The following is a 46,602-nucleotide window of genomic DNA, read 5'->3' on the forward strand; positions in this document are numbered from 1 at the left end:
CGAAGCCCCAAGGCTATACCCAGGGCGGCGGAAAAACCCTGGCCCAGGGAACCGGCGGTCATATCAATGCCGGGGGTCTGGTTCCGGTCGCAGTGGCTGGGAAGCCTGGTGCCCCCCTGGTTAAGGGTCTTAAGCCAATCCTTGGGGAAAAAGCCCTTCAGAGCCAGGGTAGCGTACACCACCGGTCCCGCGTGTCCCTTGGAAACCACCAGTTGATCCCGGTCCTTCAGCCGGGGCTGGGCAGGATCAACCTTCATGCGGTGAAAATACAGAAGGGCAAGCACATCCGCGATGGACATGGCGCCCCCGATATGGCCGGATCCAAAGGTACCAATTTCTTCGATGGTAAGCTTACGGATCTCCTTGGCCTGACCTTTTAAATAAGCCAATTTTTCTTTATCCATATATCAGACTCCTATTTAGGTATAATCTATCATAACAGAAAACACATGCATACAGGCGGAAAAGCCTGCATTCTTCAATGCGCCATGTGATAACGTTTGCATATTCTATATAAATCAATATTTTGTCAATGTCAACCGGTTATTTCGGCTACATTTTTGCTTGACAGGCAAAAAAACAGTTGATATAGTTATGATAACGATTGCATATTAGTTAACATCAAGTTGAGATAATAAGGAGAACCTATGACTTCCAGAGAACGCGTAAAGGCGGCATTTGCCCACAAAGAAGCGGACCAAGTCCCAGTAGATTTCGGTAACTTTTGTTGCTCGAATATTAACGCCATCACCATGAAACGGTTACGTGAATACTATGGCCTAGCGGACAAACCTATTAAAATAAAGGATATGTCCACCATGGTTGGGATCATGGAACCGGATCTCATGGATATCATGGGCTGCGATGTACAGGAACTGGACCCCTATGGCGATACCTTCGGAAATATAAACCAGGATTGGCGGGAATGGACCTATCTGGGCGAAAAGGTACTGATTCCCGGAGGCTGCGCCTTAAAGGATGATGACAAGGGCGGTACCTACATTTATCCCTTTGGAGATACCAGCGTGGAACCCTCCGGGTATATCCCGGCAGGCGGGTTCTATTTTGATAACCTGCAGCGTTCCCCGCCTTTCGACGAGGACAATGCTAACCCCTTAGACCAGGTGGAGGATTTTCCCGTGGTATCCGATGAAATGTTGGAATTCCATAAAAAACGAATAGCTGTTTACCGTAAGGACAGCAGGGCAATTCAGGTAAGCCCCGGCTATTTTGGCTTTGGAGATGCCAACAATATTCCGGGACCAAATGTTAAACATCCAAAGGGCATACGGGATATTACCGAATGGTACACCGCGCCCCTCCTCTACCCCGATTATGTAAATGAGGTATTTGAAATCGAAACCGAACGGGCAATTGAGAGTTTTAAAAAATACTATGCCGTTTTTGGCAATGATCTGGATGTCGTCTATATCTGCGGTACAGATTTTGGCAGCCAACGGGGACCTCTCATTAATCCCGAAACCTTTAAAACCATGTATGTACCCCACTATAAAAAAGTTACCGACTGGATACACAGCAATACCGAATGGAAGGTCATCAAACATTGTTGCGGCGGTATTTTCCCCATCATCCCCTATATGATAGAAGCGGGTATTGATGCGCTTAACCCGGTTCAATGTTCAGCGGAAGGAATGGATCCCCAAAGGCTAAAGGATACCTATGGCAAGGACATGGTCTTCTGGGGCGGCGGTGTAAATACTCAAAAGACCCTGCCCTTTGGAACCCCGGAGGATGTGCGCAAGGAAGTGCTGGAGCGGCTGAAGATATTTTCCAAGGGCGGCGGCTATGTTTTTAATACCATTCATAATATTCAGGCAAATACGCCTATCCCCAATATTGTTGCCATGGTGGAGGCGGTTAAGGAATTTAACGGGGGAAAATAATGAAGCTCCGCAGAGCAAGCTCTGCGGACCCCAGGAGCCTGTTTATTCGTCAAAACTTAAGCAGCTCCCCGCTCTCAAAAGCCGCCTTACAGGTATAGGCAATTTCTGAAACCTTGGTTCCATCATACACCGTCACTGTGGGCTTGCGTTTTTCAACAATACAATTGACAAATTCCTGCACCTCATTAACATAGGCGGTGGCAAAGCGCTCCAGGAAATTCTCACTGCACTCCCGCCTGACTCCGTGACTATCGAGGACTTCCACCAGATTTTTCTGGGGTATTGAAGCGATCCGGAGGATTCCCTTGGTTCCGATTATCTCGGTTTCCACGTTATAACCGTGGGGGGCGGTACGGCCTGCAAAAAGGAATACCATACAATCGTTTTTGAATTTCATCAGGCAGGATACATTGTCCCCGTCTTTGTAAGCGGCAAATTCCGGATGGGCATAACAGCCGCCGATTGCATACACCGTCTCCGGTTCTGAGCCGGTGAACCACCTTGCCAGATCGATATCATGGACCGACATGTCGAGGAACTCACCCCCCGAATGGGGTGCAAAGGCGATGGAACCCTGGATAAATTTTTCCGGATCCTGGCTGTAGGAACGGAACAGCACGGGCTTACCGATTTCCCCGGCAACAACCTTGTCATGGGCGTATTTATAGGACTCGTCGAAGCGGCGCATAAAGCCCAGCATAAATACCAAATCGGGGTGGGCTTCTACCGCCTTCTCCGCTTCCTTACATTCCGCCACGGTAACCCCAAGGGGTTTCTCCGAGAATACATGTTTCCCGGCTTTCATGGCCGCCGCTATTTGCCCGGTATGCAGAGCGGAAGGAGAAACCACCACTATGGCGTCCACATCTTTACAGGCGACAAGATCATCAAAGGAAGTAAACTGGTGTTTAACCCCAAGCCGCCGAGCAGTCTCCTCCACTTTTGGTTTATCCACATCACAGATCGCGATAAGTTCAGCGTTCTGAATCCTTCCCGCGATATTCTCCGCGTGCTGCAAGCCCAAACGTCCAAGTCCAACAGAACCAATACGGACCTTACCCATAGGAAACTCCTTCATGTTTATTTCAGGATCGATTTTACGGCACCATTTTCACCCACCGGTCCATGAACCCCGCCAGCAATCTCATTTTGTATTCAGGATTTATCTGTTTATGCAAACGTTATCATAATAATAGGTTTGTTTTTTTGAACTGTCAAGCTTTTTCTGTGTTTTGTGAAACTATTTAGGGTTCTAGATGAATCCATCGTTTTATCAAAGGGTTCTTAGTTTTTTCGTGCCGTAGATTCCCGTATTATCAGCTTGTAGGGAAGGACCAGTTCTTGTTTAAAGGCAGGAGTCCCGGTTATTGTCCGGTGCAGGATCAGTGCGGTCTGTCCGCCAATTTCTTCCAGTGGCTGGCGTATGGTGGTTAGCCGGGGGATCAAATAATCCGATATTTCAATGTCATCGAAACCCACCACCGAAATGTCATCAGGAACCCGCAAACCTTCGTCCTTCAAAATCCGTATAACCCCGAGGGCTAATTCATCAGTGGCTGCATAAATAGCGGAAAAATCCCGGTTCCGGAGAAGCAGTTCCCGCATGGTATACATACCGGATTCTGCAGTATAGTAAGGTGCAAAGAGCACCCGGCTTTCATCCCGTTCAATTCCTGCTGTTTCCAGGGCCTTATAATACCCCTCCACCCGCAGTTTACCAAAGGTAAAATTGCTGGCGCATATCATATTAATCTTGCGATGCCCCAGACCGATAAGGTGGTTTACCGCTGCCATGGAGGCTTGTTCTTCATCAACATGTATGGAAGGAATATCGGGAAAACTAAAGGTCGAAACAACCACGGGAAGCTGCAATCGGTTAAGGGATTCATAAAAAACCGGGTTTCTGATCTCCTGGATCAGGATAACCCCGTCCAGTTTTTCAGACTTTAGCCGATCCAGACAATCCTTTTCACTAATATCGTCAAACTTTACAAAGAAAAACAGCGTATGGTACCCAAATGATTCCAAATGCCGCTCTACTATTGAAAAAAGCTGCCTTTGAAATATATTAAAGGTATAAGGAATCACAATACCCACCGTAAAGCTTCGCTGCAGAACCATGTTCCTAGCAGCCTTGTTGGGTACATATCCGGTTTCTTCAATGAGTTTGAGGATCTGTTCACGCTTTTTTTGGGTAACGTATTTTTTTCCGTTCGCCACCCGTGATACTGTAGAAACGGATACCCCAACTTGTTTGGCAATATCCTTAATGCTAACCATCCCTTTTACCCCACTTTGCTATTATGTACCACAATAGCAGGCGACATACAATACTGCTTTTAAAAAAAGGGTGTTCTTTCCGGAAAACTTTATTTTACCCCCAGGTACTTAAGGCTAGCCTCCAGCGCCGCGGCTAATTGTATCGGCGACAGTTTCTGTACCACCGGGCCAAAGGGCTCATAGGAGAAAGCGCCCTGATATCCCAGGGTATCCAGTCTTTGTATCAATTCTTTATTACCCATTTTATCCTTGGGGCCTACCAGAACACGATTACCATCCAGGAATTTTTCCACCGGAATATCATCTTCAACACCGGAAATATGTACTAAGCCGGTGTAGGGCAGCTCATAGGAAGCGCCAAGACCGTCCATACCGAATATGCTCTTATCATCCGGACCGATGTAATGGTGGAAGGTATCCAACAATACCCGGTAACAGCCATAGCCCGATGCCTTAATGGCGCCGACAATAGGCGGCAGGGATGCGAGGGAAGAGATCCCGAAGCCAAGGGCTTCCACATAGCCGGTTATACCGTATTTAATAAACAGGGGTCCATAGTCCCCCAAGGCATCCACGGTATCCAGGTACTTCTGCTTCGGAGTTCGTTTATCACTTTTCTCGTTATTGGGGCACAACACCAGGGCCGGACATTCAATAGCCGCACAAAGTTCCAGAAGCTGTTCCAACTCCGCAAGGCAGGTCTCCCGCTTGGCAGGCAGATTGAATTTCTGCAAGGCATTGATCGTAATGATCTTAACCCCTTCCCCCCGGCTTATCTTCAGCGCCTCTACGGGTTTTAGCCTGTCAATAATATCCCCTATCTTTGATTTTCCCGGCAGGTCGTTACGAAGTTCTACCTGGGAAAGGCCTAGTCCGGCGGTAAATTTAATGAACTCCGCAAAGTTCTGGGACGGTGAAATGATCCGGTTTAAAGCAACACGTTTTCTTGTCAACATAAAAACTCCTTACACGAAGTACTAGGCTTTCCTTGCGTTTTTGCGCATATCAATAACAACCGCACCTACAATGATAACACCTTCCAGTATTTTCTGGCTGTAGGGAGAGAACCCAAGGAGTGTCATGCCGTTACGCATAACCGATAGTACCAGGGCGCCGATTAACGCGCCCCCGATGGTACCGATACCGCCCGAATGGGAGGTCCCGCCTATGGTAGTAGCGGCAATAGCCGTCAACTCGTAGCCGTCCGCCGCGCCGGGATGAACGCTGCCTACGCGCCCGGCAAAGACAATGGCCGCGATACCAGCGAGGAGACCGCAGTACGCGTAGATCAGTACCAGGTTTTTCGGCACGTTTACGCCGGACACTTCCGCCGCAGTAATATTGCCGCCAATTGCGAATGTATTTTTGCCAAACCGTGTTTTGTTTAACAGAATATAACTCACGATAAACATAAAGAGGTAAATCAGAATCGGAACAGGGATACCAAACACCCTGCTGCCTATGGCGTTCATTGCGGGGGTCAGGTTACTCACCGGACGCGCATTTGAATAGATAAGAGCAAAACCGCGCACCACGGTCATCATCCCCAGGGTAGCGATAAAGGCCGGGATTCTTGTAAAGGCAATAAGCGCTCCGTTCACCGCCCCGCAAAGCGCCCCGATAAGAAGCCCCGCAAGTATCGGAATGATAAGCGGCAATTGGGGCAAATTCTGGTACAGCTTCATCTGCGCGGGTACCTGCGCGAGACTCGCCGCAATAAGGCCGGAAAAAGCAAGCACGGAACCGACCGAAAGATCGATACCCTTGGCAACAATGACAAAGGTCATACCAAGGGCCATGATACCCCAGATGGCGGTTTGATTTAAAATGTTCAAGATGTTGGGAATACTTAAAAAGGCCGGGGACAGGATGGCAAACACAAGGCTCATCACAATCAGAATGAAGAGTATGCCGTATTTCTGGGTTATGCGTTTAACATTAATAGTCATTTTTGGACTCCTTGTTGTTTCTGATAATCTTCCATGGTATTAGTGGCATAGGCCATCAACTCTTCCTGGGTCAAATCCGGTCTGTTGTCAATGATGCCGGTAACTTTTCCCTGGTGCATGATCATGATCCGGTCGCTCATACCCATCACTTCCGGCAGTTCGGAAGAAACCATGATAATGGATTTTCCTTCTCCCGCAAGACGGGTAATAAGCCTGTGGATCTCGGCTTTGGTAAGCACGTCAATGCCCCGCGTCGGTTCATCAAACAGAAGAATATCCGGATTGGTCATGAGCCAGCGGGCAACAAGCACCTTCTGCTGGTTCCCGCCCGAAAGATTCTGAATAAGCTGCCCAAGACCCGGCGTTTTTATCTGCACCTTCTGCACATATTCATCACACATAACACGCATACGTTTTTCGCTCAAAAACCCGGTCTTGTTCAAAAACTGGGGGATACTGCCTATGACCATGTTAAGCTGAATATCCAGCATCGGGAAAATGCCGGAATTCCGCCGGTCTTCGGTGATAAAGGCCATACCGGCCTTTTTCGCATCATCGACCCTGCGGATATTGACATCCTTGCCATCGACAAGGATCTGCCCTCCGCTTTTCTGCCGCACACCGAAAATGGTTTCTATTACCTCACTGCGGCCTGCGCCAATAAGACCCGCAACGCCGAGTATTTCGCCCCTGCGTAGGGTAAACGAAACGTCTGTAAAATATTTTTTATGTGAAAGGTTTTTAACCTCAAGTTTGACCTCGCCTATGGGACACACTTCCTTGGGGAACTGGTCCTTTACATCCCGGCCCACCATCATGTTGATAAGCTTGTCTACCTTTAATTCCTCCGGCGTTCCGGTCCCTATATACTCGCCGTCGCGGTAGACGCTGATGATATCCGCAATCTTGTATATTTCATCAAGCTTGTGGGAAATGTAGATCATGCTCGTGCCCTTTTCCTTGAGCTTCCGCATGATAACAAAAAGCTGGTCGACTTCCCGGTTTGTCAAGGCCGAAGTCGGCTCATCCATAAGAATCAATTTTGAATTATACGAAATGGCCTTCCCGATTTCGCACATCTGCATTTTGGCAACAGTCAGTTCCGACATCAAAGTTCTGGGATCTTCCATCATATATATCTCTTCCAGAACCTCACTGGTCATTTCCGCCATTTTTTTATGGTTAATAAGACCAAGTTTGTTTCGCGGCTCCCGACCCAGCCAGAGATTTTCCATGATGGGCCGGTGCAGAACAGGGTTCAGCTCCTGGTGGATCATGGAGATTCCCATTTTCAGGGCCTCCGCCGGATTGTAATGCCCCAGTTCCTTCCCATTAAAAAAGATCTGTCCACTTGTAGGTGAATGGATGCCGATGATACACTTCATAAGCGTTGACTTACCCGCCCCATTCTCGCCTAAAAGAGCGTGAATCTCCCCGGGGCGGACCTTAAGATCGACTCCGCGAAGAGCCTGGACGCCCGGAAAAGTTTTAACAATATTTTTCATTTCAAGGATATATTCACTATCCGCCATACGTCCGCCCCTGTAATTTTCATTGCTTGCGGTTCTAAAATCATAGCCCTTTCGAACCACCGTATTCTAAAACCGCCCTGTTTACTGTTGCAAAAGGCGGCGGCAAACACCATTGGTATTTGCCATCGCCCCTAAAAACAATCTGAATTAAAGGTAATCGTCCGCGTTTTTTTTGGTAATCAACTCGTAGGGTACCCATTTGATGGGGTCCAATTTTTCACCCTTAAGCGCCCGGATCGCAAAGTCGGCGGCTCCAGCCCCCTGGCCTCTCGCGTTTTGGAATACCGAACACGCCATCTTGCCGTCCTTAACAGCCTGAACCGCATCGGGGTTCCCGTCCGTACCGCCTACCAGGATTCCTGTCCGGCCGGTGCTTGCAATCGCCACAAGGGCGCCCATGGCCATTTCATCGTTGTTGGAAGCAATGGCTTTCAGATTAGGATACGCGGTGAGCCAGTTTTCGGTGACATTGACGCCTTCGTTCCGCATCCAGTTACCGGTTTGTTCGGCCACGACCTTGATGTTCGGGTATTTTTCCGCGATAACTTGCTTGACACCCCGGGTCCTGTCCTGGGCCGCTTCCTGGTTAAGCTGCCCCATGAGGATAGCGATTTCACCCGAACCGCCCAGCTGCTCGCCGAGGTATTCCATCTGCTGACGGCCTGCTACGACCGAATCCGAACCGCAATAGTACACGCCTGCGGGGGGAGTTGTACCAACATAGGGGTTGCGGTTTACGTAGATGATGGGAATTTTCGCTTCCTGGGCTGCCCGGGTCATGGGAGCAGCCGCGCTGGTGTCAACCGGAACTACAACTATCGCCTTTACACCCTGGGCGATTGCCGCGTTGACATTGTCCTGCTGGCGGGTAACATCATTCTGACCGTCCGACCAGATGATCTCGTACTCCGGTTTGTTCGCGAATTCCGCGGCAAACGCATCGTGCAGGTAGGAGAGCCAGGTATCATTTGACTCACTGCGGGCAAAGGCGATGCGTATCTTCTGCGTCCCTCCGCTCTGCTGACCTCCGTTCGCAAAAAGCCCTGACGCCACCATCAGAGCAACCGCAAAAACACATAGTGATTTTTTCATAAAAAATCCTCCTCCAATCTTATTTCCATGTTCTAAAACAGAACATTGGTCTAATAACGTTTTCATATATAAGTATCCCATTACTATTTAAATCTGTCAACAAAAATCGTTGAACCATGCGTATTTTGATTTGTTATTTTAATTTGTTATAATACAAAGATTTAATCAATATAAACCTCTGTTGGCTTCTAGGAGAATACGATTTTCTTTAAAATCTGAATGGGAAAAACAGGAAAACAAGCCTTTTTATTGAAGATTTTTTTATTTAATGTGGATCAATAATTATAAAAAATGGGTTTACAAGGTTTAATTTTGGATGTATTATTATAACAACGTTTTCATACGCTAATTATAGAGGGTTATCTAAAACAAGGAGCAGTATTATGGCTGATAGATTAAAAATCGGAATTATCGGCGCCGGGCGCATTGGTAAAATCCACATTGACAACATTGCCCGTTTTATCCCCCAGGCCAAACTAGAGGGGCTGGCGGATATTATGTTGAACCCTGAGCAGGAAGCTCTGGCAAAGGGACTTGAAGTCAGAATTATTTCCAAAAATCCCCAGGACCTTTTGAAGGATCCTGAAATAAAAGCGGTGATAATTTGTAGTTCCACCGATACCCACGCGGACCTCACCATCGCCGCCGCCCAGGCGGGGAAGCATATCTTCTGTGAAAAACCCATAGATCTGACCGTAACCAAGGTAAAGGCAGCCCTGGATGCAGCCAAAAAGGCGGGGGTTAAGCTCCAGATCGGGTTTAATCGCCGGTTTGACCACAATTTTGCCCGTATCCGGAAATACACTCTGGATGGCGCAATCGGTGATGTTCATCTTATTAAGATCAGCTCCCGAGACCCCGCGCCGCCGCCCATTGCGTATGTTAAGGTCTCCGGGGGGATATTCATGGATATGATGATCCACGACTTCGATATGGCCAGATTCCAGGCAGGAAGCGAGATCACCGAAGTGTACGCTGCCGGAGATGTGCTGGTTGATCCGGAAATCGGTAAGGCCGGGGATGTGGATACCGCCATCGTTACCCTGAAATTCGCCAATGGCGCCATCGGAGTTATCGATAATTCCCGCAAGGCCGTCTACGGGTATGACCAACGGGTGGAAGTTTTTGGTTCCAAGGGAGCTGCCCAGGCCGAAAACGACACGCCTAACACGGTCAAACTTTCCAATGAATCCGGTGTTACCGGGGAAAAACCCCTGTACTTCTTCCTGGAACGGTATAAGGGAGCCTTTTTAGCTGAAATGGTCTCCTTTATTGATTCCATACAGAACAACAAGCCTATCGCGGTAAGCGGTGAAGATGGTTTGGCAAATATGTACGCTGCCCTAGCGGCGCTGAAGTCTCTTAAGGAAAAACGCCCTGTTTCTATAGAAGAAATCAAGGCACAATAGTAGTATTTATAAGGAAGGCACAGGATGCAAATACCGCACAAACCGCCATTTAACCGGGGCTACACTCCCCTGTCACCCCGAAGCGGGGCGACTGCGGATATGCTCATGGATTTTGGAGTGATAAAGCTCCTCCCGGGGGATACCTATAGGAGCAACTCCCCCACGGACGAACGGGTTTGGCTGCTCTCCCAGGGAAGCGCAAAAATAAGCTGGGAGGGCGGAGAAAAAGAAATCTCCCGGCCCAACCTTTTCGATTATTCCCCCTGGTGTCTTTCGGTTCCGGGGAAAAACGAAGTTACCATTACCGCGGGAAAAGAGGGGGCGGAGTTTTACTACACCGCCACGGACAACCCCCGGCCCATCAAGGCGAAGCTCTACACCCCCGAGGAATGTAAGAGTGAATTCCGGGGAGAAGGTACCATGCGGGAAACCTCCACACGGGTGGTACGCACCGTCTTTGACGACACCAATCGGCCGGAGTCCAACCTGGTCATCGGCGAAGTTATCGGCGTACCCGGCAAGTGGTCCAGCTACCCGCCTCATCATCATCCCCAGCCGGAGATTTACCATTACCGCTTCCTCCCCAGCCAGGGATTCGGCCTTACCGCAATCGGTGACACACCCTATATCATTAAGGACAAAGACACTATCCTGATACGGGAAGGGGAAGTTCATCCCCAGGTTACCGCTCCGGGTTATGCCATGTGGTATCTCTGGGTGATACGTCACATTGACGGCGCCCATTACGGGCCTGCAACCAAGACGCCCATATTTATAGAGGAACACAAATGGGTCCAGGGGCCGGAAGATAAAATCTGGCAGCCAAAAAAATAAATACACAAGTAGTAAGGAGAAAACCCGTATGGGAAAAACAATACGTCTTACCATGGCACAGGCTCTGCTGCGATTTCTGGACAATCAATACATTGAAGTGGATGGCGAAGAGATCAAATTTGTTGCCGGTGTGTTCGGCATATTCGGCCACGGGGTGGTGGTAGGCCTGGGTGAAGCGCTGGCCTCAAAGGATAACAAACTAAAGTTCTATCAGGCAAAGAACGAACAGGGCGCAGGTCACGCGGCCATGGGCTTTGCCAAACAAAAAAACCGCCGGCAAATGATGGCGGTGTGCAGTTCCATAGGTCCGGGCGCCCTGAACATGGTGCCCGCCGCAGGGACTGCCACGGTGAACCGCATACCCGTGCTGTTTCTGCCGGGAGACGCCTTTGCCTGCCGCCAGCCCGATCCGGTGCTCCAGCAGGTAGAAAGTCCCAACGATTATACCAGCACCGCCAGCGATGCCTTCCGCGCGGTAAGCCGTTACTGGGACCGGGTGCAGCGGCCGGAACAGCTTATGACCGCCATGATCAACGCATTCCGGGTCCTCACGGATCCTGCGGAAACCGGAGCGGTAACCGTGGCGCTGCCCCAGGATGTACAGGGGGAAGCCTACGATTATCCCGAGGAATTCCTCGGTAAACGGGTCCACCACATAGAGCGGCGCATACCTACCAAGGGCCAGATCGATAGGGCCGCAGCGATGCTGAAGGCTGCCAAAAAACCCATGGTGATCTGCGGCGGCGGAGTGCGCTTCTCCGATGCGGGAAAGGAACTGGAAAAATTCTGCGAGACCTACCACATCCCCTTCGGGGAAACCCAGGCCGGAAAGGGAACCATCCTCTGGGATAACTCCTACAATCTTTCGGGGATCGGCAACACCGGCGCCCTTTCGGCGAACAGGATTGCTAAAGAGGCGGACCTGATCATTGCAGTGGGAACCCGGTTGGGAGACTTTACCACCTGCTCCAAATGGCTTTTTCAGCACCCCGAAGCTAAAATACTGGGGATCAACATTGCCCCCTTTGACGCCTATAAGATGAACGGCGAGCCTATCATTGCGGACGCAAAACTTACCCTGGACGCCTTAACCAAGGCAGCGCCCGGGTACAAATCAAGCTGGGGCGATAGGATTAGTGAAGTCCGCGCCGAGTGGAAGGCCGAGGTTGACCGGCTCTACAGCGAAGACGCCAATCCCGCTCCGGACGGTTCGCCCCTGCTTTCCCAGGCCAGGGTATTAGGGGAACTGAACGATAGGCTCCTCCCCAAGGATGCTATCGCCGTGTCCGGTTCGGGGTCCATCCCATCGGATATGCAGCGGGTCTGGCGCGCCCGGGTAAAGGATACCTACCACATGGAATACGGCTTCTCCTGCATGGGCTACGAAGTCGCCGCCGCCCTGGGAGTAAAAATCGCCTTTCCGGAAAAGGAAGTGGTCGCCCTGGTTGGGGACGGCGCCTATACCATGCTCCACACGGAATTGCTAACCGCTGTTCAGGAAGGTAAGAAAATTATCATCGTGGTGCTGGACAACGCCGGGTTCCACTGTATAGACAACCTGCAGCATAGTCAGGGGATAGTCCACTTTGGTAACGAATGGAAAACCCGGAATGAAGCCAGCGGGCTCCTGGAAGGAAGTTCCGTGCAGGTGGACTACGCCAAAAACGGCGAAAGTTGGGGCGCACTGGGACTGCGGGCCAGAACACCTGCGGAACTGGAAAAGGCGGTAAAGGAAGCTTTGGCGTCCAAAAAATCGGTGGTGATCGATGTTAAGACCAGCGCTAAGACCATGACCCACGGGTATGAATCCTGGTGGCGGGTTGGTACCGCCCAGGTTTCCACCAACCCTGAAGTTGAAAAGGCAGCAAAGGATATGGCTGCAGAAGTTTCCAAGGCAAGAAAATTCTAGGAGAAGTGTTATGGCAAAGGTAGCATTGAAGCCTAAGATCAAACTGGCCATTGCCCCCATCGGCTGGACCAATGACGACCTTCCCGAACTGGGGGGGGAGATTCCCTTTGAGCAGTGTGTCAGCGAAATGGCTTTGGCGGGATTTACCGGAAGCGAAGTGGGTAACAAGTATCCCAAGGATCCGGACATTCTCAACCCAAAACTAAAACTGCGGGGGCTCACCATTTGTAACGCCTGGTTCAGTTCTTTTCTGACCACTCAGCCCTACGAAGAAGTAGAAGCGGCATTCATCAAGCACCGGGATTTTCTTTATGCTGTGGGCGCCCGGGTTATAGGGGCTTCTGAACAGGGTCACTCCATTCAGGGCAAGGAAGAACCTATCTTCGATAACAAACCGGTTTTTACCGACGAGGAATGGAAACGGCTCACCGAGGGGCTGAACAAGCTGGGAAAATTGGCGGCTGAAAAAAAAATGAAGCTGACCTTCCATCACCATATGGGGACCGGTGTGCAGACCGCCGCCGAAATTGACCGGCTTATGGAAAACACCGATCCTAAATTACTGAGCCTCCTCTACGATACGGGGCACCTGGTTTTCTCCGGGGAAGATCATATGGCGGTGTTGAAAAAATGGATAAAGCGGATTCGCCATGTACACCTTAAGGATATGCGTCCCGCTATTCGGGAAACAGCGATTACGGAAAAATGGTCCTTCCTCCATGCGGTTAAGTCCGGGGTCTTTACGGTGCCCGGCGACGGAAGCATAGACTTCAAGCCCATCTTCAACACCCTGAAAAAAGCGCAGTATGAAGGATGGTGGGTGGTGGAAGCCGAACAGGACCCCGCCAAGGCTAATCCCCTGGAGTACGCCATTAAGGCCCGGGCCTATATCAAAAAAACCGGCGGAGTTTAATCAATGAGATTCGGAATAAACACCCTGGATGATTTTGATGTAAAGGATAAAACGGTTCTCTGCCGGGTGGACATTAACCAGCCGGTGGACCGGGTCACGGGAACCCTAAAGGATACTACCAGGATCGAAGCCTGTATCCCTACCCTGAAGGAATTGAGTGAGAAGGGAGCCAAGCTGGTGCTTCTGGCCCATCAGGGAAGTGATATCGAATATAAAAACTTTTATACCACCGAGCCCCATGCAAAGGCGCTGTCCATATTTCTGGGTAAGGAAGTGAAATTTATCGATGATGTCTGCGGCCCCGCAGCCCGGGAGGCTATCAAGGCCCTCAATGCGGGAGAAATCCTCCTGCTGGACAATGTCCGTTTTGTATCGGAGGAACAGACCCTCTTTGAAACCAAACTGCTCCTCTCCCATGAGGAACAGGCAAAAACACTGTTAGTGCGGAAGCTGGCTCCATTGGGGGACATCTATGTCTGCGATGCTTTTGCCGCAGCCCACCGGGATCAGCCCAGTTTATGCGGATTTGAAGAACTCCTGCCCAGCGCCATGGGCCGCCTGTTTGAAGAGGAATTCTGCGTCATCTCCGGTCTCATGGAAAAACCAGAGCGGCCCAGCGTATTTGTCCTGGGGGGCGCCAAAATTAACGACGCTTTTCTGATGATGAGCGCCGTCCTGGGGGGCGGAGCGGCGGACAAAGTTTTAACCGGCGGTCTGGTAGGAGAAGTAATCCTCTGGGCGGACGGTAAAGACATCGGGGAACCTGCCCGGGCTTTCATCAAAAAAGAAGGCTACGATAATTTAGTGGACACCGCAAAGGAGCTGCTTGCAAAATACCGGGACAAGATTGTAAGCCCCTCGGACTTTGCCGCGGTGAAGGACGGGAAGCGGGTGGAATATGAGCTGGGGAAAATCCCCGCAGGGGTACTCATCCTGGATATTGGCGAGATGACCGCAAAAAAATATCAGGAGGCCATCAGGGGAGCCAAGACCGTTTTTGTCAACGGACCCATGGGGGTTTTTGAAGAAGCAGCCACCGAGCTGGGGACCCGCCTGGTATGGGACGCACTGGGGGATACCCAAGCCTATACGGTTATTGGAGGCGGTGACAGTATTACTGCGACAAAAAAATACGGTAAAACCAGGGATATTGATTACATCTGTACCGGCGGGGGTGCGTTGATCCGCTTCTTAACCGGGGAAGAATTGCCGGTGGTAAAAGCGCTGCGGCACGGTTCAAAGCTGAAAGAAAAGGTAAAATAATTCCGTCCTTGAAGGAAGGCGGGGATATTCATTAATTGCTTAAAAAACTATAAGGGGAGAAAGAAAATGGTAAAAGTCGGAGTAGCGGGATACGGAGTAATCGGGCAGCGTTTAGCGGACGGCGTGGCGCTGCAGAAAGACATGGAACTGGTGGGCATCGCGGATTTAGCCCCCACCCTTTCCATTAAAGCCCTCTGTGAAAAGGGTATGCCCTATGACCTGTATCTGGTCGATGGGGCGGACAAATCCAAATTTGATGCCGCAGGAATCCCCTACAAGGGCAGCTTCCAGGACCTGATCGGTAAGGTTGATATCATGCTGGATTCCTCCCCCGGCGGTGTGGGGGCAAAAAACAAGGAACTCTACGCCAAGGCCGGAGTTAAGGCTATCTTCCAGGGCGGTGAGAAAAACTCCGTGGCGGATGTGTTTTTCCACGGTTACGCTAACTACGAAAAAGGGCTCGGGGTAAATTACCTGAAGCTGACCAGTTGTAATACTACGGGACTCATCCGTTCGGTGGACTGTCTGGACCGTAAATACGGTATCGACCGGGTGGCGATAACCATCATCCGCCGGGTGGCTGATCCCGGGGACTATCATCGCGGCTTAACCAACGCCCTGCAGATGGACAAGGCTCCCTCCCATCAGGCCCTGGACCTGATGACCATCATGCCCCATATTGATGCGACGGGCATCCTGGTCCATACTCCGGTTACCCACGGCCACATCATTACGGTGGTCGCCCACGCGAAAAAAGGTAAGATTACTAAGGAACAGGCCCTGGAAGCCTTTAAGACCCACAACCGTATCCGGGTGGTGAATATCGACGACGGTTTCCTGGGGAATGCCTCATTCTTCCGCTACGCCCGTGACCTGGGGAACCCCCGTGGAGATATGTACGAGATCGGCCTATGGGAAGACAGTATCGTTGAAAGCGGTGACAATATTATGTACGCCATCAACATCCCCCAGGAATCGGTAACTATTCCGGAAACCATGGACGGTATCCGTGCCAGCATGAAGATGCAGAACGATTCAGCCACAGGTACTGCTGAAACCAACAAATACCTTGGCTTAGGGAAGTGGAAAAAATGAAGATCGATCCTGCATTAAAGGATCTGGACGCCCTGTTTCCTGCGGAATTTACGGAGGACCAGAAAGCCCAGGCTAAAACACTATTCCTAAAAAATTTGTCCCTGGAGGCCCACAAGTTCTACGGCGGAAAGATGCAGACCGTGCCCAAGTGCGGCATCGCCGGCCTTAACTGGTTTAACGTTTGGTACACCCCGGGGGTTTCCAAAATATCCACCACCATCCGGGATGACAACGATACGTCCTTTTCCCTGTCTAACCGAGGAAACCTGGTGGCGGTGGTGTCCGACTCTACCCGGGTCCTGGGGGACGGCGACTGCACCCCTCCGGGCGGCCTGGGGGTCATGGAAGGCAAGGCCATGATCATGAAGTACCTGGGCGGCGTAGACGCCACGGCAATTTGTATGGATTCACGCGGACCCGATGGCAAGCATGATCCTGACCGGATCATTGAGTTTGTAAAAATGCTGCAGCCTTCCTTCGGTGCGATAAACCTGGAAGATATCAGCCAGCCCAATTGTTTTAAGGTACTGGACGAATTACGTGATGCCTGTGATATACCGGTATGGCACGACGATGCCCAGGGGACTGCCTGCATCACCCTGGCAGGGCTGCTCAATGCACTAAAACTGGCGGGGAAGAAACTATCGGAGGCAAAGATAGTGCTTCTGGGAGCGGGTGCAGCGAACACCACCATAGCCAGGTTGATCATTGCCGACGGCGGCGATCCCGCCAAGATGATCGTCTTTGACTCCAAGGGTTCCCTTCACCTGGGACGGGATGATATTAAGAACGATAAGCGGAACTACCGGAAGTGGGAAATTTGCGAAAAAACCAATCCCGGTAGGGCGGCAAACGAAGCGGAAGCGCTGAAAGGCGCGGATGTACTCATCGCCCTATCAAAACCCGGCCCGGATACGGTGAAGCGGGAATGGATATCCTCCATGGCCGCCAAGTCTATCGTGTTCACCTGCGCCAACCCGGTACCGGAGATTTGGCCCTATGCGGCCAAGGAAGCGGGGGCCTTTATTGTGGCAACCGGCCGGGGGGACTTCCCCAACCAGGTGAACAATTCGGTCTGTTTCCCGGGGATACTCAAGGGCGCACTATTAGTACGGGCAAAGAAGATCACCGATGGCATGGCGATCCGCTGTGCCCACTCCATTGCGGATTTTTCCGAGAAACGTGGTATACATCCTGACAGCATCATTGCCACCATGGAAGAAACCGAAGTGTTTGCGGTGGAGGCTGCGGATGTAGCCCAACAGGCTGTTAAAGAAGGGGTAGCCCGGCTGCAGTTATCCTGGGATGAAGTTTACAATCGGGCTAAGGCGGACATTGCCGCCGCCCGGGCTCTGGTGGATGACCTGAAAAAACTGGGGCATATCAAAGAACCGCCGGCGGAGCTGCTGGAGACGGCGCTGGCTAGGGCTATTGACGCGGTAAAAAAATAAGGAGTTTTTTGTGAAGGATCAAAACTGCCGGTACTGTACCCGCACTACCGATATCGTAGAGATTGTGGCGGATCTGGAAGTATCCACCCTGTACATCACTAAGGATCAGGCCTACCGGGGCCGCTGTATTCTGGCCCTCAAGGAACACAAAACCGAGGTATTCCAGCTCAGTAAAACGGAGGTAGAAGCCTTCGGACGGGATATGGCCAAGGCATCAAAAGCTATTTACGACGCCTTCTCCCCGGACAAGATCAACTACGCCGCCTACGGTGATGGTTATCCCCATGTGCACTTCCATCTGGTCCCGAAATACAAGGGCGGCAAATCCTGGGGAGGCCCCTTTGATCTGGCCGCCGATCCCTCAGGCGCCGTAAGCCCTGAGGAACTTAACAAACTTATTGAACAAATTAAAAGCAAACTTTAAATGACAAATCCGGAAGGTGTGTGGTGCAGCCCCCACCTTCCGGTCAGAGGGCCTTATGAAAATCGAAATCCCCTATCTAAAAAAAACCTTCCCTCTGGAATTTTCCGATGAAAACCTACTGGCAGTGGCGGAACCGAATGAATTCAAGGCTGCCGGAACCATGGAACAAATTCTGGGGGAAGCCTTAAAAAGGCCCTATGGACCGAATAGTTTTACTAAGGATGGTCCCCAGGCTAATGCGGAACAGGGACAGGGTCTTGAAGATTTTCTCCACGGCGGCACACGGATTCTCATTATTATCAACGACGCTACCCGGCCAACCCCCACAGAGATGATCCTCAAGGGCCTTCTACCGGTTTTTGAGAAAACCGGTATCCAAATAGAAAATTTAACCTTCATCGTGGCCACCGGGGCACACCGGGGACCTACGGAGGATGAGTACCGGCAGATTCTGGGGGTGTTTTACGACAAACTCCGGAACCGCTGCGTTCACCACGATGCCCGGAAAGATGAAGATATGGCGGATTTGGGAACCACCAGGAATGGCACACCAATACTGCTCAACAAGCGGCTCTTTGAAGCGGATCGAATAATCGCCACGGGCAGCGTAGAACCCCATTACTTCGCGGGCTTTACCGGGGGCCGCAAGGCATTTCTCCCGGGGATTGCCGCCTATAAGACCATCCAGGAGAACCATAAACAGGCCCTCTCCAAGGCAGCCCATTCCCTGGCCCTGGGGGGGAACCCGGTCCATGAGGATATGATGGACGCCCTGCCTCTGATCAAAGCGCCGGTATTCTCCCTCATGACCATTCTTGATAAGGAGCAGCGGGTAGCCGCTGCTACAACCGGGGATCTGATGGCTTCTTTTTATGCCGCCGTTGAAATTGCCCGGAAGATATTCTGTGTGACTATTCCCGCGAAGGCGGACATCGTAGTATCGGTGGCAAAATTTCCTATGGACATCGATCTCTACCAATCCCAGAAGGCCATTGATAATGGCGCAGTAGCGCTAAAGGATGGGGGAACCCTGATCCTGGTTTCCAGCTGCAGGGACGGCATTGGAGATGAGGCCTACGCTAAACTGCTGGCCTCCGCCAAGAGTCCGGCGGATGCTCTCCGGCGTATCAGCGAAGGGTACAAGCTGGGATACCATAAGGCCGCCAAGATGGCCGCCGTATCCAATCGGGCTACGATAAAGGCCGTAACAGAATTACCTACAGAAAGGCTAAAAAGTATGTTCATCGAGAGCGCCGCTTCCCCCCAAGCGGCGCTGGATGAAGGCTTGAGAAAGGCCCAGTCCCGAGGTATCGCCGTCCCAAAAATACTTATACTCCCCGACGGCTGTGTTACCGTGCCGGAGTCTCAGGACTGAGGCTTATGCTTTCCACCGTGCAAAAATACCTTTTGCCTTTATAAGAAAATCCTTGGGTATAACAATCTTCTCGTCGTCCTGGACTTTATACTGGGGGAAAATCGGCACCGGGTTACAGCCCCCGGAGGACACCTCTACACGATTCAAGGGAAACCGATTGCCGCAGTTCTGACAGACCAGTACATTCCCGTTCTGTTTGTAATATCCCCGGCCCGATCCATAACAAACCTGACAGGTATTGAATACGGTCCGGTAGCTTCCGTCCGGCGCCTTTACCGCCAGAACCTCCATTTGAACCCCCTCAATAACCACGGGGTAAAACTGAGCGGTTCCGGAGAGATCGCTTAAGGGGATAACTAGATCCTGATCCACCACGGGGCTGCGGGGCTGGGCGGAACTGTCGGCGCCCCAGAGAACGCCGCCCGCCGCCTGAGACATTATAATCACCATTGCCAATATCCACGACCTGTTCTTCATCATCACCATACCTCCATAAAATAACTATTTTTCAGAATCCTTAGATTTTTTCCGATTCATTAAAACCGAGACTATCACAATTACTATTGCCGGCAATATACAATGCCAGTGCGTCAACAGGATACCCATCCCTTCCCCCTTTCATTCATTTTCAGGAAATTCTGCGTCAAACAATTTCCAAAAATCGGCCTCGTCTTCTTCGCTCCAATCCGCCATGGCGGCAATGTCTTCATCATCGAGGTAATCATCCTCCAAAATTACTGTTTCCGGGGGTAATTCCGCTCCGGGCTCGATTACGGTAATATTACTGCGGATCATCCCCATCCAGCAGCTATACCGGAAAACACCGGTTTTTTCCGGGGTAAATTCGACCATGTTGGTTCCCGCAGTAAACTTGTGTTCAATGCCGTATTCGCGGATAATCATCCGGTTGTTACAGCCGTTAATGCTCCCCGGCGGCGCCTCGATGGTCCACCGCACCGGCATTCCCGCCATCACCACAATGGGCTGATACTGTCCCGGCAGCAGGGTGGTACTTACCAGTTGTACCCCATCCTCTACGACTATCCCCGGAGCGGCGGATACCGAGCCGGCAGCCGTATCGAAGGGGCTGGAAAACCCGGAAAGACTCCAGCCGTTCGTAAACATAATCAACCCTAAAACCGCCACAAGAACTGCGCCCGCGCTCATCACGGTGCGGGTAAACTTTTTACTCAACAGGGAACTCAGGGCGCCCAGGCCGAACATCAGGGGTACGGTACCCAGGCTGAAGAGCAGCATGGAGAGGCCACCCGTAACAGGATTCCCGGTGGAGAGGGCGTAGAGCTGCATGGCCTGGAGGGGGCCGCAGGGCATAAGGCCGTTTAATAAACCCACATAGAGGGGACTATTACTATGGCCTTTTTTCTCCTCAATACGGCGGGCAAGGAAACCGGGCATCCTTGGGGTAAGGCGCCGCAGCCAGGGGAATATACCCAGCATATTTATTCCCATGATCACCATGAAGACCCCGGCGGCAATCTGTACCGCCCCCTTCATGGCCCCGGAAAAACTGATCACCGAACCCAGGGCGCCCACGATGACCCCCACTAGGGTGTAGGAGACTACCCGACCCAGGTTGTACAAAAGGCTCGGCCGCATGGCGACAGTACCGCTGCCCGCCCGGTTCCCATTGGATACACATTGGGAAAGGTTTATCCCCCCGCACATGGCGATACAGTGGACCGAAGTGATAAGCCCTATAACAAAAAGCATCCCGTAACCCATCCCCGCCTCGGCCAGGGGGAAGGTATTAAACAGGGTGATAAGCCCCAGATTACGGACCAGCAAGAAAAGGGCGGCGATAATAACCAGGGAGCTTATGGTACGGTTAAGGGAATTTCCCGCAGATGCACCATGGCCGGTATAAACGTGATAATCAAGCTTTTCGATAATCGAAGTTATTTCCTGGATGGTAATAGTTTCGGTTTGGTAAGAAACCACCGCAGTACCGGTATTGTAATCTACCTTGGCTTTTACAATCCCCTGGGTACCGCGCAGAGTTTTTTCAATTTTGTTCCGGCAGTTCACACAGGTCATGCCATCAATACGTAAATTTTTGGTTTTTACACCGGTTTCCATAATAAGAATGGTACACCAAGAATATGTTGAAATTGTGAAGAAAAAAGAATTTTACGGGTTTTATTTTCCCAGTAAGCCCGCCAAAGACGGGATAGCTATGAAGTTCCCTACCATACCCCCCACAGAAGAAAGAAAAAACACCAGCAGTGCCTTGGTAATCCGGTTCCGGTAGATCCCCTTCAGGCTGGAAACATCGTCGGAGATGGTCTCGGCGTCGGCGACCCGGGGTTTCCGCATGGTAGCTTCGGTGATGCCCGAAAACAGGCCGACCCCGATAAAGGGATTGATGGTGGCAACCGGGGCGCCCACAAAGGACACCAAAATAGACAGGGGATGCCCCAGGGCGATGAGGGTACCCAAAGCGGCCAGAGAACCGTTCCAAAGCACCCAGTGGAGCAGCATGGACAGGCTTACACCGGCGCCGGCGCGAAAAAAACCCAGGACGATGATTGCCACGATAATAGCCGGGATGATCCAGCCCGCAATCTTGGAGAATAGGGAAGGCGGGGGAATTTTATCCAGTTCCGAAACATCGGCGTTTTCTTCCCCGGCGGAGATCCGTTCCAGGTGGGACTTAATCCCCATAAGATGCCCCGCCCCAACAACAGCGACCTGCCTTGACGTACCGCCGGCCCAAATCTTCGCCGCCAGATACCGGTCACGCTCGTCGATGAGGGTTTCCTTTACCGTAGGCAGGTAGTCCGCCAGCTCGGACATCATACCATCCAGTTCGCTGCGGTTTTTCAGGTTTTCAATTTCAGTCTCGCTTAGTTTTTCTGTGGTAAAGGCGCTGGAAACAAGGGATGCCAGGAGCTTGCTCTTGCTCCAAAAACCGCAGCGGGCCCAGGCGCGGCTGAGGGTGGTCTGTATCTGCCGGTCGCAAAAGGTATAGGGAATCCCTAGTTCTGTGGCGGTATTGATGGCGATCTTCATCTCCTCCCCGGGCTTGACCCCCAGTTCCGCCCCCATGCGGCGCTGAAAACTGGAAAGGACCAGGTTGGCCATGAGGAGGAAACCCTTGCCCTCCCGAAAAACCTTGGCCACATCCAGCTTTTCCCAGCTATCCTTCTGGGCCATGGAGTCATAGCGCCCGGCATCCAGCTCCACACAGACCTGGTCCGGCTTTTCTTCCCGAATTACCCCGGCAACTTCCTCAATACTTTCCCTGGAAACATGTGCGGTACCGATAAGAATAACTTCTCTACCCGGAAGATTAACCGTAACATGGGTATCCTTCATAATAACTCCTATATTAGCGCAGGGACTCCCGCACTATCAAATCGAAGCGAAACGAAGTTTCGCATAACTCCTATTTAGTGCTCTTTAATAGCGTTGAAAAACCGTAAAAACAAATCATCATCGCTTATTTTTGTGGCGGGAAAGAGCAGCCCTCCTGCCATATAGTCATGTCCGCCCCCTTCGCCTATGTCTTGTAGCGCGGTACGGATTACCCGGGCGGCGGAAATATCCGGGAGCTGGCTCCGTACCGAAACCGGCCGGATCTCCCCCTTGTTCTCCACCAGAATGGTAATAGAAATCTCCCGGAGCCGCAGGAAAAAATCCGCCAGGACCGAAATGGCTTCCTGGGTGATCTCTTTGGTGATCACGGTAAAGAAGATACCGTCCTGTATCCGGGCATTGGCAATGGCCAATTGGAGGGAGTTCAGATCCGTTTTTGAAAGCGCTGTTTTAACCACCCGGGATCCGTACTCCCAATCGGCGATGAAGAAAATCCGGTGCAGGGCGTCCAGATCCGCCTGATGTACCCGGCGGGAAAGAAAGTCCGTATCCATCTGTATGCCCATAAGTAACGCTGTGGCAGCAACCTTATCGGGACTCAATGCCAGCTCATGCCAGTAACTTTCGATAATGGACGAACAGGCGCCATAGTCTGTCCGGATATCCACAAAGGGACAGTCCGGAGTTTCGGAACCCCCATGGTGATCTATCACACCAAAAAGATTATCCGTTATCTGCCGGGCATTGGTATTCGTGGGATTTCCGTCCACCATAATGCAGGGAGCATGACGCCATTCTTTGTTTGCCTTATCTACAACCTGGGTAATGGGAATCGCCAGCTCTGAAACCATGGACCAGAGGGAATAGCTCCGGATGATGCCTCGGTACAGGAGCTTAGGGGCAAACCCAAAACGTTCCAGAAGCTGGCTCAGGGCAAAGGCCGAAGCCATGGCGTCATGGTCCGGAAAATCATGAGTTTGGATTACTACCCGCCTTTGAGGCACATCGGGGTCTTCGATAAACCGATCCGAAAGGCGGCAGGATTCTTCCAGAAGTTCGAGCAGCCGGGAAAAGTGGTCCATATCAGGGAGCCTTCAGATTCCGTTCTTCCACGACCCACTCGGTAAAGCGCCATTCGATAATGGTACGCTCTCCCATGTCATAAGCCTGGGTAAAATACCTATTCGCCAGGGTGGTATTGCCCCGAACATCGTAGTAACTCGCCAGATAGTACAACATCTGGGCCTTGAGTGTAAGGTTTTGTTCTTGATCTATCCGTGCGGCCACATCACTGTCCCCGTTCAGATCATGGTAGAGCCGGATCACATACCACTCTAAACTATCCCGCTTAACCTTCCGCAATACCTCTGCAAGAAACGGTTTCGGATCCATTATCCTGCCCGCCCGCATCCAGCACAGGGAAGTAAGCAGGGCATAGGAGAAGGTTTCCGGCGTCTGTCTATAGGTCGCCATAAAGGCGTCCCTGGCCTCAGCCCAGAGACCCCTCCGCATTTTGTGGATCCCCACACCCTCAAAGGCAAAATAATAATCCGGTTTAAGCTTGGCAAGAACCTCGTAATCATGCTCCGCCCCTTCGTAATCACCCAGTTCATCCTTTATCCCGGCGCTGTACACATAGGCGATGAACATATTCGGATCTATTCCTATGGCCCGGTTAAATTCCGGAAGGGCTTCCTGCTTCCGCTGCAGATCCACCAGGACGATTCCCCGGTCAACGGCTATCCAATAATCATTACTGTTAATGCTCTTAGCCCGGTCCAGATCGTTTAAGGCATCGGTATAAAAACCCGCTCCTTCGTAAAGCCGGGCCCGTTCGGTTAAGGGTCTGGTCCATTGGGGATAGAGGGTAACCGCCTTGTTCAGCAGGGACTCCGCAGCCTTGGGGTTCCGCTGGTACCGGTACACCCCGGCCCGGCCGAGAAGGGCGTCACCGTTGTTCGGGTCCGCCGCCAGGGCTTTATCAAAATAGGAAGCCGCAGTTTGCAGGGATTTAGCCAGAACCGCTATATTCCCCAGGGCGGAAAGGGCCCGCACATGGTTCGGATCGATTTTGATGATACGTTCCAGGATCGTCTTCTGTTCCCGTTCCTTTCCCTGAGCACTTTCCAGGGTGGAAAGCACATAGAGGGCTTCCGTATTATTCGCATCCCCGGCGATAATCCCTTCAATAATACTCCGGGCTTCCCTAACTCTGCCCGCGGAGCTTAACACCGAAGCCTTCAACAGACGAATATTGGAAGTTGCAGCAACTTCGCTGTCCAGGCGCTCAAAACATGCCAGGGCGCCGTCGTAATCCCCCCGTCCAAGAAAATCCGCCACTGCGGACAGGATAGACTCGGTATCCGTTTGGGGAATCTCCTGGGCAGCAAGAACCTCGACAAAGGGAACCGAAACAGCAGCCATTTCTGTGGCAGGGGCTTGCTCCGCAGGACGGGAAGAACAGGAGAAAAACCAGGGCAGGATTGTCAGAAGGAGAAAAATCCTAGGGTATCCAGTATTCATATTTATCCATAATATAGTACAATCATCTTAAAAGCAACAAGTTGCAATTTGAACACCTATAGGATATCTTAGAGTAGGATGCGAAAACCCATTTTCCCCCGTATTATCAGCCTCATCGTTTTGTATGTGGGTGTATTTATCATTTTGGTGGTAATCCAATTTACCGAGCACAGAAATTTTACCCAAAAGATCGGCGACTTTGTTGTTTCCGGCCACTATGGCAAACAAGTCCCAGTAGCGCGGGAAACTTCGTTGCAAGTAGCAGAAGTTGCTCGCGATAATGCACGCCCCCTGAATGGGGAATTGAGCATTTTTTACGGAGGCATGGAGTTCTTCCTTACGGATGATGATAATGCCGACAGCCTCTGTATCCTGAACCGGGATGGCAAAAGGGAACGGACAAGGCCTGTCTCCATAACCATATCCAAGAACAGCGCCCTGTTCATGCTCGCCGGCGGAACGGAGCTGAGCTTCACCAGCCAAAATACCAGCGGAAGACAGGAACTCAGGATAGGCGCCAATCTGCCCGAAGGATACATGGGACTGGAACTTCCCTACCGTCCCCTGGGCAGCTCCCGTATCAGGCACAACGACGATGGAGAATCCCATATCATCGCCGATGGGAAAAGCTACCATTTCACCAATTCTACGGTGGACTCTGCCCGCCATTTGATCCTTATGGATATTCAAAATCCCCTTGTTTTCTACGGTGTGGTCCCGGGGATTGAAGTCCTTGACCCCTCCCGTTTTATCCTCAGTTCCGCCCAGGATAAGCGGAACTACAATGATGTTCTTAGCCGCTGGCGGGATCGGTCCTTCTCCCGCTGGGGAGAGACCATCGGAGACAACCGGAATGAGGAAGCTCTTCTGGCCTATCTTTCCGAATCCTTACAGCGCGGCTCCTATCAGTCCGGGGTTTCCGCAATATCCTCTGATTTTTTGGAGGGCAATCAAAAAAGCTTTGAATCCACCGCATATATAGGGCACATGGATCAGGGGCTTCGTTCAAACGCCGTTTTTGAACGGGAAAATTTCAGCCGCTTTACCCGGCTTATCGAAAATGGGTCTGTAGACTTTCTGAAAAATTTCCACGTCATCGAATTTATCGCTATCCGGGGCTACGGCAATCTGCTTAACAGCGCAGCCGGGATAATCCGTTCCATTGATACCGCCGCGTTGAACCCGGATTTAATACCCGGTATTCTGGAAGGCTATATGGACTGGCAGCATTACCTGCCCAATGAAGAAAACCCCTTTGAAGGGCTTATGGATCAAGCCTGTTTTGCCCTGTCCGAGGGAATCGTTATGGATAATCAGCAGGAGCAGATCTTTGTTTTTAACCAGGGGATGGCGGATCTGGAATTTAACCTCCGTTTAGGGGCAGGCCTAATCGCCTACGGGGAATATACCGGCCAGGAAATCTGGGATGGAATAGGCCGTTCTCTGGTTCTGTCGGTACTTTCCCTTGTGGACGAGACCGGTACGGCCCCCCTCACCCTAAGCCTCTCCGAAAATGGCGACATCACCCCCGCCGACGGCGCGGCTTCCAACACTACCTTAAGCTCCGCCCGGATCTACCGGCAGCTTCGTTTGGGGGATTATGCGGCCAGGGCCATAAGCCTGGGCTCTGCGATAAACGGCGTCTGGACCTGGACCGCCGCTGCCGGGGTTACGGCAAGTTTCAGCCAGGAAAACAATGCCCTGGATATTTCCGTATCCTTCCCCAGCGGGGAAACCCATTACATGCTCATTCGGGGCATACAGTCCTTTACCCAGATACAGCTCTACAATATTCCCTTCCGCACGGATCCCCAGTTTGAGCGTTACGATTCTTCGGGCTGGGCCTATTCACCATCGGAACAAACCCTGATGGTCAAGATGAAGCACCGCCTTACCACAGAGCACATACGGGTGTTCTATTAACGAATATCAAACACACTCCGAAGCTTAATCCCATTGGATTTTCCGCTGAGGATCTTTACCTTCTTCTCTCCGGCGTTCATATCAAAGTAGTTGTCCGAAAGAACCAGGTCCTCGTTCCTGTTACGGATCTCCACGCTCTTGGCATAGGCTGCGGCCTTAACGGTGATGATATCCCCCTTAATGGTATAGCTCAGTTTTGGATCCTCATAATGGAAAAACTTGGGCAGGGAAAAAATAACCGTTCCTTCCGAAACCAGGGTATCCCCATCGTAGAGATGGTAACTGAGGTACTCATCGTCCAGGGCGATATCCGGAACATCAACCTTATCCAGCCAAGCTGAAGACAGGGCATCGACCTTTACCGGAATGGTTTTCTCCTTGAGAACCCTGGCGGTTTTATCACGGATCTCCCATTTAACACTGAGCTTCTTCGCTTCCATGGTTTCATTGGCCACCGATAGACGAAAGCTCTTTTCAATGGTCCGATCTGTTAAGTTTAGGTTGGGGTTCTGGGTCAGAATACCCTCTTCATGGCAAGAAACCATGAGGGGCTGGAAAAACCGTTTGGCGTAATAATGAAGGGCCTTCCAGCGGAAGTGGTAGTCAATCGAAGCCCATGAGGCTACGGGCCAACAGTCGTTGAGTTGCCAGTAGATGGCCCCCATACAGCGGCCACGGTGCCGGCGAAAATGTTCCACCCCGTACTTGATCGCCTCCGCCTGGAGGAGCTGAGAAGTATACAACAGGGTATCAAAACTAGTGGGGTATAGGAAGGTCTGGTATAGGTAATTCATGATCTTACCATTGGCAGCATTATTACGCTGGTGTTTTTCCATCACATAAGAAAAAACATTGCGATCCTCTGGGAGGGTAAAGCTCTCCACCGTTTTGAGGCTGGGGAAGGACTGGAAACCGAATTCCGATACATAGCGGAAATAGTAGTTCCGGTAATCCGAGAAGGGCTTGTTCCCGTGCCATACATCCCAGTAGTGGACATCCCCCCGGTTAGGACCATTGGGCTCATCAAAGCTGCCACCAGAGGAGGGGCTCGCGGGCCAGTAGAAGGTTTCAGAATCATGCTCCTTCAATACCTGGGGGATGATGTATTCGTACATCTTGATATAGTCGGCTTTTTGCTTAGGGCTGCTCACCCAGGTGTTCGTATCCACAAACATTTCCATCTCGTTGTTCCCGCACCAGAGTCCCAGGGAAGCATGGTGCCGAAGCCGTTTGACATTATCCGCCACCTCCGCACGGATGTTTCGATCAAACTCATCGGTCAGCTCGTAGACCGCACAGGCAAACATAAAATCCTGCCAAACCATAAGACCCAGTTCGTCACATATATCATAGAAGAAATCATCCGGATAATAACCACCGCCCCAGACACGGAGGACATTAAAATTAGCAGCCGTACACTGCTCCAAAAGTTTACGGGTCCGATCCGGATTAACCCGGCTCAGGATATTATCCTCGGGAATATAATCGGCGCCCATGGCAAAGATATCTACCCCGTTAACCCGGTGAGAAAAACCTTCACCCCACTTGTCCTTTTGGATATGCATGGTCATGGTTCGCAGCCCTATGCGCCGTTCCCAACTGTCCAGTTCCTTACCGTTATTGGAGATGGTAACCCGTATGGTATACAGCGGTTGGGCGCCGAACCCGTTGGGCCACCAGAGCTCCGGGTTGTCAATGGTGATCTTCTTTGGCGAATTATCGTATTGGGTAAGCTTCCCCTTAGGGTCCGTCACGGTTACACTATAGACAGGCGCCTTTAAAGACCCGGCAAGCTGGTCCAGCTTGACCGCCAGATTAAGATCCACCGAATCTTTTTTGTGTTTTTGGGTAACATACACGCTGTCTATCCGGGCAATGCTGAAACCGACCAGCTCTATATCCCGCCAAATCCCCGCATCCGGAAGATGGGGACCCCAGTCCCAGCCAAACATACAATGGGCTTTCCGGATCTGGGGAAACCCTTCCATAGCGTCAGTGGTTCCATCGGTCTTTATTTTTTTATACGCCTCCCGGATAAATTTTGTAGGGGAATGAAAAACAATCCGCAGACTGTTTTCCCCGTCCTTTAACCGATCCTTTACATCGAACTCCCAGATGCGGTGCATATTATCCGCCTTACCCAGGAGGGCGCCGTTGAGGTACAGATCCGCCAGGGTATCAAGACCATGGCAACGCAGCAGCACACCATCGTTTTTCAGCAGCTTTGGGGATGCCGCAAAGGTGTTCTCGTATTCAAAATCGTTTTCCATCAGGGCAAGGGCACTATCCTCATTATCCCGCCAGAAAGGGTCCTCCATCTTCTTATTGATAAGAAGATCATTATACACCGATCCAGGAACCTTAGCGGGGAGCAACGCAGTATCTCCGCTTTTCTTCATTTTCCAGCCACCATGAAGCTTTTGAACAATCATCACCAAGTCTCCTTTATAGAATAATTATAAACACCTTCTATTTTCTAAACCGCCGCCGCAAAGGCGGCAATTTCCTTCAGCCGATCGGGGATTTTGATCCCCTGCGGACAATGATTCATACACTGCCCACAGGCTACACAATTATGGGCTTGTTCTTTCTCTAAGATGGCTCGATAACCATTAACAAAGCCGCCTTTGTCTTTATTAATTTGAAAGAAGTTGTAATAACTAAATATCCGCGGTATATCAACTCCCGTAGGACAATCCGAACAATACCGGCATCCGGTACAAGGAATTGTACCGGATGCCCTGTAGGCAGCGGCGGCTTCGGCAAGCACCTTATAGTCAGCTTCTCCCAGGGGTATAAAATTCGATATGGTACCGATATTATCCTCAACCTGTTCCGGGGTGGACATACCGCTCAATACGGTCATAACATTCGGCAGAGATGCGGCAAACCGTATAGCCCAGGATGCAGCGCTGGCTTTGGGATTCGCTTTGTTCAAAATCGCCAAAGCCTTGTCATTGAGGGTCGCCAAAGCGCCGCCACGGACCGGCTCCATAACAATAACCGGAATATGTTTCTGGGTAAGATACTCGTAATTTTCCTTTGCCTTGAGAAGATCCCAATCCAGATAATTAAGCTGGATCTGGGCGAAATCCCATTCATGGGAATCCGCTATTTCCTTAAGCACATCAGGATGATCATGGAAAGAAAAACCCAGCCGCCGGATCTTCCCCTCATCCTTCTTTTTCTTTAAAAAATCATACATTTTGTATTCCCTGCAGTTTTTTAAATGCCCCACATCAAGGCTATGAATAAGATAAAAATCGAAATAATCAACCTTGCATTTTTTCAACTGCTCCGAGAAGATCCGTTCCATATCTTCCTGGGGATTCTTAAAAACTTCCCAGGTCGGCATCTTGCTTGCAAGATAATAGCTGTCCCGGGGATATTTGGACAAAGTGTCCCCTACAAAAACCTCACTTGCCCCTTCATGATACGGCCAAGCGGTATCAATATAATTAATCCCCGCCTTTAACGCCCGATCTATCATTTTCTGAGCTTCAGGATAGTTAATCTTTTTTGTATCACCGCCGATTATTGGAAGCCGCATACACCCGAATCCTAATAAGGAAACGTTTACACCTAAAGAATCAATTCGCCGCTTTTCCATACTCTCTCCTTTTTATCCTGAAAAGTCTATCCCTTACGGAAAGCTCCTGCAAGACCAGTCACAACCTGTTTCGTTAAAACATTAATTTATTTAATCATTGAAATATTAAAATGTCAAGAAATATTAGCCAATTTTTTTGATAAAAATAATAATAATTATGCACTATACCTTAAATATTGGTAATATCGCCGCATGGATATAATTTTTCCAACTAATTTAATTAATTTAAGTATAATGTTAACTTTATTTAATCATGTGAAATTCCCATTTCCAATTGACATTCTTCAAACATAATAATATGCTTAAAAAAATTAACACACTTAAGGGGAAATATGCCTAAAGAAGTACGCTTATCAGATATTGCCGAACGTATTGGGGTAAGTACCGTCACGGTATCAAAAGCCCTTGCGGATAAGCAGGGTATGGGTGAGGATCTGAGAGCAAAAATCAAGGAAACCGCCAGTGCAATGGGGTATACCCCATCAAAGAAAAAAAACCTCCAGAAACCCAGCACCGGAAATATCGGCATCCTGGTTCCCCAGCGGTTTCTGTATGGCGCCAATTCCTTCTATTGGGATATGTATCAACGGTTATTGCACTGCTTACTCGAAAAAACGTATTTTGGATTATTGGAAATATTGAGTATCGAAGATGAAGATAATCTGGTTGTACCCCGTATGCTGCAGGATAAGAAAATTGACGGTATTATCATCCTTGGACAATTAGACCGGCCATACCGTGAATTTATAAGCTCTGTCAGCGGTGAGATCCTGGTTTATTTGGATTCAGATGAGGTATCACAGGGGGATACCTGTATTATCTCCGATGGGTATTACGGCATGTATACCATGACAAAATACCTGATTAGTATGGGGCATAGGGATATCTATTTTGTAGGCTCCATTGATGCCACAAGCAGTATTCTGGATCGATATTATGGTTATTGCCGCGCGATGCATGAAAGGAAATTTCCGGTTACTCCCGATATGATTATTCCCGATCGGGATGAAAAGGGGCGGATGGGGTTTACCTTGCCGGACCGATTACCCTCCGCTTTCGCCTGTAATTCTGATGCAACAGCGGGCTACTTAATAACCCTGCTCAAGGAACACAACCTTGAAATCCCAAATGATATTTCCGTAGTGGGATTTGATGATTATATGCTCCCCGGACTCTCCCATCCTTCCATTACTACATACGCGGTAGATATTGATAAAATGGTATCTACCTGTGCAAATATTATTATACAAAAAATATTAAATAATAATTACCTTCAAAATACAACAATTATCAACGGCCATATTGTTATCCGGGACAGTGTAAAAAAGATTGAATAGCAATAATACAGCCAAAGGCGCTCATCCTGCCTTTGGCTGCGTTACCGTACCGTATATTAGCCTTTTACCGCACCGGCGGACATACCGCGGACAAGGTATTTTTGGGCAAATACAAGGAAAACAATAGTGGGGAGCGTTGCGATAGTCGAAGCGGTCATCAAAGACGGCCAATCCGATGTAAATTGCATCACAAATTTCTGCAATCCCAAGGTAAGGGTAATGTTAGAATCGCTGCGGAGCAGAATAGATGCCAGGGTGTATTCCCCCCAAGAGTTGATAAAGGTAAAAATACCAACCGTAGAAATACCGGGCATTGAAATGGGGATGATCAAACGGGTAAACGCTGAAAACTGCGTACATCCGTCAATCATGCCGGCCTCTTCCAGGTCGAAGGGAATGGAATCGATAAAGCCCTTAATCATCCAGATTGAAAAGGCAAGGTTCGTGGTGGTATAGGCGAGAATGCAGGAGAACAGGGTATCAACCAGCCCCAATTTGGTAAATATAACAAACAGGGGGATCAGGAGCAGAATACTGGGGAAGAGCTGCAACAGCAACAGCAGAACCGAATAGGCGGAGAATACCTTGCCCCGGAACCGCGAAAGCGCATACCCGGCAATGATCGCGATTACGATACAGCAGATGGTGGAACTCACCGCGACAATAAGACTATTTAAGATATTGTGTGGGAAGTCCGTGTGGGTCCATACCCGGATAATATTATCCAGACTAATTTGCTGGGGGAAAAATTTGGTGCTCCCCAGGGCTTCCTGCCGGGTCTTAAACGATACGGAAACCATCTGGAAGAACGGGAAATCCACTACCAAAATGATCAATACAAGGGCGACATAGGTAAGAACGGTTTTAGTTTGGGCTATTGACCGGGGCTTCATGCTTTTTTCCCTCCCTTGGGTTTGGTCTCTCCCTGCAGGGCGCGCATATAAAAGAGCGCCATAAAAAGAAGTACCACCAACATCAGCGTGGATATTGCCGAAGCGTATCCCAGCTGGGAACGGAAGAACGCCGTGTAGTACGAAAGGATCGGCAGAATAAAGGTCGCGTTCGCGGGGCCGCCTTTGGTAAGGAGATAAATATTTTCAAAATTATTGAAGGTCCAGATAAACATGAGCACCGTACTAATCGTAGTAACCGGTTTCAGCATGGGAACGGTGATGTGCCTGAAGGCACGGAAAAATCCGGCCCCGTCAATGGACGCGGCTTCGTACAGTTCGTCGGGAATACCCTGAAGGCCCGACAGGAGCACTATGGTCATAAACGGGAAGGACTTCCACGCACCGGTAAAGCATACGGTAATACGTGCCAGAATAGGATCCGCTAAAAACAAAATCGGTTTATCGATCAAACCCCACTGCCTTAAAACGAGGTTGATAAATCCCAACTGATCGTTTAACAACCAAGTCCAGTTGGTGGACGCCACAACCGGAGGGATAATCCAGGGGATCAGGATCATGGCACGGAAAAATCCACGAAACTTGATGTCCCGATTTAATAACAGGGCGAAACACATGCCCATGACATAAGAAATAATCACCACCGCAAAGGCGTAGAAAAAAGAGAACCCAAGGGTACTGTAAAATTCCTTGTCCTGTAATAACTGAATAAAATTATCCAGCCCATTGAAGGTTGCCGCATTTGCACGCCGGATACTGTACCGCATAAAACCAAGCCCTATTCCACGCAGCAACGGAAAAATACTGATCGCAAAAATAAGAATGGACGCAGGAATTAACAACTGGTACCCAAGTTTGCTATTTTTTAAATCAAGCGTACCGGACTTAGTTTTCATAGCATGAAGCCCCCTTAGCTTTTTATTTGAACCAAAACCCCGGAAGCGCTTATGCCTCCGGGGTTTCTCAAAAAACGCTTACATACTATTCAAAATCCTTCCACCCGTTAACCATAGAGTTCTGGACATCCTGCTGGATCGTCTTATAGTCGGGATTTCGTACCAGGGATCGTACCAGACCGATCATCGGCAGGGCTTCACCTTCAATAATAGAGAAGGGAAGATAAATACTCTGGGCCGGGTATACCGGGGTAGTTGCGATGGGTAATACAATATCGTTGATCTGTTTCTTCTGCCACTGAATGCTGAAGTAGGGGTCTTGCCGGAAACTTTGCCGTGCGGGAAGCCCGGTGATACCCCCCTCAGTCCAGAGGGTAAGCTCATTCTCAAGCCACCACTTGATAAAGGTAAGACACGCTTCCGGATCCTTAGTCTGGGAGAAAGCTTCCAGGGCGTTTACCCAGGTATAATACCGGGGTGCACCGCTCGGGCCCGCCATGGGCGGAAGCACAGCGCAGTTACTATTAATCTCGGAAAAATCCTTCAGATCCATGGAACCACCCAAATACATAACCGCTTTTCCCGCCTGAAACAGCTTATCGGCGTCCAGGGTTTTGTAAGCGCCGATACCTTCGGGGATGTAGCCGTTAACATACAGGCGGTTAATAAACTGTAAGGTTTCAGTCACCTTGGGATTGAGATAATCAGGCTGGCCGTTCACATCGACGGCGCCTACGCTATTCTGAAACAAAAAGGTAAACAGAGACTGGAAACCGGAGTAATCACCACCACCCGGGAAGACCAGGGGAGAAACATCCGAGGGCAGGGCCTGTTTCAGCTGGGTACAGACCCGCTCAAATTCAGCCCAAGTTTTTGGAAGCTCCGTAATACCTGCCTGCTTAAAATAATCGGTGCGGTACAAAATCTGGCGGCTGTCCAGATTCCACGGGAGCCCATAGCGCTTACCCTCATACATGAACAGATTGAAAATGTCTTCGGAGTAGTCGTTCAGGATGGGATTCCCTTCTTTCTTCCATTGATCAACAATCGGGTCAAGGGGAAGCCCTTCGCCCATTTCGGCAAACTGAATGGACTGCATAAAAGCGCCGGTAGAAACATCGGGCGCCTTTTTTGAAGTTACCGCAGTGAGGAATACCTGATAAAAGTTATCCCAGGGGATGACCTGGGAAGTAACATGAATGTTATCGGTATTTTCCGCATTAAACCGGTTCACCAATGCCTGCACCGCATCGGGATAGGTATCGGCGGGGCCCCACATCATATCCCAGAACACGATTTCCCGTTTCCCGCTCGAAGCAGAAGAACCACCACCGCTTTTATTACAAGCAGCAAAGGACACGACAAGCATCGCCGTTAATACAAACGGCAAAATCCATTTTACGCTTTTCACAACACACCTCCTTAAATAAAAACCAAAATATATAGTAACGCCGCCAAGCGGCAGGGTACCCAGAACCGTATTACCATCCCGCTTTTTTTATATTTTCTATGCTTATACGGGCGCTTTCCAGGGGATCAATCAGACTGTTATCCTGTTCCACGATAATCCATTCCACACCAATACTATTGGCGGTTTTTACGATATTCCCGTTTTCCATTTTGCCCTCACCTATGGCGCAAAATACCGGAGGGGTCTTTGTCCTATCCAAATAGTCTTTAATGTGTATAAGAGGGGTACGACCCGCATATTTACGCAGATATGCCTCCGGATCGGCGCCGGCAAACCAGGTCCAGAAGGTATCAAGTTCCAGCTGCAGCCCATTATCCGCAGAAAGTATGGCATCAAGTATCGGCTGCCCATCCAGAGTTTGGTATTCAAAATCGTGGTTATGATAACAAACCTTAAGCCCCGCTTTTTTAGCAGCCCCCACATAAGCGGGCAATTCCCTGAAAAGATCCCGGTAATTTTTTTCCGTACGCTGTTCCGGGAGGATATAGGGGATGGTCAGGGCGGGAATACCCGCTTCCGTTGCATAACCGATTTCCTGCTCCAGATTATTCCGCCAGCGATCCAGAGAGACATGGGAATTTATCGCATCCAAATGATTGGCGGACAATATTTTTTTGATCTCCGCCGCAGGTATATCCGCATAATCAAAAAATTCCACCCCATCATAACCGTAGGAGGCCACTTTCTCCAGGGTAGAAATAAAACCATCACGGGTTTTAGACACTTCTCGGGCTGAATAAAGTTGATATCCCTTTTTCATTATCAATCCCCTTTATGTGTAATTATGGAATAATACAAAGTGCTTTCAATCATGTCAATGTTTTTAGTTATTCTGATTGCATAATTAGCAGGACAACACAAATACTAATTAATTTAATTAATTTAAGTAGCTAATTTAATGGTCCCGCCGCCCACTACCACATCCCCGTCGTAGAGCACCACCGCCTGGCCCGCAGTGATGGCCCGCTGAGGTTCATCAAAGTCCACCCGCAGGGTATCCTCCCCGGTCTGTTCCGCCGTGGCCCACTGCTCCTTCTGGAGGTACCGGGTCTTAACGGTTACCCGTAACGGCTTCTCCAGCCGGGCATAGCTAATCAGGTTAAGCTCATTGGCGGTCAGTGATTTTGTGTAGAGCGACTCTTCGGGCCCCAGGGTAACCGTATTGTCCGCCACCGATTTGGCCTTAACGTACACCGGTTCGTTCAGCGCAATCCCCAGGCCCCGACGCTGACCAACGGTATACCGGATGATACCCCGGTGCTTACCCAGGACCCGGCCCTCTTCGTCGACGATATTCCCCTCGGCCGAACGCTTCCCGGTATACCGTTCGATAAAGCCGCCGTAATCCCGGTCGGGTACAAAGCAGATATCCTGGCTATCGTGTTTCTTCGCGTTCACAAAACCCTGGGCTTCGGCTATTTCCCGGACCCGGGGCTTGGTCAGCTCCCCCAGGGGAAACTGGGTATGGGCCAGCTGATCCTGGGTCATGGCGTAGAGGACATAGCTCTGATCTTTTTTAGTATCCAGGGCCCGCTTCAGGAGGAACCTGCCATCGGCGCCGTCCCGTTCTATCCGGGCGTAATGGCCGGTAACGATGGTATCAAAATCCAGCTGTCGTGTCCGTTCAAGGAGCCGGGAAAATTTGATGAACCGGTTGCAGTCTATACAGGGATTGGGGGTAGCCCCCTGTTCGTAGGTTTTGATAAACCGGTTTATCACCCTATCCCGGAACTCTTCGGTAAAGTTCAATACGTAATGGGGCATATCCATGCGGTAGGCCACCGCCCGGGCATCGTTTACATCATCCAGGGAACAACAAGAATTATTCTTAGGCTTTCCAACAGCATCGTTCACAAAAAGCTTTAGGGTTATGCCGATGCACTCATACCCCCCATCTTTCATAAGCCAGGCCGCGACGGAGCTGTCCACCCCGCCGGACATGGCTATGACCGCCTTTCCACGAACCATGGGGTTCGAATCATCCCTGGGAAACAACGTCTTCGCAGGAACGCATGGCCAGGATAGTTTTTTCGATAAGCTTGTCCAGCTCCCAGCCCAGCATGGCGGCCCCCTTCTCGATAACCGGCCGGGAGCAGCCCGCCGCAAAGGCCGGGGTCTTATACTTCTTCTTAACCGATTTTACTTCCATATCCTGCACGCTCTTGGAGGGCCGTATGATAGCCACCGCCCAGATAAGCCCCGTAAGCTCATCCGCTGCGTAAAGTACTTTCTCCATCTCATGCTCGGGCTTTACGTCCACGGTCAGCTCATAGCCGTGGCTGCATACCCCGTGGATAATATCCTCCCCAACCCCGCCCTTCCGCAGCAGTTCAGGAGCCTTAATACAGTGCTCATTGGGGAATTCCTCAAAATCGATATCGTGGAGCAGCCCCACGATACCCCAAAAGTCCTCTTCCGCTCCGTAACCCAGATCCCGGGCGTACCAGCGCATTACCCCTTCCACGGTAAGGGCATGCTGGATGTGAAAGGGGTCCTTATTATAGGTCTTAAACAGTTCCCAGGCTTGGTCCCGGGTTATGATATTAGTTTCAGCCATTTGGATAGTCTAATAAAAAAGAACAGAAAAGAATATGCCCTTTTAACGTTGTCTGGGGTCCTGTCGGCTGGAAAAAAACATGAGCCTCCCCAGAGGGTCCCCTCATGTTTTTTTCCACCGCCACCCCCGATAAATTTATTGGGGCATATTCTTTTCTGCCGGTTCGGCAGGCAAAACAATGGTTAAAAAAATATGGGTTGAATGGAAATGGAAAAAAAGAGGACGGCAGGGGGAGGAGTACCCCTGCCGTCCATTCACCCCTTTTTTTAAATACCGGATCGGGAAGACGCGGGACCCGGTCCGGGTGGGTTTTTGTAATAATATATTCATATCTTATAAAACATATGAATATACTAGGAATATAGCCAAAATAAAAACGCGTGTCAAGCGTTTTTATAATATTTTTAAAAATATTTTTTTGGCTATAATTCCGCCAAATTGAAGGGGGTTTCCTGGTAGACGTAGTTAAGCCAGTTATTGAAAAAGAGGTGGGCGTGGGCCCGCCAGCGGACCACCGGCTCCTTGGAAGGGTCATCCCCGGGGTAGTAGTTTTTTGGAACATTAATGGAAAGGCCTTTTCCGATATCCCGGCGATACTCCTTATCCAGGGTCAGGGGGTCATACTCCAGATGGCCCGTAACGTAGATTTCCCGGCCTTCCCGGGCGGTAACGATAAAGGCCCCCACTTCGTCGGTTTCCGACTCAATGGTTAGCTCCGGTATGGCGGCAATGGCCTTACGGTCGCTTTCGGTGTGCCGGGACTGGGGGGCCAGGAATTCGTCGTCAAAGCCCCGGAATAGGGTGGTATGCCGCTCGTTCACCCCGTGGGGGAATACGCCGAAAAGCTTCCGGGATAAAACCAGCTTGGGAACCCCATAACGGTGGTACAGTCCTGCCTGGGCGCCCCAGCAGATGTGCAGGGTGGACCAGACATTCCTCGAAGAATAGTCCAATACCGCCGCCAGCTCGCTCCAATAATCCACTTCCTCAAAGGGCAGGGTTTCCACCGGAGCGCCGGTGATGATCAGTCCGTCAAAACGGATATTCTGCCGAATAATATCTTCTGAACTGACATAAAACCGTTCCAGATGCCCCGGGGGAGCGTTCCGGGATTCGTGACTCCCCATGCGGAGGAAGCTGATATCCACTTGGAGGGGGCTATTGCCCAAAAGCCTGAGAAGCTGTATCTCCGTATCCACCGTGGTAGGCATAAGGTTAACAATCCCCACTTTAAGGGGACGTATATCCTGATGTTCCGCCCTGTCGTCGGTTATAACAAATACATTTTCTTCCCGCAGGGCATCGTGGGCGGGCAAGGTTCTCGGAATCTTAATCGGCATTGTACACCCTAGAGTCCTGCGTCCAAGGGGATCCGGGGAACTCCGGAAACTCCCAGGTAACGGCTGATGGTCTCAACCAAAATATCATGATCCTGCAGATGGGGCAGCCCGGAAACCAAGGCTACAGCAACAATACCCGTTCCCTTTACCACAATAGGGAAGCCGCCGCCGCACAGGACATATTCTGCCGGAGACAGCCCCTGGTATGCCAGGCCCTCATCCTTCTTCTGCCACCGCAGGGTCGTGAGGAGGCTGCTGTTTTCCTTATCCCTTACCAGATTGAATTTTCGGGTCAAATAAAAATTATTATTCAGATTGGTTCCTTCGGGGATGTACTGAAAAGCAATCAGCCCATTGATCAAACGGATACTGGTGGCAAGCACATACTTTTTGTCAAAAATCTCGCTTACAATCACATTCCCCAGGTCCCAGACATCCTTCCGGGAAAAATGGAGAAATTGAAGCAGCGCTTCCTGTTTCTCTGCAATATCGATGGCAGTATCAAAATCCATACCTATGATTAACTCCTTTCTATTTACATATTCTTTTATATATCTTTTATATACCCTTGCAAAGGCCCCAATCATTCGCAGTATAATGTTATATGCACTATTTTAAAAGACTTGCCCTATCCCTTGTACTGATACCGATAATCTTCTCCTGTGCTACGGTGGGAAAACCCGCGGTCAGCTACGGGGGCCTGGGCGCTCCCACGGATCCCATACCTTTTACTGCGGAGGCCCGAACCGGTGTACTCCCCAGCGGGTTGAAGTACTATATCCTGGAAAACGGTATGCCCGAAGGCCGTGCCTACCTGACCCTGGCGGTCAACGCCGGTTCGGTTTTGGAAAAAGACGATGAACGGGGGTTGGCCCATTTTGTGGAGCACATGGCTTTTGACGGCACCGAGCGTTTCCCCAAGTCCGATCTGATAGAGTACCTCCGTTCCCTGGGCATGCGCTGGGGGCCGGAGGTAAATGCCTATACGAGCTTCGACCAGACGGTCTACGGCATTGAAGTTCCGGTAGAATTTGACGGGGAAGGCCGCAAGGGTATCCCCGATAAGGCCCTGGCAGTTATTGACGACTGGACCCGGGCCATCAGCTTTACCCCGGCGGACGTGGACAGCGAGCGGCCTGTTATATTGGAAGAGCACCGAACCCGCCGCGGCGCCGGAGAGCGGCTTTCACAGAGATTGGTCCCCATAATCTACCGGGGCGCCCCCTACGCAGAACGGCTCCCCATAGGGCTCCCGGAAATTATCGAAACCGCCCCGGCGGAACGACTGGTAAATTTTTACCGTACCTGGTACCGGGCGGATAACATGGCCCTGGTCTTTGTGGGCGATTTTGACGGCCCCAAGCTTGAGGCGGATCTTGCCGCCCATTTTTCCATCAGCGCCCCCACGGGCGTCCTGGAAAGGCCCGTCTATGATCTTCCGGAGCCAAAGAAAGGCAACTTTGCTGTGGAACTGTTTACCGACCCGGAACTGACCCACACCCGGATCGACCTGTTTTATAAACTGCCGTCGGATAAATCCGCGGAGGATCTGGCTTCCTTCCGGCGGGGGATAATCGACCTTCTCATTGACCGGATGCTGGAAGTCCGCTTTGCGGAGGCAAGCTATAACCCGGATACTCCCTTTACCGCCGCTGGCGCCGGGCTGAACCATGTCGCAAGGAGTTCCCGGTATTACCTGATGATAGGCATCGCCAAAACCGGCAGCGTTGAGGCAACACTAAACAGGCTGCTTCTGGAGAAAGAGAAAATGGCCCGGTACGGCTTCACCGCTGCAGAAATTGACCAAACCAAACGTTCCATCCTGGCGGATATTGAACGCCAGGTCTCCGAAAAGGACCGGCAGCATTCATCGGGCTACTTAGACAGTTTTGTCTCCCATTTTATCAGCGGTTCCTCCGTTACCAGTATCGAATGGGACCAGAAAGCATTCTCCGCATTACTTCCCGGCATTAGCGCCGAAGAAATCGCCGCTGCCGCTAAGGACTACTTTGCCTATAAGGATCTTACCGTATTCATCAGCGCCCCGGAGGCCGAAGCGGCAAGCCTCCCTACTCCGGCCCGCATCCGTACCTTGGTACGGCAGAGCGCCCGCATCCGCATCCCCCGCCCGGTAAACGAAGAGCTGGACGACAAACTTTTGGATACCCCGCCCACACCCGGGAGCATCAACACAGAAAGCACGGATACTGCGAGCGGAACCACCCGGTGGGAACTCAGCAACGGCGCTACGGTCATCCTTAAGGAAACGAAGAACAAGAACAACGAGATTGTCCTCTATGCTATGGCTAAAGGCGGCATCACCGCCGTACCCGAGGAGCAGATCGTTTCTGCGGATCTTGCCGCAGAAATGCTGAGTGCCTCCGGCATAGGCCCCTATTCCCGGCCGGATCTGATAAAGAAGCTTGCAGAAAAACAGGTTTCCATAAACTTTTCCCTCTCGGGCTTCATGCGGAATGTCCAGGGCTCCTCCACCCGGGGGGATCTGAAAACCCTGTTTGAACTCCTCTATCTCACCTTTACCCAGCCCCGGATAGACCAGGATGCGGTGACATCGATACTCGACGAGTATCGTACCGATCTTGCCCAGCGTGATCAAAACCCCGAGGCTGTCTTCTTTGACGAAAGAACCCGGACTATTTTTAGCGACAACCCCTGGTACCGGCCCATGGTCCTTGCGGATCTGGAAAGGGTAAACGTCGCCGATGCCTTAGCAATTATCCGAAAATCTCTCAATCCTGCGGACTATACGTTTGTATTCACCGGCAACCTGGATATGAACGAACTACGCTCATATACGGAAACCTACCTAGCCTCTATACCCAGGGGTGAAACATGGAACACCTGGGCGGATATAAAGATCACCAGGCCGGGGAAACTCGAAAAGGCTATCTACAAGGGGCAGGAAGAAAAGAGCCAGGTTATTATGGACTGGATAGTACCCCAGGAATATTCCGAATCCGGAGAAGCCACCGCAGTGGTGCTCGGCGAGTACCTTGAGAACAGGCTCATGGAAATAACCCGTAAACAGATGGGAGGAACCTACTCCCTTTCCGCGGGGGTATCCCAATCAATCCTCCCCCCCGGCGGAGAACTCAATATGTACGTCTACTTCCCCTGCGATCCAAACCGGGTAAAGGAACTCAGTTCCGCAATACTGGAGGAGCTGGATCTGATCGCCAAGGGAACCATTAACCAGGACGCATTTAGTAAATCCGTGGCAGCCTTAAAAAAATCCTTCGAGACCTCTATCCAGGAAAACAGCTATATCAGCCGGAACTACGCCAATTTTTCGGTAATCTACGATCGTCCCCTGTCCCGGCTGGAAAAACGCCCTGAACTCTACGAAGCCGTCACGGCCCGCGATATCCAGCAAGCCGTAGAAAAACTATTACCCCGGGGTCCCGTTACGGTGATCCTCTATCCTGAAAATACAAAGGAAGTAAAGTAAGATGAAAAAAACACTATGCACCCTCGCCCTCATCACCGCTGTCCTCATCGCCCCTTGGCAGAGCCTTAGCGCCGCAGACGCGGACACCCAGGCCATTGGCGTCATCACCGGCCACTACGCTCCCCGGAATTTTGCCGCCGGATCCATAAGCCGCACCGACCTGGACAAGATCCTCTCCGCTGCGATCCGCGCCCCCAGCGCCTCTAACCGCCAGAACTGGCATTTCACCGTAGTACAGAATGCGAACCTGGCCAAACGCATCGTCTCCAACATCACCGAAGGTAACATCCTCATCATCGTCTCCGGCCCCGGTGACAGCAAAACTAACGGATCAGTAATACTGGACTGCGGCCTGGCCACCCAAAGCATCTATCTGGCCGCCCAAGCCCTGGGCCTCGGTTCCCGAATCTACACCGGTCCCATGGACACCATCAACGCCACCCTCAAGGGTGAACTCGGCCTCCCCGATGGCTACAGCGCTGCAGCCCTGGTACGCATAGGCCGCCTCTCCCCCGGAACAGACGCAGTCAGCGCCGCCTCCAGCAGGAAATCCCTGGACAGCGTGGTGAGTTACAAGTAACACGGGCCAAAAAACAAAAAACCCTGGGATCAGCAGATCGCCAGGGTTTTTTTGTAAAATTTGTGGATCGGTTTATCGGCCAATAAGCAGTGTAACAGAGATAGAGGTAGTAATGATAGACAAGATCGTAGTTATCACCGGGGCATACTGGTTAAAGTAATACAACCCCGCATTGGTCCGGGCGGTTATGGTCGTTTCCGGGGTTATTACATCGGTCTTGCTCATCCGTCTCCCCGTTAAATCTTTTATTTCCACCGAGTCAGATGAATTCCGTTCTTTCACAAACCCTCCGGCCAAGGCTACATAGTAATCCCATCCACGGTCCGGTATGTACGGGTACCTATCAGGCTTTACCACCGCACCAGCTACCGTCACAAAATACTGCCTAAAGGGAATGATAAGCACATCGTTTCTTTCCACAAAATACTGGCTTTGGTAATTCGAGTCATAGAGTATGGGGTTAATATTCAAGGGGATCCGCTCCTCCCCCCGTATTATATACGCATGTTGGGTATCCGAAATTGCCGTAAACCAGGACGAATTCCGCTGCAACAGGGACGCGTAATTCTCCCCCTGGTTAAACTGGACTGTTATTCTGTTTGAGGCATTGCTTTGAGCGGTTGCCAGAGAATTTTGCAATCGCTGCTGACCGGTGTTTTCCTGCACCGCCCCCTCCACAAACATTACCGGCTCCAAATCCATAATCGACGGCACCATTACCGCGTCAAAGTGTTTCAGGGGATAGTTTTCGCTTATACTCTGTTTAGAAAGATATAGCTTATCCCCCGAATCAGCTTCCGCGTCAACAAACCGGACCAATTCTACCCTGCTGGGATCCGCGGTGGGCGTTAAGCCTGAGGCATACCGGGTAATCAAATCCGACAGATTCTCTCCCGACAGCAGCTGGTACGCGCCGGGCCGCTCTACGGAACCCGTAATAGTAACCACCCTATCAATCCGGTTAATCCGGATGGCATCTCCTGGCCGGAGGTACGGGTCTTGGGATAAGTCCCCGTCTCGCTGGGCTTTGAAGAGATCGCAGGTCCGGCGCTGCCCGGATGAGGAAGTAATCGTAATATCACGGATTGATGAATACGCCGTCAGAAGGTGATTGTCATCCAAGAGCGACGACAGCCGGGCCAAAGCCCAGGCGGTCTGCTCCTGAGCGACATTGACCTCACCGGCAATGGACACCTTAAAAAGGGAGGGCCGGGTTATGACCAGCTGCGCCCCACTCAGCGGATAGTTGTTTGAAACCACGGTTTCCACTTCCGTCTTCAGCTGTTGGAAGGTTCTCCCGGCAGCATTGATAATCCCCAGGTTGGATACCCGGACACGATAGGAATTATCTACGGTAATAACATAGGTAACCGATTGGGTTCCGGCGGCATAGGCCAGGGTGTATACATCGCCCGCGGTTACTCGGTAGTCGGCGCTTGACATGGCGAGCTGCGCGTTCCGGGCAAGCAGCGTTGTGCCGCTTGCCTGCGGAGACGACTCCTGCTGAGACTCTTGCGAAGACTCCTGCGCGAAAACAACAGCCGTTACAAACAGCAGCCAGAGGGCTATACGCTTCATGCCTTTTTCCCCCGGAGTTTCGCCATGGCTTTGGGGTCTTTCCGAATGTTCAAAATTGCATTAAGAACAAAGGCGAGGAAAACAGATCCGAAACCCGCCCCAAGGGTGACCATCATACACAGCTTGCCCCGATTTGGGCCGGATTTCTGGTCCGGGATTTCCGCGAGCTCCAGAACCTGAAACACCGGGCTCTCGCTGGCCATGCTTACCTTAAGCAGCTCATACTGCGTTTTGAGCTGGGTGTACACCTGCTGCTTCGCCCGTAATTCCAGGGAAATCCGGTTCAATTCCATGGAAATAGCGGGCATTACGGTTCCACTGAAACCACGCTGAACCGACTGCTCCAACCGCTGGGTATCCAATTCCAGATTTTGAATTTCCTCATACGTGTTTTGAATGTTTTTCTCAAGATTTTCTTTTTCCAATTTATTTTTGTCCAAGCCGAGCTCGTTAAAACGGTTTCCCAAATAATCGACGCAATAATTCACCACCTGCTGGGCAAACACCGGGTCCCGGTTGGTAAAAGCAATACTGAACACGCCACTCCTTGACTCATAGGCAGCCTTCAATCTTGACTTAATCCTTCTGCGGCTCCTGGTTCTGGGTGATTTCTTTATTTTATATTTAGTGATAAGATCAAACTCGTCAACCACCGAATCAAGCAGAGAATTGGTGCCCACAAGGTATTCCGCAAGTGCGCTGAAGCTTGATCCTGATGGCAGTCTGACTCCGGCGAGGGCGGCCATGCTGCCCAATCCGCTGGAGTTGAGCATGGACGACAAGTTTCCTCCACCGGAGGAAGTGTTATTATTGATGAGCATAAGCGCCTTAGGCGTGTACACATTGGGACGGTATGATTTTTCAGGTGGCAGTTTAATCGAAACGACCGCATAGATTACCACCCCTATCGCCGCCAGAAGGGTAATGACAATTATCATTATTTTCCATCGCCAGAGAACCGCAAAGAGATCAATAAGACTGATTTCGTCTTCCTCTTGTTTTATTTCATCGCTCATATATAATCCTTGTTTCCATTAATTCCGATTTAAATAATCTTCATATGCCATTCTGATTCCGCCCTCTAAGGACGTTTTAGGCGTATACCCGAGCGCGGAAAGCCGGGATATGTCCAACAACTTTTTTGGTGTCCCGTTTGGCTTTGAGACATCCCATTCAATTGCACAGGTACGGGGAGAAACATCCGCATAGACAATGTCACGAATAATGTCGGCAAGCTCTTTTATGGTTAAATCACGCCCAATCCCAATGTTAACAAAATCCCCGGCGGAATGACGCAGTTCTTCCGCATTGCAGCGCTCCATAAGATACACCACCGCCTCGGCAAGATCATCACTGTATAAAAACTCGCGGTAGGGGGAACCGTCTCCCCACAGGACGACCTTATCGGCGCCGGAAATCTTTGCCTCGTGAAACTTGCGAATCATCGCGGGAAGCACATGGGAGTTAGACAGGTCATAATTATCCCCCGGACCATACAGGTTTGTCGGCATTGCCGAAAGAAAATTCGTCTCATATTGCTTATTGTAGGCGGCGCATAGCTTTATAGCGCTGATTTTTGCCAGGGCATAGGCGTCATTGGTCGGCTCCAGTTCACCGGTAAGAAGATATTCCTCCTTCAGA

General features: G+C 50.7%; 39 protein-coding genes (1 of these 39 cut by a window edge). 14 read left to right on the forward strand and 25 right to left on the reverse strand.

Annotation, left to right across the window (positions count from 1 at the left end; genetic code table 11):
* Positions 1–404: the 5' end (the start) of a transketolase gene (locus TPRIMZ1_RS0116945; protein WP_010263549.1), read on the reverse strand. Its footprint begins 424 nt before the window's first position; 404 of the gene's 828 nt are visible here — the first part of the coding sequence; the start codon lies at positions 402–404; its stop codon lies off the left edge, out of view.
* Between the two features lie 243 nt (positions 405–647).
* On the opposite strand from TPRIMZ1_RS0116945, the gene TPRIMZ1_RS0116950 reads away from it, so the two are divergent.
* Complete coding sequence (locus TPRIMZ1_RS0116950) at positions 648–1,904, forward strand: uroporphyrinogen decarboxylase family protein (protein WP_010263550.1); 1,257 nt, start codon at positions 648–650, stop codon at positions 1,902–1,904.
* Positions 1,905–1,953: 49 nt separating this feature from the next.
* Here TPRIMZ1_RS0116950 and iolG (TPRIMZ1_RS0116955) read toward each other — a convergent pair whose 3' ends face one another.
* From iolG (TPRIMZ1_RS0116955) to TPRIMZ1_RS0116980, 6 genes are all read right to left on the reverse strand, one after another.
* On the reverse strand, positions 1,954–2,967 hold the full coding sequence (gene iolG, locus TPRIMZ1_RS0116955; RefSeq protein WP_010263551.1) for an inositol 2-dehydrogenase: 1,014 nt from the start codon (positions 2,965–2,967) through the stop codon (positions 1,954–1,956).
* A gap of 221 nt (positions 2,968–3,188) precedes the next feature.
* Positions 3,189–4,184 carry a LacI family DNA-binding transcriptional regulator gene (locus TPRIMZ1_RS0116960; protein ID WP_010263552.1) on the reverse strand — a complete coding sequence of 332 codons (996 nt, stop codon included), beginning with the start codon at positions 4,182–4,184 and terminating at the stop codon, positions 3,189–3,191.
* Positions 4,185–4,273: 89 nt separating this feature from the next.
* On the reverse strand, positions 4,274–5,140 hold the full coding sequence (locus TPRIMZ1_RS0116965) for a TIM barrel protein (RefSeq protein ID WP_026043782.1): 867 nt from the start codon (positions 5,138–5,140) through the stop codon (positions 4,274–4,276).
* Positions 5,141–5,161: 21 nt separating this feature from the next.
* Positions 5,162–6,133 carry an ABC transporter permease gene (locus TPRIMZ1_RS0116970; protein WP_010263554.1) on the reverse strand — a complete coding sequence of 324 codons (972 nt, stop codon included), beginning with the start codon at positions 6,131–6,133 and terminating at the stop codon, positions 5,162–5,164.
* The gene (locus TPRIMZ1_RS0116975; RefSeq protein WP_010263555.1) at positions 6,130–7,665 is read right to left on the reverse strand and encodes a sugar ABC transporter ATP-binding protein; all 1,536 of its coding nucleotides are present in this window, start codon (positions 7,663–7,665) and stop codon (positions 6,130–6,132) included. The genes TPRIMZ1_RS0116970 and TPRIMZ1_RS0116975 overlap by 4 nt, the downstream gene beginning before the upstream one ends.
* A gap of 147 nt (positions 7,666–7,812) precedes the next feature.
* Complete coding sequence (locus TPRIMZ1_RS0116980; protein WP_010263556.1) at positions 7,813–8,757, reverse strand: substrate-binding domain-containing protein; 945 nt, start codon at positions 8,755–8,757, stop codon at positions 7,813–7,815.
* 383 nt (positions 8,758–9,140) lie between these two features.
* Between TPRIMZ1_RS0116980 and iolG (TPRIMZ1_RS0116985) the strand changes: the two genes are divergently transcribed.
* The 9 genes from iolG (TPRIMZ1_RS0116985) to larA all read left to right on the forward strand — a co-directional run bounded on the left by iolG (TPRIMZ1_RS0116985) (position 9,141) and on the right by larA (position 19,430).
* Positions 9,141–10,166 carry an inositol 2-dehydrogenase gene (iolG, locus tag TPRIMZ1_RS0116985; protein WP_010263557.1) on the forward strand — a complete coding sequence of 342 codons (1,026 nt, stop codon included), beginning with the start codon at positions 9,141–9,143 and terminating at the stop codon, positions 10,164–10,166.
* Positions 10,167–10,190: 24 nt separating this feature from the next.
* On the forward strand, positions 10,191–11,000 hold the full coding sequence (locus TPRIMZ1_RS0116990; protein WP_010263558.1) for a 5-deoxy-glucuronate isomerase: 810 nt from the start codon (positions 10,191–10,193) through the stop codon (positions 10,998–11,000).
* A gap of 28 nt (positions 11,001–11,028) precedes the next feature.
* A complete protein-coding gene (iolD, locus tag TPRIMZ1_RS0116995; protein ID WP_010263559.1) occupies positions 11,029–12,909 on the forward strand; it encodes a 3D-(3,5/4)-trihydroxycyclohexane-1,2-dione acylhydrolase (decyclizing) in 1,881 nt (626 codons plus the stop codon).
* 10 nt (positions 12,910–12,919) lie between these two features.
* On the forward strand, positions 12,920–13,822 hold the full coding sequence (gene iolE, locus TPRIMZ1_RS0117000) for a myo-inosose-2 dehydratase (protein WP_010263560.1): 903 nt from the start codon (positions 12,920–12,922) through the stop codon (positions 13,820–13,822).
* A 3-nt stretch (positions 13,823–13,825) separates the two neighbouring features.
* Positions 13,826–15,085: a phosphoglycerate kinase gene (locus tag TPRIMZ1_RS0117005; RefSeq protein ID WP_010263561.1), complete on the forward strand. Its 1,260-nt coding sequence runs from the start codon at positions 13,826–13,828 to the stop codon at positions 15,083–15,085.
* A 66-nt stretch (positions 15,086–15,151) separates the two neighbouring features.
* Positions 15,152–16,180, forward strand: a complete 1,029-nt coding sequence (locus TPRIMZ1_RS0117010) for a type II glyceraldehyde-3-phosphate dehydrogenase (RefSeq protein ID WP_010263562.1) — start codon at positions 15,152–15,154, stop codon at positions 16,178–16,180.
* Entirely contained in the window at positions 16,177–17,631 is a 1,455-nt protein-coding gene (locus TPRIMZ1_RS0117015) for an NAD(P)-dependent malic enzyme (protein WP_010263563.1), read from the forward strand. Before TPRIMZ1_RS0117010 ends, TPRIMZ1_RS0117015 begins: the two co-directional genes overlap by 4 nt.
* Before the next feature lie 10 nt (positions 17,632–17,641).
* Positions 17,642–18,055, forward strand: a complete 414-nt coding sequence (locus tag TPRIMZ1_RS0117020; RefSeq protein ID WP_010263564.1) for an HIT family protein — start codon at positions 17,642–17,644, stop codon at positions 18,053–18,055.
* 55 nt (positions 18,056–18,110) lie between these two features.
* Positions 18,111–19,430 (forward strand): nickel-dependent lactate racemase, encoded by a 1,320-nt coding sequence (larA, locus tag TPRIMZ1_RS0117025; protein ID WP_010263565.1) that lies wholly within the window; start codon positions 18,111–18,113, stop codon positions 19,428–19,430.
* 3 nt (positions 19,431–19,433) lie between these two features.
* Here larA and TPRIMZ1_RS0117030 read toward each other — a convergent pair whose 3' ends face one another.
* From TPRIMZ1_RS0117030 to TPRIMZ1_RS0117050, 5 genes are all read right to left on the reverse strand, one after another.
* Positions 19,434–19,880: a DUF2318 domain-containing protein gene (locus tag TPRIMZ1_RS0117030; protein ID WP_232616866.1), complete on the reverse strand. Its 447-nt coding sequence runs from the start codon at positions 19,878–19,880 to the stop codon at positions 19,434–19,436.
* A gap of 168 nt (positions 19,881–20,048) precedes the next feature.
* Positions 20,049–21,527 (reverse strand): sulfite exporter TauE/SafE family protein, encoded by a 1,479-nt coding sequence (locus TPRIMZ1_RS0117035; RefSeq protein WP_010263567.1) that lies wholly within the window; start codon positions 21,525–21,527, stop codon positions 20,049–20,051.
* Between the two features lie 60 nt (positions 21,528–21,587).
* Positions 21,588–22,766, reverse strand: coding sequence for a TraB/GumN family protein (locus TPRIMZ1_RS0117040; RefSeq protein ID WP_010263568.1), 1,179 nt, complete (start codon positions 22,764–22,766; stop codon positions 21,588–21,590).
* A gap of 74 nt (positions 22,767–22,840) precedes the next feature.
* Entirely contained in the window at positions 22,841–23,848 is a 1,008-nt protein-coding gene (locus tag TPRIMZ1_RS0117045; protein ID WP_010263569.1) for a DHH family phosphoesterase, read from the reverse strand.
* A gap of 1 nt (position 23,849) precedes the next feature.
* Entirely contained in the window at positions 23,850–25,289 is a 1,440-nt protein-coding gene (locus TPRIMZ1_RS0117050) for a tetratricopeptide repeat protein (protein WP_010263570.1), read from the reverse strand.
* 78 nt (positions 25,290–25,367) lie between these two features.
* Between TPRIMZ1_RS0117050 and TPRIMZ1_RS0117055 the strand changes: the two genes are divergently transcribed.
* Positions 25,368–27,212, forward strand: coding sequence for a hypothetical protein (locus TPRIMZ1_RS0117055; protein ID WP_010263571.1), 1,845 nt, complete (start codon positions 25,368–25,370; stop codon positions 27,210–27,212).
* On the opposite strand, the gene TPRIMZ1_RS0117060 is transcribed toward TPRIMZ1_RS0117055, so the two are convergent.
* Together TPRIMZ1_RS0117060 and TPRIMZ1_RS0117065 are read right to left on the reverse strand one after the other, a co-directional pair.
* Positions 27,209–29,644, reverse strand: coding sequence for a beta-mannosidase (locus TPRIMZ1_RS0117060; RefSeq protein ID WP_010263572.1), 2,436 nt, complete (start codon positions 29,642–29,644; stop codon positions 27,209–27,211). The two genes, TPRIMZ1_RS0117055 and TPRIMZ1_RS0117060, sit on opposite strands and share 4 nt — an antisense overlap.
* A 44-nt stretch (positions 29,645–29,688) precedes the next feature.
* Positions 29,689–30,822, reverse strand: coding sequence for an aldo/keto reductase (locus tag TPRIMZ1_RS0117065; protein ID WP_026043783.1), 1,134 nt, complete (start codon positions 30,820–30,822; stop codon positions 29,689–29,691).
* Positions 30,823–31,154: 332 nt separating this feature from the next.
* Between TPRIMZ1_RS0117065 and TPRIMZ1_RS0117070 the strand changes: the two genes are divergently transcribed.
* A complete protein-coding gene (locus tag TPRIMZ1_RS0117070) occupies positions 31,155–32,159 on the forward strand; it encodes a LacI family DNA-binding transcriptional regulator (protein WP_010263574.1) in 1,005 nt (334 codons plus the stop codon).
* 56 nt (positions 32,160–32,215) lie between these two features.
* On the opposite strand, the gene TPRIMZ1_RS0117075 is transcribed toward TPRIMZ1_RS0117070, so the two are convergent.
* The 8 genes from TPRIMZ1_RS0117075 to TPRIMZ1_RS0117115 form a co-directional block, all read right to left on the reverse strand.
* Positions 32,216–33,052, reverse strand: a complete 837-nt coding sequence (locus TPRIMZ1_RS0117075) for a carbohydrate ABC transporter permease (RefSeq protein WP_010263575.1) — start codon at positions 33,050–33,052, stop codon at positions 32,216–32,218.
* Positions 33,049–33,966, reverse strand: coding sequence for a carbohydrate ABC transporter permease (locus TPRIMZ1_RS0117080; protein WP_010263576.1), 918 nt, complete (start codon positions 33,964–33,966; stop codon positions 33,049–33,051). The genes TPRIMZ1_RS0117075 and TPRIMZ1_RS0117080 overlap by 4 nt, the downstream gene beginning before the upstream one ends.
* Positions 33,967–34,051: 85 nt before the next feature.
* Positions 34,052–35,377 (reverse strand): ABC transporter substrate-binding protein, encoded by a 1,326-nt coding sequence (locus tag TPRIMZ1_RS0117085; RefSeq protein WP_010263577.1) that lies wholly within the window; start codon positions 35,375–35,377, stop codon positions 34,052–34,054.
* A gap of 70 nt (positions 35,378–35,447) precedes the next feature.
* The gene (locus TPRIMZ1_RS0117090; protein WP_010263578.1) at positions 35,448–36,197 is read right to left on the reverse strand and encodes a sugar phosphate isomerase/epimerase family protein; all 750 of its coding nucleotides are present in this window, start codon (positions 36,195–36,197) and stop codon (positions 35,448–35,450) included.
* A gap of 122 nt (positions 36,198–36,319) precedes the next feature.
* Complete coding sequence (gene mnmA, locus TPRIMZ1_RS0117095) at positions 36,320–37,405, reverse strand: tRNA 2-thiouridine(34) synthase MnmA (protein WP_026043784.1); 1,086 nt, start codon at positions 37,403–37,405, stop codon at positions 36,320–36,322.
* A gap of 10 nt (positions 37,406–37,415) precedes the next feature.
* A complete protein-coding gene (locus TPRIMZ1_RS0117100) occupies positions 37,416–37,994 on the reverse strand; it encodes a hydrolase (protein WP_010263580.1) in 579 nt (192 codons plus the stop codon).
* A 422-nt stretch (positions 37,995–38,416) separates the two neighbouring features.
* Complete coding sequence (locus TPRIMZ1_RS0117110; protein ID WP_010263582.1) at positions 38,417–39,334, reverse strand: homoserine O-succinyltransferase; 918 nt, start codon at positions 39,332–39,334, stop codon at positions 38,417–38,419.
* Between the two features lie 8 nt (positions 39,335–39,342).
* Positions 39,343–39,846: a heme-binding protein gene (locus TPRIMZ1_RS0117115; RefSeq protein ID WP_010263583.1), complete on the reverse strand. Its 504-nt coding sequence runs from the start codon at positions 39,844–39,846 to the stop codon at positions 39,343–39,345.
* Positions 39,847–39,938: 92 nt separating this feature from the next.
* On the opposite strand from TPRIMZ1_RS0117115, the gene TPRIMZ1_RS0117120 reads away from it, so the two are divergent.
* Both TPRIMZ1_RS0117120 and TPRIMZ1_RS0117125 read left to right on the forward strand, forming a co-directional pair.
* Positions 39,939–42,803: a M16 family metallopeptidase gene (locus TPRIMZ1_RS0117120; RefSeq protein ID WP_010263584.1), complete on the forward strand. Its 2,865-nt coding sequence runs from the start codon at positions 39,939–39,941 to the stop codon at positions 42,801–42,803.
* A gap of 1 nt (position 42,804) precedes the next feature.
* Positions 42,805–43,383 carry a nitroreductase family protein gene (locus TPRIMZ1_RS0117125; RefSeq protein ID WP_010263585.1) on the forward strand — a complete coding sequence of 193 codons (579 nt, stop codon included), beginning with the start codon at positions 42,805–42,807 and terminating at the stop codon, positions 43,381–43,383.
* Positions 43,384–43,455: 72 nt separating this feature from the next.
* On the opposite strand, the gene TPRIMZ1_RS0117130 is transcribed toward TPRIMZ1_RS0117125, so the two are convergent.
* The 3 genes from TPRIMZ1_RS0117130 to TPRIMZ1_RS0117140 form a co-directional block, all read right to left on the reverse strand.
* Entirely contained in the window at positions 43,456–44,961 is a 1,506-nt protein-coding gene (locus tag TPRIMZ1_RS0117130; RefSeq protein ID WP_010263586.1) for an SLBB domain-containing protein, read from the reverse strand.
* Positions 44,958–45,977 (reverse strand): Wzz/FepE/Etk N-terminal domain-containing protein, encoded by a 1,020-nt coding sequence (locus TPRIMZ1_RS0117135; RefSeq protein WP_010263587.1) that lies wholly within the window; start codon positions 45,975–45,977, stop codon positions 44,958–44,960. The genes TPRIMZ1_RS0117130 and TPRIMZ1_RS0117135 overlap by 4 nt, the downstream gene beginning before the upstream one ends.
* Positions 45,978–45,995: 18 nt before the next feature.
* On the reverse strand, positions 45,996–46,602 hold a 607-nt coding region (locus TPRIMZ1_RS0117140), incomplete at its 5' end, for an NAD-dependent epimerase/dehydratase family protein (protein ID WP_026043786.1).

Source organism: Treponema primitia ZAS-1, from assembly GCF_000297095.1.
Classification (GTDB): Bacteria; Spirochaetota; Spirochaetia; order Treponematales; family Breznakiellaceae; genus Termitinema; species Termitinema primitia_A.

Excerpts from the sequence above, each read along its gene's own strand:
- TPRIMZ1_RS0117070 (WP_010263574.1), top strand. The coding sequence starts at position 31,155 with ATGCCTAAAGAAGTACGCTTATCAGATATTGCCGAACGTATTGGGGTA.
- TPRIMZ1_RS0117100 (WP_010263580.1), bottom strand. The coding sequence starts at position 37,994 with ATGGCTGAAACTAATATCATAACCCGGGACCAAGCCTGGGAACTGTTT.
- TPRIMZ1_RS0117005 (WP_010263561.1), top strand. The coding sequence starts at position 13,826 with ATGAGATTCGGAATAAACACCCTGGATGATTTTGATGTAAAGGATAAA.
- TPRIMZ1_RS0117125 (WP_010263585.1), top strand. The coding sequence starts at position 42,805 with ATGAAAAAAACACTATGCACCCTCGCCCTCATCACCGCTGTCCTCATC.
- TPRIMZ1_RS0116970 (WP_010263554.1), bottom strand. The coding sequence starts at position 6,133 with ATGACTATTAATGTTAAACGCATAACCCAGAAATACGGCATACTCTTC.
- TPRIMZ1_RS0117130 (WP_010263586.1), bottom strand. The coding sequence starts at position 44,961 with ATGAAGCGTATAGCCCTCTGGCTGCTGTTTGTAACGGCTGTTGTTTTC.
- TPRIMZ1_RS0116980 (WP_010263556.1), bottom strand. The coding sequence starts at position 8,757 with ATGAAAAAATCACTATGTGTTTTTGCGGTTGCTCTGATGGTGGCGTCA.
- TPRIMZ1_RS0117030 (WP_232616866.1), bottom strand. The coding sequence starts at position 19,880 with ATGGTGATTATAATGTCTCAGGCGGCGGGCGGCGTTCTCTGGGGCGCC.
- TPRIMZ1_RS0117050 (WP_010263570.1), bottom strand. The coding sequence starts at position 25,289 with ATGAATACTGGATACCCTAGGATTTTTCTCCTTCTGACAATCCTGCCC.
- TPRIMZ1_RS0117055 (WP_010263571.1), top strand. The coding sequence starts at position 25,368 with ATGCGAAAACCCATTTTCCCCCGTATTATCAGCCTCATCGTTTTGTAT.
- iolG (WP_010263557.1), top strand. The coding sequence starts at position 9,141 with ATGGCTGATAGATTAAAAATCGGAATTATCGGCGCCGGGCGCATTGGT.
- TPRIMZ1_RS0117115 (WP_010263583.1), bottom strand. The coding sequence starts at position 39,846 with ATGGATTTTGATACTGCCATCGATATTGCAGAGAAACAGGAAGCGCTG.
- mnmA (WP_026043784.1), bottom strand. The coding sequence starts at position 37,405 with ATGGTTCGTGGAAAGGCGGTCATAGCCATGTCCGGCGGGGTGGACAGC.
- TPRIMZ1_RS0117015 (WP_010263563.1), top strand. The coding sequence starts at position 16,177 with ATGAAGATCGATCCTGCATTAAAGGATCTGGACGCCCTGTTTCCTGCG.
- TPRIMZ1_RS0117010 (WP_010263562.1), top strand. The coding sequence starts at position 15,152 with ATGGTAAAAGTCGGAGTAGCGGGATACGGAGTAATCGGGCAGCGTTTA.
- TPRIMZ1_RS0116950 (WP_010263550.1), top strand. The coding sequence starts at position 648 with ATGACTTCCAGAGAACGCGTAAAGGCGGCATTTGCCCACAAAGAAGCG.
- TPRIMZ1_RS0117110 (WP_010263582.1), bottom strand. The coding sequence starts at position 39,334 with ATGCCGATTAAGATTCCGAGAACCTTGCCCGCCCACGATGCCCTGCGG.
- TPRIMZ1_RS0117080 (WP_010263576.1), bottom strand. The coding sequence starts at position 33,966 with ATGAAAACTAAGTCCGGTACGCTTGATTTAAAAAATAGCAAACTTGGG.
- larA (WP_010263565.1), top strand. The coding sequence starts at position 18,111 with ATGAAAATCGAAATCCCCTATCTAAAAAAAACCTTCCCTCTGGAATTT.
- iolD (WP_010263559.1), top strand. The coding sequence starts at position 11,029 with ATGGGAAAAACAATACGTCTTACCATGGCACAGGCTCTGCTGCGATTT.
- TPRIMZ1_RS0116960 (WP_010263552.1), bottom strand. The coding sequence starts at position 4,184 with ATGGTTAGCATTAAGGATATTGCCAAACAAGTTGGGGTATCCGTTTCT.
- TPRIMZ1_RS0117065 (WP_026043783.1), bottom strand. The coding sequence starts at position 30,822 with ATGGAAAAGCGGCGAATTGATTCTTTAGGTGTAAACGTTTCCTTATTA.
- iolG (WP_010263551.1), bottom strand. The coding sequence starts at position 2,967 with ATGGGTAAGGTCCGTATTGGTTCTGTTGGACTTGGACGTTTGGGCTTG.
- TPRIMZ1_RS0117035 (WP_010263567.1), bottom strand. The coding sequence starts at position 21,527 with ATGGAAACCGGTGTAAAAACCAAAAATTTACGTATTGATGGCATGACC.
- TPRIMZ1_RS0117045 (WP_010263569.1), bottom strand. The coding sequence starts at position 23,848 with ATGGACCACTTTTCCCGGCTGCTCGAACTTCTGGAAGAATCCTGCCGC.
- TPRIMZ1_RS0117060 (WP_010263572.1), bottom strand. The coding sequence starts at position 29,644 with ATGATTGTTCAAAAGCTTCATGGTGGCTGGAAAATGAAGAAAAGCGGA.
- TPRIMZ1_RS0117135 (WP_010263587.1), bottom strand. The coding sequence starts at position 45,977 with ATGAGCGATGAAATAAAACAAGAGGAAGACGAAATCAGTCTTATTGAT.
- iolE (WP_010263560.1), top strand. The coding sequence starts at position 12,920 with ATGGCAAAGGTAGCATTGAAGCCTAAGATCAAACTGGCCATTGCCCCC.
- TPRIMZ1_RS0116975 (WP_010263555.1), bottom strand. The coding sequence starts at position 7,665 with ATGGCGGATAGTGAATATATCCTTGAAATGAAAAATATTGTTAAAACT.
- TPRIMZ1_RS0116990 (WP_010263558.1), top strand. The coding sequence starts at position 10,191 with ATGCAAATACCGCACAAACCGCCATTTAACCGGGGCTACACTCCCCTG.
- TPRIMZ1_RS0117120 (WP_010263584.1), top strand. The coding sequence starts at position 39,939 with ATGCACTATTTTAAAAGACTTGCCCTATCCCTTGTACTGATACCGATA.
- TPRIMZ1_RS0116965 (WP_026043782.1), bottom strand. The coding sequence starts at position 5,140 with ATGTTGACAAGAAAACGTGTTGCTTTAAACCGGATCATTTCACCGTCC.
- TPRIMZ1_RS0117075 (WP_010263575.1), bottom strand. The coding sequence starts at position 33,052 with ATGAAGCCCCGGTCAATAGCCCAAACTAAAACCGTTCTTACCTATGTC.
- TPRIMZ1_RS0117040 (WP_010263568.1), bottom strand. The coding sequence starts at position 22,766 with ATGAAGGATACCCATGTTACGGTTAATCTTCCGGGTAGAGAAGTTATT.
- TPRIMZ1_RS0117090 (WP_010263578.1), bottom strand. The coding sequence starts at position 36,197 with ATGAAAAAGGGATATCAACTTTATTCAGCCCGAGAAGTGTCTAAAACC.